53 protein-coding genes (1 of these 53 cut by a window edge) are annotated in these 57254 nt (G+C 57.4%); 14 read left to right on the top strand and 39 right to left on the bottom strand.

The features are described 5' to 3' along the window. Both ISF27_RS10155 and ISF27_RS10160 read right to left on the bottom strand, forming a co-directional pair. On the bottom strand, positions 1-806 hold the start of the coding sequence (locus ISF27_RS10155; RefSeq protein WP_194611378.1) for a homocysteine S-methyltransferase family protein. 1705 nt of this gene lie to the left of the window's left edge; 806 of the gene's 2511 nt are visible here — the first part of the coding sequence; the start codon lies at positions 804-806; the stop codon falls past the left edge of the window. Positions 807-820: 14 nt separating this feature from the next. Beyond that, entirely contained in the window at positions 821-1459 is a 639-nt protein-coding gene (locus ISF27_RS10160; RefSeq protein ID WP_194611379.1) for a vitamin B12 dependent-methionine synthase activation domain-containing protein, read from the bottom strand. A 231-nt stretch (positions 1460-1690) separates the two neighbouring features. Here ISF27_RS10160 and cysK point away from each other — a divergent pair, with 231 nt between their 5' ends. Then, positions 1691-2620 carry a cysteine synthase A gene (gene cysK, locus ISF27_RS10165; RefSeq protein ID WP_194611380.1) on the top strand — a complete coding sequence of 310 codons (930 nt, stop codon included), beginning with the start codon at positions 1691-1693 and terminating at the stop codon, positions 2618-2620. A 312-nt stretch (positions 2621-2932) separates the two neighbouring features. On the opposite strand, the gene ISF27_RS10170 is transcribed toward cysK, so the two are convergent. Both ISF27_RS10170 and ISF27_RS10175 read right to left on the bottom strand, forming a co-directional pair. Then, positions 2933-3367, bottom strand: a complete 435-nt coding sequence (locus ISF27_RS10170) for an RrF2 family transcriptional regulator (RefSeq protein WP_194611381.1) — start codon at positions 3365-3367, stop codon at positions 2933-2935. 84 nt (positions 3368-3451) lie between these two features. Further along, on the bottom strand, positions 3452-4009 hold the full coding sequence (locus tag ISF27_RS10175; RefSeq protein ID WP_194611382.1) for a Gx transporter family protein: 558 nt from the start codon (positions 4007-4009) through the stop codon (positions 3452-3454). Positions 4010-4227: 218 nt separating this feature from the next. On the opposite strand from ISF27_RS10175, the gene ISF27_RS10180 reads away from it, so the two are divergent. Then, positions 4228-5277, top strand: coding sequence for an FAD:protein FMN transferase (locus tag ISF27_RS10180; protein WP_407926083.1), 1050 nt, complete (start codon positions 4228-4230; stop codon positions 5275-5277). A gap of 1 nt (position 5278) precedes the next feature. Further along, complete coding sequence (locus tag ISF27_RS10185; RefSeq protein WP_194611383.1) at positions 5279-5656, top strand: NusG domain II-containing protein; 378 nt, start codon at positions 5279-5281, stop codon at positions 5654-5656. A gap of 35 nt (positions 5657-5691) precedes the next feature. Here the strand turns inward: ISF27_RS10185 and ISF27_RS10190 are convergent, their stop codons facing one another. Next, complete coding sequence (locus ISF27_RS10190) at positions 5692-6516, bottom strand: hypothetical protein (protein ID WP_194611384.1); 825 nt, start codon at positions 6514-6516, stop codon at positions 5692-5694. A gap of 6 nt (positions 6517-6522) precedes the next feature. Beyond that, a complete protein-coding gene (locus ISF27_RS10195) occupies positions 6523-7833 on the bottom strand; it encodes an alpha-amylase family glycosyl hydrolase (RefSeq protein WP_194611385.1) in 1311 nt (436 codons plus the stop codon). Positions 7834-8015: 182 nt separating this feature from the next. Between ISF27_RS10195 and murI the strand changes: the two genes are divergently transcribed. From murI to ISF27_RS10215, 4 genes are all read left to right on the top strand, one after another. Then, positions 8016-8783: a glutamate racemase gene (gene murI, locus ISF27_RS10200; protein WP_194611386.1), complete on the top strand. Its 768-nt coding sequence runs from the start codon at positions 8016-8018 to the stop codon at positions 8781-8783. Between the two features lie 106 nt (positions 8784-8889). Next, on the top strand, positions 8890-9405 hold the full coding sequence (locus ISF27_RS10205) for an HD domain-containing protein (protein WP_194611387.1): 516 nt from the start codon (positions 8890-8892) through the stop codon (positions 9403-9405). Between the two features lie 210 nt (positions 9406-9615). Further along, a complete protein-coding gene (locus ISF27_RS10210) occupies positions 9616-10308 on the top strand; it encodes an iron-sulfur cluster assembly scaffold protein (protein ID WP_194611388.1) in 693 nt (230 codons plus the stop codon). A gap of 18 nt (positions 10309-10326) precedes the next feature. After that, positions 10327-11346, top strand: a complete 1020-nt coding sequence (locus ISF27_RS10215) for a GGGtGRT protein (protein ID WP_194611389.1) — start codon at positions 10327-10329, stop codon at positions 11344-11346. Positions 11347-11613: 267 nt separating this feature from the next. On the opposite strand, the gene ISF27_RS10220 is transcribed toward ISF27_RS10215, so the two are convergent. The 11 genes from ISF27_RS10220 to ISF27_RS10270 form a co-directional block, all read right to left on the bottom strand. Next, a complete protein-coding gene (locus ISF27_RS10220) occupies positions 11614-12366 on the bottom strand; it encodes a type III pantothenate kinase (RefSeq protein WP_328701602.1) in 753 nt (250 codons plus the stop codon). Between the two features lie 39 nt (positions 12367-12405). Continuing rightward, a complete protein-coding gene (locus ISF27_RS10225; RefSeq protein ID WP_194611391.1) occupies positions 12406-13062 on the bottom strand; it encodes an ECF transporter S component in 657 nt (218 codons plus the stop codon). 200 nt (positions 13063-13262) lie between these two features. Then, positions 13263-14477, bottom strand: coding sequence for a bifunctional phosphopantothenoylcysteine decarboxylase/phosphopantothenate--cysteine ligase CoaBC (coaBC, locus tag ISF27_RS10230; protein ID WP_194611392.1), 1215 nt, complete (start codon positions 14475-14477; stop codon positions 13263-13265). 281 nt (positions 14478-14758) lie between these two features. Then, positions 14759-15205, bottom strand: a complete 447-nt coding sequence (locus ISF27_RS10235) for an Hsp20/alpha crystallin family protein (protein ID WP_194611550.1) — start codon at positions 15203-15205, stop codon at positions 14759-14761. Between the two features lie 165 nt (positions 15206-15370). Then, a complete protein-coding gene (locus ISF27_RS10240) occupies positions 15371-15808 on the bottom strand; it encodes an Hsp20/alpha crystallin family protein (RefSeq protein WP_194611551.1) in 438 nt (145 codons plus the stop codon). A 269-nt stretch (positions 15809-16077) separates the two neighbouring features. Then, positions 16078-17130 carry a 3-dehydroquinate synthase gene (gene aroB / locus ISF27_RS10245; protein WP_194611393.1) on the bottom strand — a complete coding sequence of 351 codons (1053 nt, stop codon included), beginning with the start codon at positions 17128-17130 and terminating at the stop codon, positions 16078-16080. A 250-nt stretch (positions 17131-17380) separates the two neighbouring features. Next, on the bottom strand, positions 17381-19750 hold the full coding sequence (gene feoB / locus ISF27_RS10250) for a ferrous iron transport protein B (RefSeq protein ID WP_194611394.1): 2370 nt from the start codon (positions 19748-19750) through the stop codon (positions 17381-17383). A gap of 440 nt (positions 19751-20190) precedes the next feature. After that, complete coding sequence (locus ISF27_RS10255; protein WP_194611395.1) at positions 20191-21939, bottom strand: carbon starvation CstA family protein; 1749 nt, start codon at positions 21937-21939, stop codon at positions 20191-20193. 21 nt (positions 21940-21960) lie between these two features. Beyond that, complete coding sequence (locus ISF27_RS10260; protein ID WP_194611396.1) at positions 21961-22536, bottom strand: hypothetical protein; 576 nt, start codon at positions 22534-22536, stop codon at positions 21961-21963. Positions 22537-22786: 250 nt separating this feature from the next. Further along, positions 22787-25321: a heavy metal translocating P-type ATPase gene (locus tag ISF27_RS10265; RefSeq protein ID WP_194611397.1), complete on the bottom strand. Its 2535-nt coding sequence runs from the start codon at positions 25319-25321 to the stop codon at positions 22787-22789. 64 nt (positions 25322-25385) lie between these two features. Then, positions 25386-25718: a metal-sensing transcriptional repressor gene (locus ISF27_RS10270; protein WP_194611398.1), complete on the bottom strand. Its 333-nt coding sequence runs from the start codon at positions 25716-25718 to the stop codon at positions 25386-25388. A gap of 242 nt (positions 25719-25960) precedes the next feature. On the opposite strand from ISF27_RS10270, the gene ISF27_RS10275 reads away from it, so the two are divergent. Together ISF27_RS10275 and ISF27_RS10280 are read left to right on the top strand one after the other, a co-directional pair. Continuing rightward, entirely contained in the window at positions 25961-26797 is an 837-nt protein-coding gene (locus ISF27_RS10275) for a pyridoxamine kinase (RefSeq protein ID WP_194611399.1), read from the top strand. A gap of 22 nt (positions 26798-26819) precedes the next feature. Continuing rightward, positions 26820-27530, top strand: a complete 711-nt coding sequence (locus tag ISF27_RS10280; RefSeq protein ID WP_194611400.1) for a YggS family pyridoxal phosphate-dependent enzyme — start codon at positions 26820-26822, stop codon at positions 27528-27530. Between the two features lie 168 nt (positions 27531-27698). On the opposite strand, the gene ISF27_RS10285 is transcribed toward ISF27_RS10280, so the two are convergent. From ISF27_RS10285 to carB, 5 genes are all read right to left on the bottom strand, one after another. Next, a complete protein-coding gene (locus tag ISF27_RS10285) occupies positions 27699-28304 on the bottom strand; it encodes a flavin reductase (protein ID WP_194611401.1) in 606 nt (201 codons plus the stop codon). 110 nt (positions 28305-28414) lie between these two features. Further along, a complete protein-coding gene (locus ISF27_RS10290; RefSeq protein ID WP_194611402.1) occupies positions 28415-29128 on the bottom strand; it encodes a Crp/Fnr family transcriptional regulator in 714 nt (237 codons plus the stop codon). Beyond that, positions 29128-29616 carry a threonine/serine exporter family protein gene (locus ISF27_RS10295; RefSeq protein WP_194611403.1) on the bottom strand — a complete coding sequence of 163 codons (489 nt, stop codon included), beginning with the start codon at positions 29614-29616 and terminating at the stop codon, positions 29128-29130. The genes ISF27_RS10290 and ISF27_RS10295 overlap by 1 nt, the downstream gene beginning before the upstream one ends. Beyond that, positions 29613-30410, bottom strand: a complete 798-nt coding sequence (locus ISF27_RS10300; protein WP_194611404.1) for a threonine/serine exporter family protein — start codon at positions 30408-30410, stop codon at positions 29613-29615. The genes ISF27_RS10295 and ISF27_RS10300 overlap by 4 nt, the downstream gene beginning before the upstream one ends. A 6-nt stretch (positions 30411-30416) precedes the next feature. Next, positions 30417-33485, bottom strand: a complete 3069-nt coding sequence (gene carB, locus ISF27_RS10305; protein ID WP_194611405.1) for a carbamoyl-phosphate synthase large subunit — start codon at positions 33483-33485, stop codon at positions 30417-30419. Positions 33486-33706: 221 nt separating this feature from the next. Here carB and ISF27_RS10310 point away from each other — a divergent pair, with 221 nt between their 5' ends. Beyond that, the gene (locus tag ISF27_RS10310; RefSeq protein WP_407926084.1) at positions 33707-34651 is read left to right on the top strand and encodes a serine aminopeptidase domain-containing protein; all 945 of its coding nucleotides are present in this window, start codon (positions 33707-33709) and stop codon (positions 34649-34651) included. Between the two features lie 75 nt (positions 34652-34726). On the opposite strand, the gene ISF27_RS10315 is transcribed toward ISF27_RS10310, so the two are convergent. The 10 genes from ISF27_RS10315 to ISF27_RS10360 all read right to left on the bottom strand — a co-directional run bounded on the left by ISF27_RS10315 (position 34727) and on the right by ISF27_RS10360 (position 46256). Then, on the bottom strand, positions 34727-35113 hold the full coding sequence (locus tag ISF27_RS10315) for a hypothetical protein (protein ID WP_194611406.1): 387 nt from the start codon (positions 35111-35113) through the stop codon (positions 34727-34729). A gap of 13 nt (positions 35114-35126) precedes the next feature. Beyond that, positions 35127-35792: a YoaK family protein gene (locus ISF27_RS10320; RefSeq protein ID WP_235986287.1), complete on the bottom strand. Its 666-nt coding sequence runs from the start codon at positions 35790-35792 to the stop codon at positions 35127-35129. Between the two features lie 145 nt (positions 35793-35937). After that, entirely contained in the window at positions 35938-36933 is a 996-nt protein-coding gene (locus ISF27_RS10325; RefSeq protein ID WP_194611407.1) for a DUF1304 family protein, read from the bottom strand. A 14-nt stretch (positions 36934-36947) separates the two neighbouring features. Beyond that, positions 36948-37952 carry a triphosphoribosyl-dephospho-CoA synthase gene (locus ISF27_RS10330; protein ID WP_194611408.1) on the bottom strand — a complete coding sequence of 335 codons (1005 nt, stop codon included), beginning with the start codon at positions 37950-37952 and terminating at the stop codon, positions 36948-36950. Then, positions 37952-38560 carry a lactate utilization protein gene (locus ISF27_RS10335; protein WP_194611409.1) on the bottom strand — a complete coding sequence of 203 codons (609 nt, stop codon included), beginning with the start codon at positions 38558-38560 and terminating at the stop codon, positions 37952-37954. The genes ISF27_RS10330 and ISF27_RS10335 overlap by 1 nt, the downstream gene beginning before the upstream one ends. 4 nt (positions 38561-38564) lie before the next feature. After that, the gene (locus ISF27_RS10340) at positions 38565-40313 is read right to left on the bottom strand and encodes a [FeFe] hydrogenase, group A (RefSeq protein ID WP_194611410.1); all 1749 of its coding nucleotides are present in this window, start codon (positions 40311-40313) and stop codon (positions 38565-38567) included. After that, positions 40307-42142, bottom strand: a complete 1836-nt coding sequence (locus tag ISF27_RS10345; protein WP_194611411.1) for an NAD(P)-binding protein — start codon at positions 42140-42142, stop codon at positions 40307-40309. The genes ISF27_RS10340 and ISF27_RS10345 overlap by 7 nt, the downstream gene beginning before the upstream one ends. Positions 42143-42428: 286 nt before the next feature. Then, positions 42429-44714, bottom strand: coding sequence for a formate C-acetyltransferase (pflB, locus tag ISF27_RS10350; protein ID WP_194611412.1), 2286 nt, complete (start codon positions 44712-44714; stop codon positions 42429-42431). Between the two features lie 127 nt (positions 44715-44841). After that, on the bottom strand, positions 44842-45585 hold the full coding sequence (gene pflA / locus ISF27_RS10355) for a pyruvate formate-lyase-activating protein (RefSeq protein ID WP_194611413.1): 744 nt from the start codon (positions 45583-45585) through the stop codon (positions 44842-44844). Between the two features lie 446 nt (positions 45586-46031). Beyond that, positions 46032-46256 carry a hypothetical protein gene (locus tag ISF27_RS10360; RefSeq protein ID WP_194611414.1) on the bottom strand — a complete coding sequence of 75 codons (225 nt, stop codon included), beginning with the start codon at positions 46254-46256 and terminating at the stop codon, positions 46032-46034. Between the two features lie 101 nt (positions 46257-46357). Here ISF27_RS10360 and ISF27_RS10365 point away from each other — a divergent pair, with 101 nt between their 5' ends. Further along, positions 46358-47662 carry an ATP-binding protein gene (locus ISF27_RS10365; RefSeq protein ID WP_194611415.1) on the top strand — a complete coding sequence of 435 codons (1305 nt, stop codon included), beginning with the start codon at positions 46358-46360 and terminating at the stop codon, positions 47660-47662. Between the two features lie 9 nt (positions 47663-47671). Here the strand turns inward: ISF27_RS10365 and ISF27_RS10370 are convergent, their stop codons facing one another. After that, positions 47672-49369, bottom strand: a complete 1698-nt coding sequence (locus ISF27_RS10370; protein ID WP_194611416.1) for an acyl-CoA dehydratase activase — start codon at positions 49367-49369, stop codon at positions 47672-47674. Further along, positions 49366-50652: a 2-hydroxyacyl-CoA dehydratase subunit D gene (locus tag ISF27_RS10375; RefSeq protein ID WP_194611417.1), complete on the bottom strand. Its 1287-nt coding sequence runs from the start codon at positions 50650-50652 to the stop codon at positions 49366-49368. Before ISF27_RS10375 ends, ISF27_RS10370 begins: the two co-directional genes overlap by 4 nt. A gap of 168 nt (positions 50653-50820) precedes the next feature. Here ISF27_RS10375 and ISF27_RS13545 point away from each other — a divergent pair, with 168 nt between their 5' ends. From ISF27_RS13545 to ISF27_RS10385, 3 genes are read left to right on the top strand one after another with little or no spacing between them, the layout of a single operon-like run. After that, entirely contained in the window at positions 50821-51255 is a 435-nt protein-coding gene (locus ISF27_RS13545) for an AzlC family ABC transporter permease (RefSeq protein WP_328701603.1), read from the top strand. A 51-nt stretch (positions 51256-51306) separates the two neighbouring features. Next, complete coding sequence (locus tag ISF27_RS13550) at positions 51307-51606, top strand: hypothetical protein (RefSeq protein WP_328701604.1); 300 nt, start codon at positions 51307-51309, stop codon at positions 51604-51606. Next, complete coding sequence (locus ISF27_RS10385; protein WP_235986289.1) at positions 51606-51947, top strand: branched-chain amino acid transporter permease; 342 nt, start codon at positions 51606-51608, stop codon at positions 51945-51947. The genes ISF27_RS13550 and ISF27_RS10385 overlap by 1 nt, the downstream gene beginning before the upstream one ends. Positions 51948-52223: 276 nt before the next feature. On the opposite strand, the gene ISF27_RS10390 is transcribed toward ISF27_RS10385, so the two are convergent. From ISF27_RS10390 to ISF27_RS10410, 5 genes are all read right to left on the bottom strand, one after another. Further along, positions 52224-52883: a YczE/YyaS/YitT family protein gene (locus ISF27_RS10390; protein WP_194611418.1), complete on the bottom strand. Its 660-nt coding sequence runs from the start codon at positions 52881-52883 to the stop codon at positions 52224-52226. Between the two features lie 215 nt (positions 52884-53098). Beyond that, positions 53099-54247, bottom strand: coding sequence for a TRAP transporter substrate-binding protein (locus tag ISF27_RS10395; RefSeq protein ID WP_194611419.1), 1149 nt, complete (start codon positions 54245-54247; stop codon positions 53099-53101). Between the two features lie 71 nt (positions 54248-54318). Continuing rightward, positions 54319-55611: a TRAP transporter large permease gene (locus tag ISF27_RS10400; RefSeq protein ID WP_194611420.1), complete on the bottom strand. Its 1293-nt coding sequence runs from the start codon at positions 55609-55611 to the stop codon at positions 54319-54321. Continuing rightward, positions 55608-56129 carry a TRAP transporter small permease gene (locus tag ISF27_RS10405; protein ID WP_194611421.1) on the bottom strand — a complete coding sequence of 174 codons (522 nt, stop codon included), beginning with the start codon at positions 56127-56129 and terminating at the stop codon, positions 55608-55610. Before ISF27_RS10405 ends, ISF27_RS10400 begins: the two co-directional genes overlap by 4 nt. Positions 56130-56159: 30 nt before the next feature. Beyond that, entirely contained in the window at positions 56160-57131 is a 972-nt protein-coding gene (locus ISF27_RS10410) for an alpha/beta hydrolase (protein ID WP_194611422.1), read from the bottom strand. Positions 57132-57254 lie beyond the last annotated feature (123 nt).

Raw genomic sequence — 57254 nt, forward strand, 5'->3', positions numbered from 1 at the left:
CCGGCCAGGGAAACGCCGTCCTCGAGGATCTTCGCCATCTCGCCGGCGAATTCCTCCGGCCCGATGTCGTAGACCGTGCGGCCATTTTCCGTGTGCGGGAGGCCGGCGTTCGGATTGATCACCACCGGTGTGGAGGAAGCCGCGATCATCCGCCGGATGAACGGCCGCATCTGCTTCGGTCCGAGACCGCAGTTCATCCCGAGGGCGTCCACCCGGAGCCCCTCCAGGACGGCGACGGCGGATTCCGGCGTACCCCCGGTGAGCAGCTTTCCCGTCGCGTCGAAGATCACTGTCGCCACCACCGGGAGATCCGAATTCTCCTTTGCGGCGAGAACCGCCGCCTTGAGTTCATAGAGGTCGCTCATCGTCTCAATCAGGATGAGGTCTGCCCCGTGGGCCTTCCCGATCCGGACAACCTCCGCGTAGAGCTTCACACAGTCCTCAAATTCCAGATCGCCCATCGGCGCAAGAAGCCGCCCGGTCGGCCCGAGATCCAGGGCAATCATCCCATGGCCGGCTGCCTTAACCGCGGCACGCGCATTTTCCATCGCCGCCGTCACAACCGCCTCCAGGGAAAATTCCCCGTCCGCGGCATATTTGAGGCCGTTCGCGCCGAAGGTGTTGGTCTTGATGATCTCCGCGCCGGCGCGCAGGTAATCCTCATGGATCCGCCGGATGACCTCCGGATGCCGGAGATTCCAGGTCTCCGGAAGCTCGCCGGCCTTTAAGCCTTCCGCCTGCAGGAGGCTTCCCATGCCCCCGTCAAAGATCAGGACATTTTTCTTCAGTTCCTCTCTAAAATTCATCTGAACCTCCCAATTTACCGGCGGAACGCGCAGTCCTTCTTCCCGCACGCCTCGCAGCCTTCCATAATACATGGCTCCTCATGCCGGCTCATGCCGATCACCGCCGTCACCGACTTTGAGGGCATCATGAGCAGGCTTCCGGTCAGCTTGATTCCCACCGTCTTCTCCGTCTTCAGCACATCGCAGAGGATCCGCTGCTTCTCCAGGGGGAAATCCCCATATCCCGGGCTGAACCGGGGCCGGAGGAAATATCCTCGCGCCCGCGCGTCTTCCTTATATCTCTGATTCTGCTCATTGCAGTAAGCCTCGATCATTGCCGCCGAGGACGCCTGCATGGCGAGCGCCCGGCTGACGTTCACGCGCGAATAACGGCGGATCAGGAGGTCTGCCCCCTCGCCGATGGTCGCCGCGAACAGGATCACCTTCTCACAGCCGCGGAGATTCCTCCCGAGGTTGTGACTCTGCACCCGGAAACAGGTCATGTCGATCGTATCGTCCGGCGCGACGGTCACCGGATATTCCATGGAAAATGACCGCGGGCTGATTTTCATCTCCAGCTCCCGCAGGCAGTCCTCCACCAGCTCCCTGGTCCGCTCGTCGGCCTCGCCGCGGACGCCCATATACCGGTAGATCTCATACCGATTTACCTTCATTCGATCACCTCCGCACCTGCGGGGATCTTCCTTCGTCCCCGCAGCCGGTTTTCAGTGTAGCATACATTTTTCAAATTTCCTATTGACATTCCCGACGGAATTCGCTACCATAAAAGCACAGTATTTCAGTATGTTTTATATGAATTTTCAGGAAAACGATAACAAAACTGTTCAGCACATGCGGCTTCTGAACAGTTGCGCAATCTTCACGAACCACAAAGGAGGCTCATTATGGCGATATACAGACATCTCACCGAACTCATCGGCAACACCCCGCTCCTGGAGCTGACCAACTATGAGGCGGAGCACAAGCTTGACGCCACCATCCTGGCGAAGCTCGAGTACTTTAACCCGGCGGGCAGCGTCAAGGACAGGATCGGCCTCGCCATGATCGAGGACGCGGAGAAGAGCGGCAAGTTAAAGCCCGGCTCGGTCATCATCGAGCCCACGAGCGGCAATACAGGCATCGGCCTCGCCTCGGTGGCGGCGGCAAAGGGCTACCGGATCATCATCACGATGCCGGAAACGATGAGTGTTGAGCGCAGGAAGATCCTGAAAGCTTACGGCGCGGAGCTCGTCCTGACCGACGGCAGCAAGGGCATGAAGGGCGCAATTGCCAAGGCGGAAGAGCTGGCAAAGGAGACCCCGGACAGCTTCATCCCGGGACAGTTCGTAAACCCGGCCAACCCCAAGGCGCACTATGAGACCACCGGCCCGGAGATCTGGAAGGATACCGAGGGCAAGGTCGACTTCTTCGTTGCCGGCGTCGGCACCGGCGGTACGCTCTCCGGCACGGGCAAATATCTGAAGGAGCAGAATCCGAACGTCAAGGTTGTCGCTGTTGAGCCCGAGGGCTCCCCGGTACTGTCCGAGGGTCACGCGGGACCGCACAAGATCCAGGGTATCGGTGCGGGCTTCGTCCCGGATACGCTGGACACCAAGATTTATGATGAGGTCATCCGGATCACCGACGAGGAGGCCTTCGAAACCGGCCGCGAGCTGGCGAAGAAGACCGGCCTTCTGACCGGCATTTCCTCCGGCGCTGCGGTAGCCGCGGCGAGAAAGCTCGCCGAGAGGCCGGAAAATAAGGGCAAGGTCATTGTTGCCCTGCTCCCGGATACCGGCGACCGCTATCTCTCCACCGCGATGTTCTCGGAATAATCCTTCAGCATAAGAAAGACAATGCCTCCAGTCTCCTGCCTCCGGGCGGGTGGCCGGGGGCATTTTTTCGTTCCGGGAAGGCGGCATCTCCGGTACGCGCAGCCCCCGTGGGCAGCAAGCAAATTTGCTAAGTTCGAACTGCGCTCACGCTTGTTCTCACTAAGCAAATTCGCATAGCTCGCACTAAACTCGCACTTCGCCCGCTGGGCTCGCGCTTGTTAAGTGCTCTGCTAAAAAGGGAGCGCGCTCCCGCCGCAACAAACCGGCGGGAAGACGCACTCCCCTGCTGTTCAGAACCCAAGTCCCACGGAATCAAATCACATAATTATCCACTTCGTTCGCCTCGGCCTGGTCGATGACATCCTGGAGTGTGATGCTGTCCAGATAATCATTGACCACCCGGTAAAGCCCCTTCCAGACCGGCAGGGTCTCACAGAAGGCAGAGCGGCTGCATTCCTGCCCCTTTTCCAGGCAGACCACCGGAGCCAGGCTTCCCTCGGTCAGGCGGAGCACCTGCCCGACCGTGATCTTGGACGGATCCTCCGCAAGCTGGTACCCGCCCTGGAAACCGCGGTTGGAAATCAGGAGACCGGACTGGTTGAGGGTCGGCACAATCTGCTCCAGATATTTTTTGGAAATCTCCTGGCGCTTTGCCGTGTCCTTGAGGGCGATAAACCCCTCATTTCTGTGTTCTCCCAGGTCTACCAGCATCCGGAGCGCGTATCTTCCCTTTGTTGAAATCTTCATCTATCCATCACCTCTAATATCCTTATGCACAATTTAATTCCTACCAATCAGATATGCATATCATACATATTCAGAGGATGTTTGTCAAGTCAGGGAGCCGGGAATCGCCCGGGAAAGGCGCTTCACCGCCATCCCGCCCAAAAGCCCGATGCACGCGCCGGAGACCGTGCCCGCGAAGAGAAGCACCGGAAGGTAGTAGAACAGGTTCGCGGATTCGAGCACAAGCGCCGCCACGATCAGCTGTCCGATATTGTGGAAGACGCCCCCCGCGATACTGATCCCGGTGATGCCAAAGAGATCCGCCTTCCGGCAGAAAATCATGGCAATGAGGCTCAGAACCGCCCCCGCCATGCTGTACATCATCACAGACAGGCTGCCGAAGGTAAATCCGGTGAGAATCACCCGGACCAGGGAGATCAGCACGGTGCGCCGTGTGCCGAGGAGATAGAGACTCACGATGGAGACCAGATTGGCCAGGCCGAGTTTCACGCCGGGAACGCCGAGGCTTACGGGAACCAGCATTTCCACATAACCAAAAAGGAAGGCCAGGGCGCACATCAGGCCGCAGAGCGCGGCGTCACCCGCCGGCGTCCTCCCCGAGCGGCGTTTTCCCGGCTTTCCCGGTTGATCTCTCCTCTCCATAGCACTCCCCTTTCTTGACCCGGACATTTCCCAATGTTATGATTAACCGTATTCGCCGGGCTTTCCGCGCGGCGTTGTTTCCCGGCATGCGGCCGGACGCCGCAGCCGCCCCAGACCCCGGTCAGGGTTCTGAACAGTGACCATGATTTCTATAGTATACCCCAGGCGGTTTTCCCTGTCCACGGAGCCGCCGAAGGCCTCAGGGAAGGCAGATTGCCATGACAAATTATTTTTCCGGGAAGCCCCGGCTCTCCTATCGCACAAAATCCGTCCTCGCCGTCATCCTCGGCCTTGTCCTCGTGTTCGGCATGATCGTCCGCGACCGGAACGCCGAACCTCTGACCCAGACCGGATTTGCCCTGGACACCTCGGTGACCGTCACCCTCTATGACCACCAGAAACAGGACATTCTCGACCACTGCTTTTCGATGATCCGGGACTATGAGAACGAATTCAGCAAGACCATTGAGGGAAGCGAGGTCTACAAGCTGAACCACCGGGAAAATGGCACCGGGACATTTTCCATCTCGGACGACCTCGCGGATGTCCTCTCCGAGGCGCTCCACTTCTCGGAGATCTCGGACGGCGCCTACGACGTGACCATCGAGCCGGCCAGCACGCTCTGGAACTTTTCCGGAAACCCGGGCAAAGTTCCGGACAAAGCGGACATCGCTGCCGCCGCCGCGAAAATCGATTACCGGAACCTGAAGCTTGAGGGCGATCAGCTGACCTTCCTCTCCCCGGACACGACCATCGACCTCGGCTCCATCGCCAAGGGCTACATCGCTGACCGGCTGAAGGCGTATCTGGAGAGCACGGGCGTCAGGAGCGCCATCATCAACCTCGGGGGAAATGTCCTCTGCGTCGGCGAAAACGGCCGCAAGCCCTTCGTCGTCGGCATCCAGAAGCCGTTCGCCGACCACAGCACCGTCTACGCGACACTGAACATCGACGGGCAGTCCGTGGTCTCCTCCGGCGTCTACGAACGGCACTTTGTCGTGGACGGGGTGAACTATCACCACATTCTTGACCCGAAGACCGGCTGGCCTGTCGAGAACGGGCTGGTCCAGGTAACCATCGTCTCCGACCGCTCCGTGGACGGCGATGCCTTGAGCACGACCTGCTTTGCGCTGGGCACGGAGAAGGGAAAAGCGCTGATCGAATCCATGGACGGGGTCTACGGATTCTTTATGGATGACCAGTACCAGGTGACCTATACCAAGGGGGCGGACGCCTTAATTAAGGAAATTCAGGAACAGGAAAAATAATATGTTCAAATCGGAAAATATAAAAGATACAAGGCATCAGAAGAACACGTTTGTCTTCCTCGCTGTCCTCCTCGCCCTCTGCCTCGCCTCCTGGCTTGGCTTCGGCCTCTATACCGGGCGGCTGCTCGGCCGGAAGGCCCTGACCGTCGAGGTGCAGGTGGACACGAAGGTTTACGGGGACTACCCGCTGGACCGGGACGCGGATCTCATCATCGAGGGCGCAAACGGCGGGACAAATCACCTCGTCATCAAAGACGGGCAGGCGGCCATCACAGAGGCCACCTGCCCGGACAAAATCTGTGTGCACACCGGCTGGATCTCCGAGACCGGCCAGACCATCGTCTGCATGCCGAACCGGGTGTCCGTCACCATCAAGTAGGCAAAAGGAGCGGCCGGAGCAAGTGTCCGTCACGATCAGACAAGCCGAAGGAACGGCCGGACCGCGCGGATCAGCGCAAGATCCGCCTGCTCCCGCATTTTCCCGATCTCGTCCTCCGAAATTCCCCGGAACAGGCCGCCAGGTGCCTGATCCCCCATCTCGGACGGCGCCACGCCGCCAAGGGATTCAGCCCCTATATCGGACGGCGCCATGCCGCCGCAGATATCCGCGCCGATGAGGGCTGTGCCGGGAAGAAACCCGCCGAGAAACGCGGTAAGCTCCCAAAACGCCAGATCCCCCTGGTCCCAGTTGGTGACCAGGTCTTCCTTCCGCAGAATATCCTCGTCCACCGAGAGATAGAGCGGAAGGTTATTTTTTTGTGCCCGAAAGGCCCGGCGGCGCTCCGGGCAGCGGAATTGCTCCATCGGGAGAAAATGCACCCGGGTGAGATCCAGGTCCCCCGCGCTCTCCGCGAGCATGCGCTCCGGCGGCCCGGCGAGATAAACCTCCCGCACCATCGGATCCCGGCAGAGCACCTGGCGCAGCCAGCTGCCGCAGGTCAGGAGGTCATCGCCGAATGCCGGACGCTGGAGGTCGGTGTGGTGATCCAGCATCAGCAGGTCATACGGCTCCGAGATCATGGAGGTGAACAGGCGGCTCAGGTAATGATAATTGCCGTCCCCGATCAGGTGAATCCCGGAAGGACCGCGCGGGGAGAGACTTTCCCGGAGAACCTCCTCCGCCTCCGGATCAAGGAAGCCGCGGACCCCCGTGAGATCCTCAAAATCCAGCACCTCGGCACCGGAAAACCGCTCCGGGCGGTACATATGTTGAAAATCCAGAACCAGCACATCGCCCATGGCCGGTCAAAACGGCTGGAGCAGCCAGGAGGCGTAGGGCGGCATGACCAGTCCGCCGCCGAAGTCCACGACGGTGCCGGTGATGAGATCCCTCGCCCGCCCTGCCTGGGCGTCAAAGTGGGCATGGTATTCCTCCCCGCACGCATTGACCGCGACAAGCACACGATCCCCGTCCTCGGTGCGGCGGTCAAAAATCAGCTGGCGGTTCGTGAGAAGCCGCTGCTCGATCGAGCCGTACTGCAGGGCTCTCGAGCCGGAAAATGCCTTCGCGCAGCCGGCGATGTGATCTGTGAGGTCATTCCACTCCGGCCTCTCGAAGTGCGGGCGGAGCGCCGGATCCCCCTGCGACTTGTCCGCCTTCACTCCCCACTCACTTCCGTAATATATGATCGGAATCCCCGGCATGCCGAACAGGAGCGTGTACGCCGGCTTTAATTGCTCCGGATTGGTGAGGATGCTCGCGAACCGGGATACATCGTGATTGTCCGCGAAATTCAGCAGATGCCTTCCCCGGTAAAGGCACCAGGGTTCACTGCCGTACTGCCGGAGGAGGGAGTGCATGATCTCAAACATATTCATGCTGTTGAAGGAGGAATAAAGCCCCTTGTAGCACTCATAATTGGTCGCTGAGTGGCAGAGATCATCCCCCATAATCTGGCGGTAATCCCCGCCGATCATCTCTCCGACGAGGAAGAAATCTTCCTTCCAGGCGGAAGTCTCCCGGCGGAGGCGGCGAATAAACTCCGGATCCAGAAGATAAGCCACATCCAGCCTCAGCCCGTCGATGTCAAATTCCTCGATCCACTGCTTCACACAGCCCAGCAGGTAATCCGTGACCGCCGGGTTCCGGAGATTGAGCCGGACGAGGTCATAATTTCCCTCCCAGCCCTCGTACCAGAGGCCGTCGCCGCAGGGCGAATCGCCGCCGAAATTGATGTTGAACCAATCCTTATAGGGGGAATTCTCGCGGTTCCGGAGAACATCCTGAAAACCGAAAAAGCCGCGGCCGACATGGTTAAAGACGCCGTCGATCACCACGCGGATGCCGGCGGCATGGAGCTGGTCCACCACCTGCCGGAAATCGGCGTTATTTCCCAGCCGGACATCGATCTTCCGATAATCCCTTGTATTATAGCCGTGGGTATCCGACTCAAAAACCGGGCCGAAATAGACCGCGCCGACACCGAGCTTGATGAGATGCGGGATCCAGTCAGTCACCTGCAGAATCCGATGCGCCTCCACTCCGTCATTTTCAAACGGCGCACCGCAGAAACCCAGCGGGTAAATCTGATAAAACACTCGCTCATAAGCCCACATAAAGCATCCCTTCCTTTCTGTCTGTCCGGATAGATACTCAATTATAACACATCGAGGCTATTTTTAGACATCATCTTACGATCTGTCAAGTTTTATTTTCCCCGGTTTCATTTTTTTTCCACCGTGCTATCATTATACCACAGAGACATCCTTGAAAGCTTTGCATGACAGGAAGGAATCCAATGAACGGGAAATACCTGAATGATATCTGCGTTTTTGACTCCGGCGCCGGCGGGATCAGCGTCCTCCGGGAGATCACCCGGCTGCTGCCCCATGAGGATATCGTCTATTTCGGCGACTCCGCAAATGCCCCCTACGGCAGCCGGACGAAGGAGGAGGTCCGGGAACTGACCCTCAACGCCATCCGGCATTTTGTGGATGAGGGCGTGAAGGCCTGTGTCATCGCCTGCAACACGGCGACCAGCGCTGCCGCGCCGCTGCTCCGGTCGACATTTTCCATCCCGATCATCGGGGTGGAGCCGGCGGTCAAGCCTGCCGTCCTCGCCGGACACCGGCGGATTCTGGTCATGGCGACCGAGATGACCCTCCGCCTGGAAAAATTCCACCGTCTCGCGGAAAAGTACGGAAAGGGCGCCGAGATCATCCCCGTGCCGGGGATCGGCGTCGTCGAGGAGATCGAGGCGGGGCGGACGGACACTCCGGAATTTCACGAGCTCCTGGAAAATCTCCTCGGCCGCTACCGCGGCAGGGTAGATGCCGTTGTCCTCGGCTGCACCCATTACCCCTTCATCCGGCGGCAGATTGCGGAGGTTCTCGGCAACATCCCTTTCTACGACGGCGGGGAGGGAACCGCACGCGAACTCAAACGCCGGCTTGATGAGAACGGCATCCTGTCGGCCAGGGACAGGGATGGCCGGGTCATCTTCCTCTCCAGCCGGAACACGCCGGAGGAAATCGCCCTCTACCGGAAATTTTACGGCATGCCGTGAGCCTTTCTGAAATTTCTATGAACTTGTAGCATTCGCCCGGCAGATGCTTTATAGTGAAGATGGAACAATTTGTCTGTATTTTCGTTCATGAATAAAGAGAGGGATGATGACGTTGCGCTTATCTGATGAGACAGTCCTTTTTGCCAGGGAGCACAGCGAGATTACGGAGAATCCGGCTTACCGGAGGCTCGCGCAGATTCCGCGCCACGGCTGCACCAATACCTACGACCACAGCATCCGCGTTGCCTATCTCGCGGAAAAGATGGCACCGAAGCTCGGCGTAGATCCTGAGAGTGCTGCCCGGGTCGGCTTTCTGCACGATTTCTGCTTCGTCAATTACCACGAGGCAGGACATGAGGATCACGAAGGCCTGTACTGCTTCTACCACCCGGTGGAAGCGGTGGAGAACTCCGAGCTCTACCATTATGAGCTGACCGAAGTGGAGAAGAAGGCTATCCGCTGCCACATGTTCCCGCTGGCGACTTCCGTCCCGACCAGCCGTCTGGCCTGTGTCCTGACGCTGTCCGACAAGATCGTCGCCACCTACGAATCCGCCTGCAACCTGGCATCCGCAGCAAACCGCGTGAAACTATTATTTCATCACCTCGTTGCCGAGGGATAAAGCAAACGGCATCCGGCATCTGTCCGGGTGCCGTTCCTTATGCCTGTCCGGTGTATGCTGGGGGCTGAACAGCAGGCATTCCTTTTCTGCTTACTTCTTAAGAATTATTCTTGACAATATTTTAGCAATGATAGATGATAGTCATGTGAATTTTCAATCCGAGTTATTATTCACAGGGGCAGTTATGCCCAGATTTCAGGAGGGAAACCTATGACTTATTCGAGTGAAGTAACCAATATGTGCCCTGTTACCCAGGGTGTACATCATGGTGCCGCTCCGATTCCGGAGGAGGCAAAATGGGTACAGTCCAGGGAAATCAAGGATATCTCCGGATATACCCACGGTGTCGGCTGGTGCGCTCCCCAGCAGGGTGCCTGCAAGCTCTCGCTGAACGTTAAGAACGGTATCATCCAGGAAGCCCTGATTGAGACCATCGGATGTTCCGGCATGACCCACTCCGCCGCCATGGCCGCGGAGATTCTCCCGGGTCTTACCGTTCTCGAAGCCCTGAACACGGACCTTGTCTGTGATGCGATCAACACCGCCATGCGCGAGCTGTTCCTGCAGATCGCCTACGGACGCTCCCAGAGCGCATTTTCCGAGGACGGCCTTCAGATCGGCGCAGGCCTTGAGGATCTCGGCAAGGGCAACCGTTCCATGATCGGCACCACCTACGGGACGCTCTCCAAGGGTCCCCGCTACCTGGAGCTTACTGACGGCTACATCACGGATCTCGCCCTCGATGAGAATGACGAAATCATCGGATACAAGTTCGTAAACTTCGGCAAGATGATGGACTTCATCAAGGCCGGCGACGACGCCAACGCGGCACTGAAGAAGGCCTCCGGCCAGTACGGACGCTGCGACGACGCTGTCCGCTTCATTGATCCGCGCAAACAGTGATAGAGGGAGGACGAAGAGATGGCATTATTTGAATCATACGAGAGAAGAGAAAAGCAGATTCTTGCCAAGCTCAATGAGTACGGCATCAGCTCTATCGAGGAGGCGAAGAAGATCACCGAGGACGCCGGCCTTGATGTCTATCACATGGTTGAGCACATTCAGCCGATCTGCTTTGAGAACGCAAAATGGGCATACACCGTAGGCGCGGCAATCGCCATCAAGAAGGGATGCCGCCGCGCGGCTGATGCCGCGGCAGCCATCGGTGAAGGCCTCCAGTCCTTCTGCATTCCGGGTTCCGTCGCTGACCGCAGAAATGTCGGCCTTGGCCACGGCAACCTCGGCAAGATGCTCCTCGAGGAGGACACCGAGTGCTTCTGCTTCCTGGCCGGACATGAATCCTTCGCCGCCGCTGAGGGCGCGATCGGCATCGCCGAGAAGGCCAACAAGGTCCGCAAAAAGCCGCTCCGCGTTATCCTGAACGGCCTCGGCAAGGACGCCGCACAGATCATTTCCCGTGTCAACGGCTTCACCTACGTGGAGACCAAGTATGACTACGCTACCGGCGAGCTCAAGGAAGTGTTCCGCAAGTGCTATTCCAAGAACCCGGACAGCCCGCGCGCGAAGGTAAACTGCTACGGCGCGAACGATGTCCAGGAAGGCGTTGCCATCATGTGGCATGAGAACGTGGATATCTCGATCACCGGCAACTCCACGAACCCGACCCGCTTCCAGCACCCGGTTGCCGGCACCTACAAGAAGGAACGCCTTGAGGCAGGCAAGAAGTACTTCTCTGTTGCCTCCGGCGGCGGCACAGGCCGTACCCTTCACCCGGACAACATGGCAGCAGGCCCTGCTTCCTACGGCATGACGGACACCATGGGCCGTATGCACTCCGACGCCCAGTTCGCAGGTTCCTCCTCCGTTCCGGCGCACGTGGAGATGATGGGTCTCATCGGCATGGGCAACAACCCGATGGTCGGCGCAACCGTGTCTGTTGCGGTTTCTGTTGAGGAAGCGGCAAGAGCCGGGAAGTTCTGATTTCCCGGGGCGGGATCCGCGAAACCGGCGGCTCCCGCCCCGCACAGCCGCATCATGGACGAGCAGATTTGCTAAGCTCGAACTGCGCTTTCGCTTGTCCTCGTTAAGCGGCTGGTTATATCGTTAAGTGCTCTGCGTAAAAAAACAGACAGCTCAGAACCTGTCCTCTCCTGAGGGCCGCTCCGGGCTGTCTGTTTTGTTCTCTATGCCTGTTTTCTTCTCTGCCGACGACGGGCGCAGTTCATGACCTTCCATCTGCTTACCCATTCAGCGGTTCATCTCATAGAGCTTCAACAGGCCTTTCAGCATCAGGTCGTCATCATAGATCACCTTGCGCCGGCAGTACGGGGTGACAAATTTCGCCAGCCCGCCGGTGACAATGACCGATGCCTTCTGGCCAAGTTCTTCCTCGATCCGGTCAGCGCACCCGTCGATCATCGCCGCGTTGCTGTAAATGATGCCGGCGTGCATACACTCGACCGTATTTTTCCCGATCAGGCGCTCGGGCTCGGTGATATCCAGGGCCGGAAGCTGTGCTGCCCTCGCCGAGAGGGCGTCCAGGGAAGTCCTCATGCCCGGGATAATCATGCCGCCGATATAGTTGCGGTCGCGGTCCACACAGGTCACCGTGGTCGCCGTGCCCAGGTCAACAATGATCACCGGAGGTTCGGCCTCCGTCAGCGCCCCAACGGCGCCGACAATCAGATCCGCCCCCACCGTCTCCGGCCGGTCCATTTTTACCCGGATTCCGGTCTTTAGGCTGATGCCGGCGACCATCACCGGCACATGAAGGAGCTCCTCCACCGCCTGCTTCAGGTAGCCAGTCACCTGCGGCACAACGGAGCACAGGATCGCGCCGTCGATCTGTTTTCCGGGAATCCGGTTCAGGTCGAGGATATTTTTCAGAAGAATCGCATACTCCATATCCGTCTTTGACCGGTCTGTGGTCACACGGCGGATCCAGTAGGTTCTCTCCATGTCGATACAGCCGATGACAATATTCGAATTGCCAATATCCATCGCAAGCAGCATGGCGATACCTCTCTTTGAAAAATCAGGTCAGACCGTGACAGCCTTATGCGCGCCGCGAATCTCCGCAGGATGCATGAGCCTTGCCTTGACGAGCGCAGTCGCGACCAGGGCGGTAATCACAGTCGCCGAGAACATCTCAACGACGGCATTGATGCCGACAAAGGCGCAGATGAAGGCAATGATATTCCTGCCGCCGATCAGGTTCTGCATGTACTCCGTGTTGCCGAAAAGCAGCACCAGCATCGACATAAAGAACAGCGTATTCAGGAATGCCGCAAAGAAGCCGGTCACCGCGCTGGCAAGATGCAGGGATCCCCGTCTTGCGCGGATCAGCTGGAAAATATACCCGAGAAGCAGGCCGTCAAGGGCTCTCGGGACAAAGCGCTGGATAAAGGCAAGGAAGGGATTGATCTGGAAAAGGATGGCGCCCATCGCGCTGACGCCGCCGACCCCGATACACTGCAGGAAGCTGGTGAGGCCGAAGACCGATCCGGTGATCAGGCCGCCGACAGGGCCGAGCGCGATCGCGGTGATCGCCACGGGGATCATATTGAAGCTGATCGCCAGCGGACCGATATTCAGGTAGCCCAGCGGTGTGTAGGCCATGAGCAGCAGAACGCCGGTCATCATGCCCAGAAGGACGAGATTTGTGGTTGTGATGGTTTTTTGCTTTTCTGTTTTCATTTTTTCTCCTTTGTTATCGCTCCTCCATCAGAAGGATGCCATACGGGATGAGAGCCTCATGCGGGCGGCACAAAACGCCTCTCCGCACATCTCTCCGGAAAGGGTCTCCCTTTCCCATGATCGGGATCTTGCCCCGATGCCGCCGGCTTTCTGCCGTGCGGCTCGGATACTCCCTTATCTTAACGCAAATTTGACAAAATTCAATTGTTAATTTCTGAATTTCTGTTGATTTTGCGGGCAACCCGGCTGAGAATCTCGAAAGCCACCTCGTCCTTGCTCATGAGCGGCAGCTCCGTCTCCCCGTCCGCGGTGATCAGGGTGACCACGTTGGTATCTGTGCCAAATCCCGCCCCGGCCGTCTTGAGGTTATTGGCCACAATCATGTCCAGATGTTTCCGGGCAAGCTTTCTCCGGGAATTCTCCAGGACATTCTCGGTCTCCATGGAAAATCCGCAGAGAAACTGGTCCGCCCTCCGGTGATCCCCGAGATACTGGAGGATGTCATCGGTTCTCTCCAGCGGGATGGCGAGGCCGCCGTCCTTCTTGTGGATCTTCTCCGAGGCAACCTCCGCCGGCCGGTAATCCGCAACGGCGGCAGCCTTGATGATGGCGTCCATCTCCCCAGCGCGCGAGGTAACCTCGCGGAACATCTCCTTCGCGGAGACGATCTCAACCGTATGGACGAACCTGGGCTTCGGAAGATCCGTCTTTCCGGTCACCAGCGTCACCTCCGCCCCCCGCCCCGCGGCTGCGCGGGCAATGGCATAGCCCATTTTCCCCGTGGAATGGTTGGTGATATAACGGACGGGGTCAATGGCCTCCCGCGTGGGGCCGGCGGTGACCAGGACCTTCATGCCGGCCATATCCTTCGGATAAGCGATCTCCTGCTCAAGATACTCCAGAAGCTCGGCGGGCTCGGGCATTTTCCCCTCACCGGTGTCGCCGCAGGCAAGATACCCCGAATTGGGGCGGATAACCTTCATCCCGTAGTGCTCCAGCCGGCGCAGGTTGTCCTGGACGATGGGATTGTGGAACATTCTGGTGTTCATCGCCGGGGAGACAAGGATCGGGCAGGTGCAGGCGAGGATCGTTGTGGTCAGCATATCATCGGCGATCCCGGCGGCCATCTTGCCGATCACATCCGCCGAGGCCGGGGCGACCAGGACAATGTCCGCCTTCTTGGCGAGTGAAACATGCTCCACGCTGAATTCAAAGTTCCGGTCGAAGGTATCAATCAGGCACTTATTGCCGGTCAGCGTCTCAAACGTGATCGGTGTAATAAAGTTCACGGCATTTTTTGTCATCAGCACGTGAATGTCGGCGCCCTGCTTTTTGAGCGCGCTCGCGAGATACGGGATTTTGTATGCGGCAATACTGCCGGTCACACCGAGAAGAACAGTCTTTCCACGAAGCATAAGGTATCCTTTCCTCTGTCCGGGATCAGAATGATCCGGGCATCATCATATGTCTTTTCGCATTCATTATACTTTCTTTTCGATCCTATGCCAAGGCAGGCATATTCGCCAGGTTCGAACCGGGTCCGCGCTTGTTCAGTGCCAGGCACAGCAAAAGGGCTGCCTCCCATCTCCCCGGAGGGAAATGTGAGACAGCCCCATATCAGGAGTTATCTATATATCAACCAGTATCTGCTCGGAGCAGATACGTGAATGGAGGTCGCTTAAGGCTTCCGTCGCCGTTATCCGGCGATGGCAATCAGCTTATGCTCGGGTGTCTTCTTCTCCTCGTCCTTCTTCGGGACGGTAATCCGAAGCACGCCGTCCTCAAATTTTGCCTTCACCTCATCCTCAGTGACGTCCTCACCGACGTAGAAGCTTCTCTCGACAGCCCCGCTGTAACGCTCATTGCGGATCATGCGCCCCTTCTTATCCTTGTCGTCCTTCTCGACGCCCTTGGCCGCGCTGATCACCAGGCAGCCATCCTTGAGCTCCAGCTTGATTTCGTCTTTCTTGAAGCCAGGCAGGTCAACTGCCAGCTCATAGGCATTGTCCAGCTCACGGACATCCGTCTTCATCAGATTCTTTGCACTTCTGCCGAACAACGGATTCTTTCTCGAGAATGCCCTGTCCATATCATCCATCCAGTCATCCATCAGATCTTCACCAAATAAAGCAGGCATGTACATCATAAAAATTCCTCCTTTGAACATTCGGTTCCGGATGCTGTTCAGAACTGAAAAACTTTTCTATATAAACCGGGGCTGTAACCGCCCGGGGGTTGTCATTGTCCTTTAAACATTCCTTCCGTGCCTCAGGTGCCGGGCGCCCGTCCGGCTGCCGAGGCGGAAAAATTATTCAATCGCGATCGTCTTCTTCTCCGGAATCTGCTTCGCATCCTTCTTCGGCAGTTCCAGTCTCAGGATACCGTTCTCGAACTTCGCCTTCACATCTTCCTCGGTCAGGTTATCCCCGACATAGAAGCTTCTCTGCATCGATCCGGCATATCTTTCCTGACGGATCAGCCTGCCGTTCTGATCCTTCTCCTCCTTGTTCTGGTGCTTCTCGGCGGTAATGTTCAGATAGCCGTCATTCAGCTCCAGCTTGATGTCCTCCTTCTTGTAGCCCGGCAGCTCGACATCCAGCTGATACCCGTTCTCGTTTTCCCGGATATCAGTTTTCATCAGGGCACTCGCCTGTCTCCCGCTCGCCGGCTGGCTGAAAAAGCTGTGATCAAAATCATCAAAGAAATCATCAACAAGATTCTCACCGAAAATACTGGGCATATACATCATCATCATTACCTCCACTGATTGATCTCATTTATTCTGATCGGGAACGCATCCTGCCGATCTCCTGATCCCTTCCGGATTTCTGTTCCCTCTTTCTTCTTACATTATGCATTATAGCACAGTTGTTAGCACTGTCAAGATGTGAGTGCTAATCTTTTTACAAAAATTTCTCATCGCCCGGAAGATGCCCTTCAAACCGCCGCGGGCGGACTTCCCCGTGGAAATCCGCCCGCAGCACGATTTGTTCACAATCAAGGCAGCCGCGAAGCTCAAAGCCCCAGCCGCAAAATCTCATCCAGCTCGCCAAAGCCGGTCTTGACCAGTACACACCTGCCGACATCCCTGGGCTCAATCAGCGTGATCTGATCCCCCCGGCGCTTCTTGTCGGCACGTGCCGCCTTAAGTAAATCTTCCCTCGGGATATCACAGGTCTTCGGCAGATGGTATTTCTCCAGCAATTTCTCCAGAATCCTCCCGCACGCCTTCGGGCAGCAGCCTTTCGCGATGCAGCCCCTGGTCATCACTGCCATGCCCATAGCGACGCCCTCCCCGTGGTAATAGCGGTAGCCGGCGCACCGCTCGATGGCATGCCCGATCGTGTGCCCGAAGTTCAGGATCTGCCGCCCGCCGGTATCACGTTCATCCGACGCGACGACGTCCCGCTTCATGGTCACACAGTCCGCAATCACCTTCTCGATGTCGGTTCCCACCGGATTGTCCAGAAGAAACTCCAGGAGGCCGCGGCTCAGGATCATCCCGTACTTGATGATCTCCGCCCACCCCTCGGCGTATACCGCCGGTTCCAGGGTTTTCAGCGTGTCGGGGTCGCAGACGACGAGAACTGGCTGGGTAAATGTCCCGACCAGGTTTTTCCCCTCCGGGAGATCCACCGCGGTCTTCCCGCCGACCGAGGAATCCACCATCGCAAGAAGGGAGGTCGGGATCTGGACATAGGGAATCCCGCGGAGAAACAGGGATGAGGCCAGGCCGCCCATATCGCCAGTGACCCCGCCGCCCAGCGCGAAGACCGCGTCCTGGCGGGTGAACTCTTTCCTGGCGAGGAATGTCAGGATCTCTCCGAGTGTTCCCAGATTTTTCGAGGTCTCCCCGGCGGGGAAGACGAAGGAATCAACCGTGAAGCCAGCATCCCTGAGGCTTTCCTCCACCGCCGGGCCGTAGAGCGGCCACACATTGCTGTCCGAGATGATGGCCGCGTGCCGGCCGCGGATGAGCGGCGCGGACAATTCCCCCACGCGGGCGAGAAGCCCCCGCTCAATGAGGACCTTGTACGTAATCGATGCGCTGACGATGATTTCTTCCATGATGCCTCTCCCCTCATTTCCAAGCCGCGCTCTTCGCGGCTGCCGCCTCGACAATGCAGCCCTTCTCATCCTGCGTGATCTTGGTGAGATACCTGTACCCGCTGTCTTTTCATTGGTCTCCTTCAGAAATTTCTCCCAATTCTGTCTTTCCTATTCTACCGCCGGGCGGCAGAGGCCGCAACTGCTTTTCCGCTTTTTAACTTTTACTCAAAAAAGGACTCCTGCCGCAGCCAGGCAGAAGCCCCACATCTCAGATCAGAAGACCGCCGACAAGGCGGACAAGCACCGCCGCAATCCAGGCAATCACACACTGGCTGACCACAACACCGACCGCAAAGCCATTTCCCTGCTCCCTGCGGATCGAGGAAATTGCCGCGACGCAGGGCGTATAGAGGAGGCAGAACACCAGCATGGAGGCCGCCTGAAGGCTCGTGAGAGCCGCCTGGACTTCGGCCATCCCGCCGTAGAGGACGTTCAGGGTCGCCACAACGCTCTCCTTCGCCATAAAGCCGGAGATCAGCGCTGTGGAGATCCTCCAGTCGTCAAGCCCGGCGGGCGCGAGGATCGGTGCGATCTTTCCGGCAATAACCGCGAGGATGCTGGACTGCGAATCCGCGGTCATCTGGAGCCTCAGGTTAAAGTTCTGGAGGAACCAGATCACGATGGTCGCCATGAAGATCACGGTAAATGCCCGCTCCAGGAAGTCCTTCGCCTTGTCCCAGAGCAGCTGGAGCACATTTTTCGCTCCCGGCAGCCGGTAGTTCGGAAGTTCCATGACAAAGGGAACCGCCTCGCCCTTGAACATCGTATTCTTGGTCACCAGGGCGGCCAGGATGCCGATGCATATTCCGGTAAAGTAGAGCAGGATCATGACAAGCACCGCGTGACGCGGGAAAAATGCCGCCGTGAAGAACGCATAGATCGGCAGCTTCGCGGAGCAGCTCATGAACGGCGTCAGCATGATCGTCATCTTCCGGTCGCGGTCGGACGGCAGCGTCCGGCTGGCCATAACACCGGGAACCGTGCACCCGAAGCCGATCAGCATCGGGACGATACTCCGCCCGGAGAGGCCGATTTTCCTGAGCTGCTTGTCCATGACAAAAGCCACGCGGGCCATATAACCCGTATCCTCCAGAAGGGACAGGAAGAAGAACAGGGTGACAATGATCGGGAGGAAACTCAGCACCGTGCCGACACCGTTGAACACGCCGTCGATCACGAGGGAGTGCACCGGGGCCGCGATATCTGCCGCGGTCATGGCCCTGTCCGTGACCTCCGTGAGCCAGCCGACCAGATCAGCCATGACCTTCTGGAGAAATGCGCCGATCAGGCCGAAGGTCATCCAGAAGACCAGCGCCATGATGCCGATGAAGGCCGGAATCGCGGTGTAGCGCCCCGTCAGAACCTTATCGATGGCGACACTGCGCTGGTTCTCCCGGCTCTCCTTCGGGCGGATGAGGGTCTGGCCAACCAGCTTCCGGATGAAGGCAAATCGCATGTCCGCGATCGCCGCCGCCCTGTCCAGGCCGCGCTCCGCCTCCATCTGCACAATGATGTGCTCAATCATCTCCTTCTCATTTTCCGTCAGGTTCAGCGCTTCCATCACCCGCGGGTCGCCCTCGGCGAGCTTCGTCGCCGCAAAGCGGACAGGAATCCCCGCCGCCTTCGCGTGATCCTCGATCAGGTGCATGATGCCGTGCAGACAGCGGTGTACAGCCCCGCCGTGGTCATTCGCGTCGCAGAAATCGGTGATTCCCGGCGTCTCCTGATAATGCGCCACATGAACCGCGTGACGGACAAGCTCATCGATGCCCTCATTCTTCGCCGCCGAGATCGGGACGACCGGGATGCCCAGCATTTCCTCCATCTTATTGACGCGGACAGACCCGCCGTTTCCGGTCAGCTCGTCCATCATGTTCAGGGCGAGCACCATCGGGATATCCAGCTCCATCAGCTGCATGGTCAGGTAGAGATTTCTCTCCAGGTTGGTGGCATCCACAATATTGATGATCCCCTTCGGGTGCTCACCGATAATATACTGCCGGGTGACGATCTCCTCGCTCGTGTAGGGAGACAGGGAGTAAATGCCGGGAAGGTCGGTGATCTCCGTGTCCGGATACCCCCGGATCACACCGGCCTTGCGGTCCACCGTGACGCCGGGGAAATTGCCCACATGCTGATTCGACCCGGTCAGCTGGTTGAACAGCGTAGTCTTGCCGCAGTTCTGATTGCCCGCCAGGGCAAAGGTCAGGACGGTGCCATCCGGCAGCGGGTGCTCGCCGGCGCGGACGTGATACTTCCCGCCCTCGCCGAGCCCCGGATGGACGGTCTGGTTAATCAGCCCCCTGCCATCCGTGTCCGCCGCATCCGCCGCGGCTGATGGTTCCGCCGCATCCGCCGCCGGATTGATCTCGATCTTTCCTGCGTCGTCAAGCCGCAGCGTCAGCTCATAACCATGAATCTGCAGCTCCATCGGATCGCCCATGGGCGCGTACTTAACCAAGGTCACGCGCACGCCGGGGATCAGTCCCATATCCAGAAAATGCTGGCGGAGCGCCCCTTCCCCGCCAACCGCGGTGACCACAGCACTTTTTCCCACACGAAGTTCCTTTAATGTCATTCTTCCTATCCTCTCTCATTTTAGTTAGAAGGACTTAACAATCTTCATTATACCGGCTCGTCCGGTTTTTACAAGAGCTGCCCGCGAAAATCCGGCACCGCGGAGCGCGGGGGGTAACCAGCAGCGATAACATCGCCGGGATCAGCCCGTGGTTTTCGTCAGAACAGCAAATTTGCTAAGTTCGAACTGCGCTTACGCTTGTTCTCACTAAGCAAATTCGCATAGCTCGCACTAAACTCGCACTTCGCCCGCTGGGCTCGCGCCCCGCTCCGCGGATAGCCACTCCACTAAACTCGGACTGCGCTTTCGCTTGTCCTCGTTAAGCGGCTGGTTATTGTTAAGTGCTCTGCATAAGCAAAAGCCTCCGGAATTCCGCCAAAGCGGAATCCCGGAGGCCAGGATTTTCCCTCGATTTTTGTAACTCATCTGCAGCGGGCAGATCAGGCGTCAAGCGCTGCCTTCTCCGCGTGCTGCTTATGCAGTGTGCGGAAGCTGTCCACGGCCAGGTCGATCGCGAGAACGACAAGGACGATGGCGATAGCTGCCTGAATGTAGCTCCACATCCCGCCGGCGGTGAGCTTCGCCTTGATGGTCTGGCAGAGGGAGGTGATCGTCACCAGCAGCATGAAGACCATCGGGAAGTAGAACATCTTGTTATTTCTGCCGACGGAGCCGAGCCACGCGCATACCGCGAGAAGGCCCAGAGCCGCAAGCAGCTGGTTGGCGGCGCCGAACAGCGGCCAGATCTTGGTATATCCGGTAAGGCCGAGGCCGATACCGAGAATCACCGTGATGATCGTGGACACATACGGGTCAGCGAAAAATCTCTTTGCCCCGGTCAGATCCCTGTAGGTCTGATCTTTTTCGGTGAAGAATTCCTGGAACATATAGCGGGCAAGACGGGTCGCCGTATCCAGGGAGGTCAGGCAGAATACCGATACCGCGAGGATCAGTGTGCTGTACGCAACGCTGACCAGCGGGCTGTCCTGGCCGACGAAGGTGCCGATCATCTCGGACACGCCCTTGGCAAATACCGCTGTCGGGGAGGTCAGTCCGGCTTCCGCGGGCGACGCGGAGGACGCGCCGGCCCAGACAAAACCGACCGCGCAGAGGGAAATCACGCCGACCACGCACTCAATCAGCATGGAACCATAGGCCACCGGGCGTGCGCTCTTCTCATTGTCGAGCTGCTTGGACGTTGTTCCGGAGGATACCAGGGAGTGGAATCCGGAAATCGCGCCGCAGGCGATGGTGACGAACAGGGCCGGGAACATCGTACCGGTCGTGAAGAGGCCATTGCTCTTCGGTGCCGTGAAGCTGGTAAATGCCGGCATCGCGAGATTGCCGTTTCCACCGAACGCGCATCCGAGGATGCCGACAATGGAGACAAGGATCATGAAGTACAGCAGGAAGGAGCTCAGGTAATCGCGCGGCTGGAGAAGAATCCATACCGGGGTTACGGAAGCCACGGCGATGTACAAGCCGATCAGCCACATCCAGGCGTTGTAAGACAGGGAAAGCGGATGCCAGTTGAGGCCCAGGGCAACGATGCCGCAGATGCCGATGATGCCGAGGACGCTGGCCGCGACAATGTTCATGTTCATCCGGTATACGAGGATGCCGAAGATAATGGCCAGGACGATGAACAGCAGGGAAATGCTCGCGGTAGAAAGGTTCGCGCTGAGCGCCTGCCCCTCAACCGCCTTGCCCGCTGCCGTCGTGTTGCCGAACGTGGAGGCAACGATGGAGCCGAACGCGGCGACAACGAGAAGAAGGGTCACATAGCAGAACACAAGGAAGATCCGCTTTGCCTTCGTTCCCATCGTGTCGGCGATAACCTCGCCGATCGACTTGCCGTCATTTCTCAGGGAAGCAAAAAGCGCACCGAAATCATGAACGCCGCCGAAGAAGATGCCTCCGATCAGGATCCAGAGCAGGACCGGAACCCAGCCGAATACCGCGGCCTGGATCGGGCCGTTGATCGGGCCGGCGCCGGCGATCGACGAAAAGTGGTGTCCCATAAGGACGGGGGTCTTTGCGGGCACATAATCCATACCATCCTGGAAGGTGTGTGCCGGTGTGGTGCGGTCGGGATCAACACCCCACTGCTTTGCAAGCCATCCGCCGTAGCATACATAGCCGACAGCGAGGATGATGATGCTTGCGATGAGAACTACTGCAGCGTTCATAACATTTCCTCCTCTGTAAAATTACTGCTGCTTCGCGAGAAGATCCAAGTACCCCGGAAGGCCCTGATGAACCTCCCGAAAAATATCCTCGTAGATTTTCCGATGTCTCGCCGCGTCCCGGTTGGTAAAAATCTGTTCCTTCCCGAGATCAGCGAGAATCAGGTGGGTCTCCGCCCGCCCCCGGAGGGTAAAAAGGTAACTCCGCGTGAAGCGGAACCGCCGGACCGCCTGAACCGTATCCGGATCCGGTGTCTCCCGAAGGAGCACGATCACCGTCAGATAGGAAATCATGTGATCCTTCTCGGGAAGCTTCTCTCCCCCGCGGACCATCTCCGGTTCCATGTGCTGTTCAACCAGTCTCTTCACTTCCTCTGTGATCTCCGCCCCGCAACGCTCCCTCTCCAGAAAGAGGACATGCTCATGCGAATCGGTCGTCCAGAGGTTTGCCTGCCGGACGAGAACGTACTTCTCGCTCTTGGAAGAAAAGCACGCATACGCCGGGTAAATGGTTCCGCCTACGCTGTATGGCACCTCGATGTCAAAAGTCGGCATGTATTTTGCCAGCAGGCGTTCCCTGTACTCCTTCGGTGTGATCATGTTTCTCTCCCGTTTCTGAAAACCTTGTTTAGAAAATTTTCATTTTTAGTTTATAGCACGTTAACAATCCGCTGGCAAGCAAAATTTACAAAGTTGAATATTATTCATCATCATGTTGCTTGTCTGTACACTAATTGTTCATTTTTTGACAATTTATGTCATTCCCTCTATGAGAAATATAGCTATATATATAAGAAGAAACCCGGCATGCCGCCGGGCTTCTCCCTATCCTTGCTCCTCCCGCCTGGTCTCAGGCGATGTCCACTACCTTATAGTCGTGATCCTCCACGGCCTTTTTGAGCACCGCGTCGTCGACATCCTTCGTCAGCTCCACAACAGCCTGCCCCTTCTCATGGCTGACTTCCGCGCCGGCTACGCCGTCCAGCCCCTCCAGGGCTTTCTTCACCGTGGCCTCGCAGTGGCCGCACATCATTCCCTCGATCTTCAACGTCTTCTTCATTGCTTCCTCCTTATTCTCTCCCTTTTCCTCAAGGATTTCCTCAGGGAGCTCAACCGGTTTCTGAGATCTATCTCCTGAAGCGTCGTGCAGCCGGAAAAGGTTCAGCCGCAGCGCGTTCATGCATACCGTAAAGCTGGAAATGCTCATGGCCGCCGCGCCGTACATGGGCTTCATCGCAAAGCCGTAGAGGCCCATCGCCAGCGGAATGCAGATGATATTGTAAAAGAATGCCCAGAACAGGTTCTCATGAATGTTCCGGATCGTCGCCCGGCTCATGCGGATCGCCGCGGACACATCGGTCAGCCGGCTCTTCATCAGGACGACATCCGCCGCGTCCACCGCGACATCCGCCCCGGCGCCGATCGCGATGCCGATATCCGCACGGGTGAGCGCGGGCGCGTCGTTGATGCCGTCGCCGACCATCGCGACCTTTCCGCTCTTCTGGAGAGCGCGGATGACGCTCTCCTTGCCGTCCGGCAGGACGCCGGCAATCACCCGGTCTACGCCGGCCTGCTTGCCGATCGCCTTCGCGGTGCGCGCATTGTCCCCGGTCAGCATCACCACCCGGATGCCCATTTTCCGGAGTTCCTCCACCGCCTGCGGGCTGTCTTCCTTGATAACATCCGCGACGGCGATCATCCCGAGAAGGCGGCCGTCCTCCGCGAAGAAGAGCGGCGTCTTGCCCTGCCCGGAGAGCTCATCTGCCTGCCGGTTCATCTCCGCACTGATCGCGGCTTTTTCGCCGATAAATGCCCGGCTGCCGCCGAGGACCGTCTTCCCGCCGATTACTCCCCGGAGGCCGTTGCCGGGAAGTGCCTGAAATCCTTCCGCCTCCTCCGCGGGAACCTGCATTTCCTTACCATACTCGACAACCGCCTTCGCGAGCGGGTGCTCACTCTTCTGCTCCAGGGCATAAGCCCGCTTGAGGAGCAATTCCTCATCAATCCCCTCCGCGGGAACGATATCGGTCACCTTCGGAACTCCCGCGGTGATGGTTCCGGTCTTGTCCAGGGCAACGATCTGCACCCGCCCGGTCTCCTCGAGGGACTGGGCAGTCTTATAGAGGATACCGTTCTTCGCGCCCATGCCGCTGCCGACCATGATCGCCACCGGGGTCGCGAGGCCGAGCGCGCAGGGGCAGCTGATGACGAGCACCGTGATCGCCCGCGCGATCGCGAAGCCGACATCCCGGCCGGCGAGGAGCCAGCCCGCAAAGGTCAGCAGGGCGATGCCCATAACCGCGGGCACGAAAATCGCGGATACCCGATCGGCGATCCTCGCGAGAGGCGCTTTAGTCGCCGCCGCGTCACTGACCATCTGGATGATCTGGGAGAGTGTCGTGTCCTCCCCGACCCTCGTCGCCCGGCAACGGATAAAGCCGGACTGGTTGATCGTCGCCGCGGAAACCCTGTCCCCGGCAGCCTTGTCCACCGGGATGCTCTCGCCGGTCAGGGCGGACTCATTGACCGCCGTGCTGCCGTCAAGGATCACGCCGTCCACCGGGATATTTTCCCCCGGGCGCACGACAAAGATGTCATCGCGGTGCACTTCCTCAATGGGGACCTCGGTTTCCGCGCCGTCCCGCTCGATCACCGCCGTCTTCGGGGCAAGCTTCATCAGGCTCTTCAGCGCGTCGGTCGTCCGCCCCTTGGACATCGCCTCGAGAAGCTTCCCGACCGTGATCAGCGTCGGGATCATCGCGGCGGACTCAAAGTAGAGGTTCATCGAATACCGCGCCACCGCAGCCGCGTCCCCGCGGCCCATCGCGTCGATCATGAGAAACAGCTCAGCCAGGCTGTAGCCGAAGGAAGCTGTGGAGCCGAGGGCAACCAGGGTGTCCATGTTCGGGGCGCCGTGGAAAAGCCCCCGAAACCCGCTCGTGAAGAACTTCCGGTTGATGACAAGAACCACGATCGCGATCAGCATCTCCAGAACCGCCTGGGAAGCGGCGTTCTCGAAAATGGGCGGCACCGGCCAGCCCAGCATCATGTGCCCCATGGAGAAATACATCAGGATGAGCAGGAAGACCACCGAGGAGAACAGCCGTTTTTTCAAAACCGGCGTCTCCTTGTCTTTCAGCGCCTCTTCCTCCTCGGCGAGCTTAGTGCCCGCAGATTCCCGCGCGGCGCCCTTTACCGATGCCCCATAGCCCGCATTTTCCACCGCCTTGATGATCTCGGACGGCTTCGCTGTCCCCTCGACCGCCATTGAGTTCGTCAGAAGGCTCACACTGCAGGAGGTCACGCCGGGCACCTTCTTCACCGCCTTCTCGACATGCGCGCTGCACGAGGCGCAGCTCATGCCGGTAACATTATACTGTTTCATGCCTTATTCTCCTTCCCGCCGCATTCTCCGAAATCTGCCGGATGATTCCCATCATTTCAGCAGTTCATTTCATCAGTTTCTGGAGGACATTCAGCAACTCATCGATCGTCTGGTCATCGCCCTCGCGGATCTGCTGCACAACACAGGTGCGGATGTGATTTGCGAGCAGCACCTTGTTGAAGCTGTTCAGCGCGCTGCTGACCGCCGAACATTGAATCAGGATATCCGGGCAGTAGGCGTTATGCTCAAGCATGCCCTCAATCCCGCGGATCTGCCCCTCGATCCGCTTGAGCCGGTTCATCAGTTCCTTATATTCCTTTTCCGGCCGCATCTTCTCGCGGTGCGAGCAGTTCTCGCACTTTTCGCACGTTTTCTCCGTCTTTTCCTTCGCCGCCATATCGCATTCCTCCTGGTAAGCTCGATCATCTCCGCCGGAAACAGGAGGAGGAAAAATCCCCAGGCACCTCTCCCCGGCATGTCGATATAGTATACCCCAGTAAGGTATATGTCAAGGCTTTTTTCCGCCATCTGTCGGGACAGATAGACTGTCCTGATATATTTTCTTATTTTTGTCTATTAAAATCAGGACAGATTGCCTCTAGAATGGGAGAATGAACAGAAAAAGCGAGGTATCTGCTGATGAAAAAAATTGTGACAATCCAGGATATTTCCTGCTATGGCAAATGCTCAATCACGATCGCCCTCCCGGTGCTCTCCGCGATGGGCATCGAGACCGCCATCCTGCCCACCGCGGTTCTCTCCACCCACACAATGTTCCCGGCACCCACATGCCGTGACCTGCAGGATCAGATTGCGCCCATTTCCGCCCACTGGCAGAAGCTCGGCCTATCCTTCGATGCCATCTACACCGGATACCTGGCATCCGCCGGGCAGATTGCCCTTGTCCGGAAGTTCTTCGACACGTTCGGCGGGGAAGGCACGCTCCGCTTCGTGGACCCGGCCATGGCGGACGGTGGAAAGCTTTACCCGGCGTTTGATCGGGATTTTCCCAAAGCCATGGCTTCCCTCTGCGCATGCGCGGACATCATCGTCCCGAACCTGACGGAGGCCTGCCTGATGACCGGAACGCCCTATCTCCCTGACGGGGATGAGAAGTATCTCCGGAGCCTTCTCGAGAAGCTCGCCGCCCTCGGCACGCGGAAGGCCGTCGTCATCACCGGCGTAACTCCCGAGAAGGGGAAAACCGGCGTCATGGGTATGGAGGCTGCGTCCGGGAAGTTTTTCGGTTTCTCCCACGAGAAGCTCTCCCGCAGCTACCACGGAACCGGCGACCTCTTCTCCAGCACCGCCGTGGGCGCGATGATGAACGGATTTTCCATGGAAGACTCCCTGCGGATCGCCGCGGACTACACGGTGGCGTCCATCCGGGAGACGATGGAGCACGATCCGGAAAAGGAATACAGTGTTGATTTTGAGGCCGTCATTCCCTATCTTTTAAAGAGAATCGGCAAATAATTCAGAAGGGGGTATGTTCACCATGGAACTTTCTGCGGAAACCATTGAGCAAAATCTCCGGGAGGTCCGCGAAAAAGTCGCAGAGGCCTGCCGGAAATCCGGGCGAAACCCGGAGGACGTGAAGGTGCTTGCGGTCAGCAAGACAAAGCCCGTCGAGGACATCCGGGCAGCCATGTCCATCGGACAGCACGCCTTCGGCGAAAACTATGTCCAGGAAATCCAGAAAAAGTACGAGGTTCTCGGTGACCAGGTGGAATGGCACATGATCGGCCACCTGCAGAGAAATAAGGTAAAATACATCATCGACAAGGTGAAGCTGATCCACTCCGTAGACACCGTCGAGCTGGCGGAGCAGATTGAGAAGGAAGCCGCGAAGCACGGGGTAAACATGGATGTCCTCCTGGAGGTCAATATCGCGCGGGAGGAGACCAAGTGGGGCTTCACCGCCGAGGCTGCCCCGGAGGCAGCGAAGGTGATCGGGGCGATGCCGCACATCCAGGTCCGCGGCCTCATGACCTCCGCACCGATCACGGAGGATGCCGAAACCAACCGGGTGCACTTCCGGAACCTGCGGCTGCTCAGCGAGCAGATCGGCGCAATGGGGTATCCCGGCGTCAGGATGGATACCCTGTCCATGGGCATGACCGCCGACTATCCGGTCGCCGTGGAGGAAGGCGCGACCATCGTCCGGGTCGGCACCGCCATCTTCGGTGAGAGAAACTATCAGAAGTGACCGGATTTTCCGGCTGGAAACCGGATTTCGCCTCGGTATCCGGTTCTCCCGCAATGCTCAGAAAGGCCCGCCCCGGCATCCCGGAGCGGGCCTTTCTGACCATATCATCCGATTATCCAAGAGAACACGGGAATCTCCCCGGCCATCCGCCGGAGGATCCGTTCAAGATTACAGCTTCCGGAAATCGGATGCCGGATGTTTGCAGATCGGGCAAATGAAATCCGGCGGGAGAACCTCGCCCTCATAGATATAGCCGCAGATCGTGCAGATCCAGCCGGTCTTCTTCGGCGCCGGCTCCGGCTTCGGCTTAATGTTGGAGAAGTAGTAGGCGTAGGTCGCGGACGGGGTATCCGCAAGCACCTCACCATCCGTCACATCCGCGATAAACAGGGTATGGCTGCCGACGTCGATGGACTGGATCACCTTTGCGGAGATATAGGCGTTCGTCTCGCCGGTGTTCAGGTACACAATCCCGTTCGCCGAGCGGCTGATCTCGATGCCTGCCATCTTATCCACATCGCGCCCGCTCTGGAAGCCGAAATGGCGGAAAGTGTCAAATTTGGCCTTCTCGCTGAGAATAGAGACATTGAACTCCCCTGTCTTCAGGATCATATCGTGCGTGTAATTCTTCTTGTTGACCGAGATGGAAATCCGGTTCGGCTCACTGGCCACCTGCGTCACCGTGTTGATGATGCAGCCGTTATCCTTCTCGCCGTCCTTCGCGGTGAGGACAAACAGCCCATAGGACAGCTTGTGCATAACCTGGTCGTTCATTGTGTACCCTCCTTTGCTGATTCCTGAATTGGTGCCGGGCAGCTGCCCGTCCGGCAATGCTTGTCCTGCCTCTGTCCGGCATCATGGATATGCCGGACAGAGGCAGTTTTCTATGCTCTTCCGCCCTCGGAAATCTCGCGGAGCATGTCCCGGTCCCGCAGGCGGATTTTGCCCTTTCCCATTCTCTCGATAATCCCGCTCTTCTCAAATCCGCGGAGAACCCGGCTGACCGTCTCCTCCCTGAGGCCGATGCTCGCGGCGATCTCCTCCAGCTTCAGATTGATCTCCGGCCCCGGCCAGCGGCGGTCCCGGTCAAGCAGGAATCCCGCCATGCGGACCCTGGGATCGCGGATCGTCAAGAGCAGCGCCTTCTCCTGGGCTTCCGCCAGGCGGATGCTGAGCAGGCCGATCAGGTAGGACGCCACCTCCGGCTTTCCGGCAATCTCCGCCAGGAACACCGGCCGCCTGACCTCGCAGAGCTCGACATCCGTCAGGCAGACCCCGTCATAGACAAATTCCGCGCCGGGGCGGAAGATTCCCTCCCAGATCGAATTGCCCGCGGACAGCACATCCAGGATATATTCCCTGCCGTCGGTGTCAAACCGGCAGAGCTTCACCTGGCCGCGGCGGATAATCCGGATCTCATCGATCGGATCTCCCTGCTGGAATAGCCGGCTTCCCCGGACATGATGGGTGGAGACCGCCTGGGCGGTCAGCCGTTCCTGGACGGCCATCGGGAGTTCCCGAAACAGCGAGAGATTCTCTGTACAGAGCTTTGCGCAGCCGCACACCTCGCACCTTTGCGGCAATTGTGTCTCCGGCATCATCGCCCTCCTTCCTCCCTTCCGGCATCCCTCCGGCATCGCGGATTCCTGCCGTTCTCCAGCATTTTCCGGACCACATACCAGAATGCCCAAACGATGGACATCCCGATGGCGATCGCGAGCGCGTAGATCACGGTAATCTCAAAATCCACCTGCGCCGCGGAGATATCGCCGCTGACCGCGTTGCTCAGCGCGTAGTAGAGCGCGCGCCCGGGGATCAGCGGGATCACCGACGGGATAAAAAGTACGGTCGCCGGCACCCTGCAGAGCCTCGCCAGCGTCTCCGCGCAGACAGCGCAGAAAGCGGAGGCGGCAAGCGTCGCCGGAAAAATATTCTGCCACCAATGCATGCCGGCCAGGTACACGCCCCAGCCCGCCATGCCGATCAGGCAGGCGGCAGGACGCCATTTTTTCCGCAAGCGGAAAATCAGGCAGAAGCCGTAAGTCCCGAAAAAGCTGGCCGCAAGCTGCAGGAGAATCCGGTTCATGCCACCACCTCCTGCAGAAACCAGAAAGCCACCATGAAGCCCGCGGCAATGGCGCCGGCCCATAGCAGGCTCTCAATCAACCGCATCAGGCCGGCAATCGTGTCTCCGACCAGGACGTCCCGGAACGCGTTGGTCATCGCGAGGCCGGGAATCAGGAGCATGATATCGCCGATAGCCACCCAGTCCTGGTGGAGGAAGGAAAACAGGCGGGTGATGCTCCAGATGAACGCCCCCATGAATACGGAGATCACCAGGTTGGAGGTCACCGTGTTCGGCATGTATTTTACAATCCGCTTCTGCAGAAGGCAGATCAGGAGCGCGATTCCCGCCGACGTCAGCCCGTCCGCGATGGTTCCGCCGAAAAATACGGCGAAGCTGAACGAGCCGATCAGGCTTCCGGCGATCAGGTCGCGGTCGGACAGCTGCTCCTCCCGGATCCTGCACACCTTTTCCCGGAGCTTCCCGGGGGAAAATGGCGCCTTGCAGCATTCCCGGCTGAGGGCGTTCAGCTCCTCGATTTTGGTAAAATCCGTCGGCCCCGGGGAGGTGATCCTCCTCGTCAGCGTGACCTCCCGATAGCCGGGAAATACCGCCGTCACGATGATGCTGGACATGATCGCGAAAATATCCATGTGCTCGGCGCCGTAGGAATATCCGATTCTTGCGAGGGTGTCCTCGACGCGGTTAATCTCCGCGCCCGAGCACACCAGCATTTCCCCGATATCGAGGAGCGAGTGAAGCACCGCGATCTGCCCGTCCCTGTCGAGTGTCCTATCCGGTTTCCGTTGTTCCATTCCGTGTCAGCTGCCCTCTGTCTCGATTTTTTCATGCCATTCCTGCAGCGGCAGAATCCCGCTGTCCCCGGAGCGGAGCATCTGGTGGATTCCCTCCGCAGCGGCACGCGCCGCCGTCACCGTGGTGATGTACGGGACACCCGCGCGGATGGCGCCCTTTCTCAGGTAACTGTCGTCGTGGTGGCCGGTCTCCCCCTCCGGGGTATTGACAATCAGGTCAATCCTGCCGTTGATGATCAGGTCCAGGATGTTCGGCCGTCCGCCCTCGTAGATCTTCAGCACTTTCTCTGCCGAGACGCCTGCGCTTGTGATTACCTGGTATGTGCGCCCCGTGGCCAGGATGCGGAAACCGTCCTCGGCGAACATTCTCGCCAGAACCGCGGCCTCCGGCTTGTCCTGCTCATTTAACGAGATCAGCACCGTCCCTGAGAGCGGCAGGGTGGATCCCGCGGCCTCCTCGGCCTTGTAGAATGCCTCACCGGAGGCAGCGGCAATGCCCATCACCTCGCCGGTGGAACGCATCTCCGACCCGAGCAGCGGATCTACCTCCGGGAACATGGCGAAGGGGAAGACCGCCTCCTTCACGCCATAGTACGGAATAAACCGCGGAAGAAGCTTCGATACCGGCGACGGACGGAAGGTCATCGCTGAGGTGATGACATCCACAGCCACCGCCGCCAGGTCGATCCCGCAGACCTTTGAGGTCAGCGGAACCGTGCGGGATGCGCCCGGGTTCACCTCAAGGACATACACCCTGCCGTCCTCGATGGCGAACCGCACATTGAGGAGGCCGATGATCCCCATCGCCCCGGCAATCTTCTTCGTATATTCCCGGATTGTCCGGAGATTCCCCTCCGGAATATGCTTGGACGGAATCAGGCAGGCAGAATCGCCGGCATGGATCCCGGCAAGCTCGATGTGTTCATTTACCGCAGGAATATACACATTTTCGCCGTCGCTGACCGCGTCCGCCTCGCATTCCATCGCGCTGTCCATCAGCTTATCCGGAACCGGGATGCCGAGCTTCTCCATCAGGCCCCGGAAACCCGCCGGATCCGCTGCCTGGTCATTTTCCTCAGGCCTTGTGCCGAGGACGGGAACGCCCTCCTTCTCCAGCTCCTCTGCGAGCCGGACGGCGGTGGTGCCGCCGAACTGCGCAATCACCCCGGCCGGCTTCTCTTTCCGGCAGATGCCCAGCACATCCTCAAGGGTCAGCGGTTCAAAATACAGCCGGTCCGCCGTGTCAAAGTCCGTGGACACGGTTTCCGGATTGCAGTTCACCAGGATGGTCAAAAATCCCAGCTTCTTCAGCGCCTTTGCCGCATGGACCGAGGCGTAATCATATTCGCTTCCCTCACCGATCCGGTTCGGCCCGCCGCCGAGGATCAGGATCTTCTGCCTGCTGTCCGCAGCGACAGCCACCTCATCCGTGCCAATATAGCTGGAATAATAATAAGTGCCGTCCTCTGTCCCGCTCACCCGTACCTGCGCGTACTTTTCCACGAGATCCAGCTCCTCGCGGCGCTTCCGGATCTCGCCCTCGGGAACGTTCAGGATCTCCGCCAGATATTGATCCGAGAATCCGTCCTTCTTCGCCTGGATCAGGTCGGCGTCGGCGTAGACCGAGTTTGCCGGAACTGTCCCGTAATAGCGGGAAACCAGCGTCTCCTCCTCCAGGGCAAGCTCCCGGATCTCCGCAAGGAAATATTCGTTCACGCGGGTGACCGCCTGAACCTCCTCCACGGAAGCACCCTTCCGGAATGCCTCATAGATCTGGAAATACCGCTCGGAAGAAGGCTGTACCAGGAGACGCAGGAGTTCCTCCTTCGTCTTCGCGGCAAAATTCTTCGCGTGGCCAAGGCCGCTGCGGCCATTATCCAGCGAGCGGACCGCCTTCTGGAAAGCTTCCCGGAAATTTCTCCCGAGCGCCATCACCTCGCCGACCGCGCGCATCTGCGTCCCGAGCTTGTCCTCGACATCCTGATACGTCTCAAATGCCCAGCGGGCAAATTTGACGGCAACGTGATCATGTTCCGGCACATACTTGTCCAGCGTGCCGCACTTCCCGCAGGGAATCTCGGAAAGCAGCACCCCGCAGGCAAGCTGGGCGGAAATATACGTGATCGGGAAGCCGGTCGCCTTGGACGCCAGCGCGGACGAGCGGGAAGCCCTCGGATTGATCTCGATGACGATCACCCGGCCGGTCTCCGGATCCCGCGCGAACTGGACATTTGTCCCGCCCACAACGCCGATCTTCCGGACAATCCGGAACGCCTGCCTCTCCAGCTCCGCCTGGACTTCAGCAGGCACGGTGAGCATCGGCGCGGTACAGAACGAATCCCCGGTATGGATCCCGCAGGGGTCGACATTTTCAATAAAGCAGGCCGTGACCATATTGTCGGCGGAATCGCGCAGCACCTCGAGCTCCAGCTCCTCCCAGCCGAGCACCGATTCCTCCACGAGAATCTGGTGGATCAGGGACGCCCCGATCCCCCGGTCGGCGACCGTCCGGAGCTCGTCGCGGTTATAGACAAGCCCGCCGCCGGTGCCGCCCATCGTGTACGCGGGCCGGACAACCACCGGGTATCCCAGGGAATCGGCAATTTTCAGCGCCTCATCGACGGAATAGGCGACCTCGCTCTTCGCCATTCCGATGCCCAGCTCCTCCATCGTCTTTTTGAACGCGATCCGGTTTTCCCCGCGCTCGATTGCCTCGGCATCCGCGCCGATAACCTGGATGCCGTATTTTTCCAGGATGCCGTTCTTCGCGAGCTCCGCGCAGAGGTTAAGCCCCGTCTGGCCGCCCAGGTTCGGCAGGAGCGCGTCCGGGCGCTCCTTCTCGATCACCTGCTCCAGACGCTTCGCGTCGAGCGGTTCAAGATAAGTGCGGTCAGCCATCTCCGGATCCGTCATCACCGTCGCCGGATTAGAATTGATCAGAATAATTTCATAGCCGAGACTTTTCAGCGCGCGGCACGCCTGCGTCCCGGAATAATCGAACTCACACGCCTGGCCGATGACAATCGGGCCGGAACCGATGATAAGAATCTTGTGGATGTCTGTTCTCTTGGGCATAATAACCTCCTGATTCTCTGGCAGTACAACAGCTGCCGGTCTTTCGTAATTTTACCATAAATCAGGCGGTTACTCCATAATATCTGAAACTCTTCTGCCCAAGCCGGGAAAATTCGTTACGGTTCTTGGCCGAAATTTTTAATTCGTTGCAACATTTGTCAATTTTTCAAGCAGGGACTATAATCAGGGAAGGAGAAGTCTTTTTGTATAGACAAATACAAATGATGGAGGTGTTTTCCATGCTCTATGAAGACGAATTTTTAAGCTACAATGGCAGAGACCGGGTGCAGTACTGGATCTTCGTCCCCGCGGCCAAGCCGAAGGGGGTAATCCAGCTCATCCACGGCTTCGGCGAACACGCGCGGCGCTACCTGCACATGATTGCCCGCTACGTCGAGGCGGATTACATCGTCGCCTGTGACGACCACGTCGGCCACGGCAAGACAGCGATCGTGAACAATGCCACCTGGGGCGACTGGGGGGACAAGGGGTTTGAGACGATGGTTGAGGACGAACACCGCCTGAAAAAATGTGTCCAGGAGAAGTTCCCGCATCTGCCGTATTTCCTGTTCGGTCACAGCATGGGCTCGGTGATCGCGCGGGAGTTCATGGCCCGCTGGGGAAATGAGCTCGCAGCGGCAACCATCTGCGGCACCTGCGGCAGTTTCCCGACCAAAAAAGTGGAAGCCATGCTGAGAGACCTGGTAGAGAGCGGCCAGGCCACCGGCTCCGACCCGAAAGCCGCCGGCGAGGCCATGGGCTGGATGGGCGAGCGCTGCGGCGAAATCAAGCTCGGCAACGAGTGGATCTGCCACGACCCCTATGTCCAGGCCGACCACGCGAACGATCCCTTCGACGCCTTCACAAAGCCGACCCAGAACCGGTCGCTCCTCTACTTTATGGAAATGATCGATGATGTCACCGGCCCGGCGTGGGCGGAAAAAGTCCCCAAAGCACTCCCGATCTACAGCATCGCCGGCGACCAGGATCCCTTCGGCGGCTACGCGTCCGGTGTCTATGAGGTCAGCAACTGGCTGTACGATACCGGCCACCAGATTGAGACAAAGGTCTATCCGGGCTACCGCCATGAGATCCACAACTACAAGGCCATCAAGAATGAGGTCGTGGACGGCATACTGAGCTTCTTCGACCGGTACGCGAAGTAAAGGTTCCTGTTCATCGCGAAGCAAAGCCTCGGACAGGAAGGAGCCGCCCCTGCGGGCGGCTCCTTCTCCTGATCCTTATTCTTCCACTTCCTCCGGAACAGGTGCCGGCTCCTCAGCCGGAACTGCCATCTGCTCCTGCTGGGACTTCTTCACCTCTTTGCGGATTTTATGCATTTCCAGGCTGTCGTAGGCCCGGTTCCTGAGCGTGAGCACCAGGTCAATGATCACCATCACCATGTCCAGGAGATAAAACCAGGTTGGATAGGGAATCGCCCCGGTTTTCTTAAAGGTAACATATTTCCCGTAAATCCCGACCAGATAGCCGAAAATCACCACACACTCAAACATCAGGCTCTTGCCCTTCGCGGTCTTGGACTTCCAGGACTTCACGATATTGAACGGCCAGGAGAACCCGAACGCCAGCATCATCCCGATCTCACAGATCTGCGCAACATCAATCATCTGTCTTCCTCCCTCACTCTCTGTCGATAAACATTAAAAGAAAACTTACCGCGAGGAGTGCGCTGGAAATCCAGATCATGCGGATCCCCCGCACAGCCAGGCATGAACCGGCCCCCGCGCCGAGCGCGAAGAGCAGAATCACCAGAAAATAATGGCCGGCCTTCCGGAGAAGGTCACGGTCACCGGTCCTGAGATATGCGCTGAACGACTCCACGCCGCTGCGCATATTGCCGATACACATCGTACTCGCGTACGCATAGCCGTTGACCCGGCGGAAGGTCTGCACCTGCATGGCGCAGGAGAACGACACGAGGGCATTGGCCAGGGAATCCAGGGAATGCGGGAGAAAACCCACCAAAAAAAGCATGCCCATCTCCATGAGGACAATGAGCTGGCGCCAGTGCAGCCGGCGCGCGCCCCGGAGCTTCGCGCGGATCTGCTCCGCGGCGAGGACGCCCAGGGCAAATGCCGTGAGCGGGATCAGATAGCGGACCGCCCCGGACCGGTCTCCGGAAAACAGGCGGGCGCTCATGAGGACGATATTGCCCGTCTGGGCATTGGCGAATACCTGGCCGCGGACAAAGTAGGAATAGGCATCCTGAAAACCGCCGGATACCGTGAGAAATGCCATCACGGACAAGGCATCCGACATCTGTACATTCTTTTTCTTCTCAGACATAAGGACTTCTTTTGCTGCCGCGGCGGAAATGCCGCGGAATGATCAACTTGGCAACTGTCCGGATCCTCACATGCCGGAATGCACGCAGAATCGCCCGTGATCGGCCTTTTGCGGACATGCCCGGCTTATGCAGGACAGGGGAAAATCAGTGCTGCACGGCCTGATGAAGCAGCATGGACAGAAGCGCCGCCGCGGGGAGAAAACCCTGCCCCAGCGCAATCGCTGCCCTGCCACTGGAAAGCGCGCCGTAGATCGCGCAGGCCGTCATATAGGCGAGGAAAATCGCGCAGACCTTGGTCCCGTTTCGGGAAATCCAGGCTCCGTACAGCAGAAATACTCCGATAAGCCCATTATAAACTCCCTGATTTCGAAAGAGAAGCCCGAGATTTTTGCGCCGAAGCTCAGCTGTGCTGATTTTAAAAACCCGGGAAGTCAGCGCCGAGCTGGTCGCAAAGGTTTCCAGAAACATGATCAGCAGGCACTCGATCGCCGCCGCGGTCGACAGGATCCGGGTAATTTCATTCATCTTACTTCCCTCCAGATGAAGATGATACGCCTCCTTAACGAGGATCGCATAATACATATTGCCATAGGCATAGCGCCAGCCGCCGGAGCTCACGGCCACAGGATTGAGGTAGGCGGCCTTTTTTCCTCCGGATTTTTCCCTGGCGAAAGCCTTGGCCAGGTCAAAGGTATGTTTTCCGCCATTTTCCGCCACATAATCGATGTAGCCCGGGCCGTAATTGTACGCCTGGAGCACAGTGTCAAAATCCACATGTTTCTCACCGGCACGCTTCAGGAGGCCGGCAAAATACGCGCACCCCTGGCGGACAGATTCCGCCGAATCCAGGGAATTGGACTTAAGGCCTGCGGATTCACTGCTCTGCATGACGTCCTCCGCCTCGCCGCCGCTCTCCACCTGGATGATCGCAAGCAGCCAGCCCTCATAGCTGTCGATCTGCTCCTCCACGGCTGCCTGATGAATAGCGCTCCGGTACCGGAGCACCGATTCCGGAAGCCCGGACCGCTGCCGCACGGCGGCAGAAAAGGCGAAAGCCGCCGCGATCGCGGCGGCAAAAATCAGAAGGACGGCCGCGGCATGCCGCCGCGCGTCATCCATAATTCCCGTTGTTCTCTGCATGGAAACATCTGCCCTCAACTTTCCATGTTCCCGGAGAGCAGGCTCTCCAGGCGTTCCAGATAGAGCGCCGCCGCCATCATGTCCGCGGCGCCTCCCGGGCTCAGGTTCCGGCGGATGCACTCCTGATTGAACTCCCGGAGGCGGGGAAGCCCGTCCGGCGCCTCCGCCCCGCCGAGATCCAGGATCTCCGCCGCCCTGCCCTGAAGCCATCGGAGCGCCTCCGGAGACCCCCGGTGGACTACATTCGTGTCGTGAAGGCAGGTCATCACCGCGAGAAGAATATCAAGATTGGCACAGTTTTCAGACACTTCATCCTTCCTGCAGCGGCGCAGCATCGGCAGCGCCTTCTCCCGGAGAACCGGAAAGCCCTCCTTGGCCTCCCCGCGGATCCCCTGTTCGCCGTAGCGGCTGTAGAGAAGTTCCCCGTGCGTCGCCGGCGCGATCATCCCGCCATCCGGCGCAGCTGCCCGCCTGTCCGGTACCGCCATCCGGGCAAAATCCCGGTTCATCGCCTTCCGGGCGATCTCCCCGGAGAGCCGGAGCAGCTCCTCCGCGGAACAGGAGCGCCGCAAGGCCGGCGCGGCAGAACTTCCGCAACCTGCCGGATCTCCGCGCGCCGCGCCCTTCCCCATCCGGAAGCAGAGCCCGGCGGCGGCCGAGATCAGGCCGATCGAGAAAATCATGCCCTTGTGCGTGTTGACGCCGCCGGTCGCCGCATACATCGCCTTCTCCGCCATCTTTCCGATCTCGCGGACCGCCGGGAAGATGGCCTCCGGGTCATCGCCCAAAGTGTACGCGGCCTCCGCCATCTCCCGGAAATACGGGCTGACTGCCCCGGTGCTGCGGATAAACGTGGTGAGATTCATATCCCGGTGCGCGCCGTTATCCTCCTGATCCACCAGCCCCGGCTTCGGCGTCGTCAGGATCTCCGCGAGGAGCGACGCGGCGGCGGCATTTTCCAGGCGGAGGAAAAAGCGTTCTTCCGCCTCCTCCGGCATCCGGTTCACCCGTCCCGCCATCAGTAGCCGAGGTCCTCATCGATGAGGATCACCTCATAGCTGCAGCCCTTCGGCGCCATCCAGAGCACCGAGAGCGCCCGGCAGATGCGCTCCGGGCTTGAGCAGTCGTAGCAGCGGTCGCCGCCGTTCGCCGCACAGGGGGTCTTCACATGGAAGCGGACCGCGATCTTCGGCGCGGCGATATTGCGCGCCCTCCAGTACGCTTTCTCGTAATCCGGGGCGATCTTGTTCCTTCCGGCCACGAAGATCACCCGGCTGTGCCCGTAGATCGTCGCGGCAACCCGGTTGCCCGTGCCGTCGATATTGATGATCTCCCCGGTCTCCGCCAGACCGTTCACACCGGAGATATAGACATCCGCGCCGATTGCCTCGCGGCGGAGGTCGTCCGCCGTCTTTCCTTCCGGCAGCCGCCAGTGCCAGAGCACGCGGTTATGCGCCCCGAGCCGGTCATAGAGGCCCATGGCCTCCACCGTCTTGCTGCCGCCGAAAGCGACGGAGGTGCCGTCGATCTGCCCGTCCACAAATTCCGCCGCCTCCGCCGCCGTGGCGAAGGTATGGACTTCATAGCCTTTTTTTCGCAGAGCTTCCGAAACTTTATCAAAATTCATGTTTTCACCTTCTATTGTTCGTCTCCCCCGGCATATTCCAGGCATGGTGATCCGTATGAAGCAGGTGCTCCGCCTTCTCGGAGAGAGGCTCGCCAAGGTAATCGCGGTAGACCGCCTTGATGGACGGATTCTCATGCGAGAAGCGCAGGTTGCTTCCCTGGTCCTGCATGTAGAGGATCGGGGCGCGCAGCGGGGCAAGCTCGAAGCCCTCGCGGATCGGCTGGCCGCCGCCGCCGACGCAGCCGCCGGGGCAGGCCATGACCTCGACGAAATCGTAGCTCGCCCTCCCCTTCCGGAGATCCTCGAGAAGCGCGCTCGCGTTGCCGAGGCCGTTGACCACGCAGACCCTGAGCTTCTGGCCGTTCCCGAGGTCAAATTCCGATTCCTTCCGCCCTTTCATGCCGCGGACTGCCTTGAACGCATCCGGGTTGGGGTTCTTTCCGTTGACAAAATAGTAGGCGCTCCGGAGAGCTGCCTCCATGACGCCGCCGGTCGCGCCGAAGATATTGCCGGCGCCGGAGCCGACCCCGAGCGGAAGATCCGGATCGGACTCGTTGAGCGCGGTGATATCGATGGAATCCGAGCGGATCAGGCGGGCAATCTCCCGCGTGGTCAGAACAACATCCACCTCAGGATCCCCTTCATCGTCCACCATATTCGGATAAGCTGCCTCCGCCTTCTTCGCGACGCAGGGCATGATGGAGACGCAGAAAATCTTCTTCGGCGACACGCCGAGGGTATCCGCGTAATAGCTCTTCGCGATCGCGCCGAACATCTGCTGCGGGGACTTTGATGTGGAGAGATTGTCCACAAAGTCCGGGTAATGCGCCTTGGCGAAGCGCACCCACCCCGGGCAGCAGGAGGTGAACATCGGGAATTTCGCCTTCTCCGGGTTCTTCAGCTTCTCCAGGAGCTCATTGGCCTCCTCCATGATCGTGAGGTCAGCCGAGAAATCGGTGTCAAAGACATAGTCGAAGCCCATTTTCCGGAGGGCGGCCACCAGGCGGCGCAGCGTGGCGAATTCCGGGTTCACCTTGAACGCCTCTCCCCAGGAGGTGCGGATCGACGGCGCGACCTGCGCAACCGTGATCACCTCCGGATCTTCCAGCGCGTCCAGCACGCGGTCTGTGTCATCCCGCTCGCGGAGTGCACCGACCGGACAGTGCGTGATACACTGACCGCAGAGGACGCAGTCCGCGTCCTCCAGGCGGTAAAGTCCGGAGACATCCACCGTGGTCCGGGAGCCGGTATTCACCAGGTCCCAGATATGGGTATTCTGTACATGGTCGCAGACCTGGATGCAGCGCATGCACTTGATGCACTTTTCATATTCGCGGATCAGCGGAAACTTCACACTCCCCCGCTTCTCCGGGATCGTCCGCTCATAGGGGACGCCGATGATATTCAGGTTGTTGGCCACCTTCTGCAGGCCGCAGGTGCCGCCGCGGTTGCAGATGGCACAGTTGGTATCGTGCTCGGAAAGAATCAGCTCCACATTGATTTTCCGGGTGTTGCGGACCTTCTTCGTGTTGGTGCGGATCACCATGCCCTCGGCCACCGGATTATTGCAGGCAGTAAAGAGGCGGGCATAGCCCTCCACCTCGACAACGCAGACCCTGCAGGCACCGATCTCGTTCAGATCCTTCATGAAGCAGAGCGTGGGGATGTGAATGCCGGCAAGCTTCGCGGCATCCAGGATCGTCGTGCCCTCCGGCACTTGAAGCTCCCTGCCGTCAATCGTTACATTTACCATTTTTCCTCTCTGCCTCCCTTAAATACACCGTAGCCGAAGTGATCGCAGTGGAGGCACCGGCCGGATTCCTGGCAGGCTTCCTCCCTCGTCATCGACAGTTCCATCAGGTCATAATCGTGGCGGCGCTCATCAGCCGGACGCTCCCGGAGGTTGATCCTGCCGCACGGCTTGTTGTCCGAGAATCTCACCGGCGGAACCTGGACGTCGGTCCGGATCTCATGGTTGAACCCGAGATAGTCGTCGATATTGGCAGCCGCTACCTTGCCCGCCGCGATGGCGCGGATGCAGGTTGCCGGGCCGGTCACGCAGTCGCCGCCCGCGAAGATGCCCTCCGCATCCCGGATACTGCTGGTGTCAAAGGCATCAATGCGCCCGCGCTGGAGCGGAAGGCCGAACTCGCCGAATTTCTGGGAATCGATGCCCTGGCCGACCGCGACGAGGACGCGGTCCACCGGCATGCGGATATCCTCCCTCTCGCTGGAAGGGATCGCCGACGGACGCCCGTCCTTCACATAGCTGGTCATCTGCTGGCGGTACCAGATCGCCGAGACATTTCCCTCCTCATCCTTCTCGATGCGGAGCGGGGAATCCAGCTCCATGACCTCGCAGCCGTCCGCGATGGCGCCCTCAACCTCCTCCGGAAGGGCTGTCATATCCAGGATTCTCCGCCGGTACAGGATGCGGACTGTCCGCGCGCCGCAGCGCACCGCCGTCCGCGCGACATCCATGGCGACGTTGCCGCCGCCGACCACCGCGATATTGAGGCCGGTGAAATCCGGGTAAATGTTATCGCCGATATCTCTCAGCATCTCCACCGCCGAGATAACGCCCGCCGCGTCCTCGCCGTCGATGCCGATCTTCCGGTCTGTGTGTGCGCCGATGGCAACATAGAGCGCGTCGTACTGCTCCCGGATCTCCTCGATCGAGATATCCTTGCCGATGCTGACATTGGTCACTGCCTTGAATCCGGAGAGCTTCAAGCCCTCGATCTCATGATCCAGAACCTCGCGCGGAAGGCGATATGCCGGGATGCCGTAGCGGAGCATGCCGCCGAGCTGTTTTCTCTGCTCATAGACCGTCACGTCGTGGCCCATGATCGACAGGTAGTACGCGGCGGAAAGGCCGGACGGGCCGCCGCCGATGACCGCGACCTTCTTGCCCGTCGCCTCGTAGCGGCGCGGGGTCTTGATCTCGCCCTCGTTCTCCACGGCAAAGCGCTTGAGGCCGCGGATATTGATCGGCGCGTCGATCATGGTCCTGCGGCAGCGGACCTCGCACGGATGCTCGCAGATCAGCGCGCAGGACGCCGGGAACGGATTGTCCTTGCGGATCAGGTTGACCGCATCCGCGTATCTCCCCTCGTGGACAAGGGCGACATAGCCGGGCACATCCACGTGCGCCGGACACTGGGACACGCAGGGAACCGGCTGGTTCTGGAGACCCTTGCAGCGGTGCTTGGTGATGTGCTCGATATAATCGTCGCGGAACCCCTGGACGCCGCGCAGCACCATGTGGGCTGCCTCCGCGCCGATTGCACAGTCTGATGAGTAATAGACACTCTCTGCCGTACGCTCGATCAGGGTCAGGGTATCCATCGTCGCCGTCCCCTCGAGAACCGAATTGATCAGCCGCTCAAGCTGGCCGAGGCCGATCCGGCAGGGAACGCATTTCCCACAGGACTGCGCATGACAGAGGTGGAGAAATGCCCACGCGAGATCCACAGGGCAGAGTCCCGGCTGGCTTGCCGTGATCCTGCGCTCCAGATCCTTATAGAGCTCCTCGACTGTCTTCTGCGCATTGTTCTGTGTCACAATGCTCAATCTGCTCATAACACTCTCCTTGTCTGCAGTCTATTTTTTCACGATATTGCTGAATTGAATAGAACGTTGCTACAATTATAGGCGAAAATGCCCAATTTTTCCACCGACAATTCTATAGATTTTTCTTTGCCGTGATAAAAATATCCTATTCAGGGTTCCGCCTCCCGCGAAGCTTTGCCGCAGACAAGGAGAGGTTTGATGCCTGCAGCCTGCCTGAAATGACGGGAAGCCCCCGCAAAACCGCCTTAAGGCAGCGGCTTCGCGGGGGCTTCCCCGGGATATACTTTTACTAAAATCACATTCTCTCGTGCGCGTTTCTCGCGATGACGTCGAGCTGCTGCTCACGGGTGAGGTCAATGAACTTCACCGCGTAACCGGAAACCCGGATCGTGAAGTTCGCGTACTCCGGCTTCTCCGGATGCGCCATGGCATCCTTCAACCGGTCAACGCCGAAGACATTGACATTCAGATGATGCGCGCCCTGGTCGAAATAGCCGTCCATGACGTGAACCAGGTTCTCCGTGCGCTCCTCCTCGGTGTGGCCGAGCGCCGACGGGCTGATGGTCTGCGTGTTGGAAATGCCGTCCAGCGCGTACTCGTAGGGAAGCTTCGCCACCGAGTTCAGGGAGGCGAGAAGGCCGTTCTTCTCCGCACCGTAAGCCGGGTTTGCTCCGGGCGAAAATGGCGTGTATGCTGCCCTGCCGTCCGGAAGGGCGCCGGTAGCCTTACCGTAAACGACATTGGAGGTGATCGTCAGGATCGATGTCGTCGCCTCGGAATTGCGGTAGGTGTGGTTCTTCTTCACCTTCGTGAGGAAGGTCTTGAGCAGCCAGACCGCGATCTCATCCGCACGCGCATCGTCATTGCCGTAGCGCGGGAAGTCGCCCTCGATCCGGAAGTCCACGGCAACGCCTTCCTCATCGCGGATAGGGGTTACCTTGGCATACTTGATCGCGGAGAGGGAATCCACCACATGGGAGAAGCCGGCAATTCCCGTCGCGAAGGTCCGGCGGACATCCGTGTCGATGAGCGCCATTTCCGCCGCCTCATAGTAATACTTATCGTGCATGTACTGGATCAGGTTCAGGATATTCACATAGAGGGAAGCCAGCCAGTCCAGCATCAGGTCGTACTTGTGCATCACCTCATCGTAGGAGAGCACATCAGCGGTGATCGGCGCAAGCTCCGGGCCGACCTGCATGTGGCGGCCGCTCTTGTCGCGGAACTTCTCATCCTTCCCGCCGTTGATCGCGTAGAGCAGGCACTTCGCCAGGTTCGCGCGCGCACCGAAGAACTGCATCTCCTTCCCCGTCTGCGTCGCGGAGACGCAGCAGCAGATGCTGTAATCGTCTCCCCAGACCGGCTTCATCACGTCATCATTTTCATACTGGATCGCGGACGTATCCACGGAAATCTTCGCCGCGTACTTCTTGAAGCTCTCCGGGAGCTGCGAGGAATAGAGCACCGTCAGGTTCGGCTCCGGAGACGGTCCCATATTTTCCAGCGTGTGCAGGAAGCGGAAGTCGTTCTTCGTCACCATCGACCTGCCGTCCATGCCGATGCCGGCAACCTCCAGCGTCGCCCACACCGGGTCGCCGGAGAACAGCTCATTGTAGGACGGGATCCGGGCAAATTTAACCATGCGGAACTTCATGACCATGTGGTCGATCAGCTCCTGGGCCTCGCTCTCCGTGATGGCGCCCTCCTTGAGGTCGCGGTCGATATAGATGTCCAGGAAGGTGGAAATCCTGCCGACGCTCATCGCCGCGCCGTTCTGCGTCTTCACCGCGGCAAGATAGCCGAAGTAAACCCACTGCACGGCCTCCCTGGCATTCTTCGCCGGGGCGGAAATGTCATAGCCGTAGATCTCCGCCATCTTCTTCATGCCGCGCAGCGCCCGGATCTGCTCCGCGATCTCCTCGCGCTGGCGGATGATATCGTCGGTCATCACGCCGCAGCCGCAATTCTCCAGGTCTTCCTGCTTCTTCTCAATCAGAAAATCAATGCCGTAGAGGGCAACCCGGCGGTAATCGCCGACGATGCGGCCGCGGCCGTAGGTATCCGGAAGGCCGGTCACGATGTGGCTGTGGCGGGCGCGGCGCATCTCCGGGGTGTAGGCGTCAAACACCGCCTGGTTGTGGGTCTTGTGATAATCGGTGAAAATCTTGTGGAACTTGGGATTGACCGCATAGCCGTAGTTGGCGGCAGCTTCCTCCGCCATCTTGATGCCGCCGTAGGGCATGAAGGCACGCTTTAACGGCTTGTCGGTCTGGAGGCCGACGATCTTCTCGAGATCTTTCATCGATTCATCGATATATCCCGGCCCATACGACGTGAGCCCGGAGACGATCTCCGTCTCGCACTCGAGGACGCCGCCCTTCGCGCGCTCCTCCTTCTGCAGCTCCTGGAGCTTTCCCCAGAGCTTATCCGTCGCCTCGGTCGGCCCGGCCAGGAAGGAAGCATCGCCGTCGTACGGCGTGTAATTCTTCTGGATAAATTCGCGGACGTTGACGTCATCTCTCCACTTTGTGCCCTGGAAGCCTCTCCAGGCATTTTCCCTGTTCCCGGTAAGCGTCTGCATATATTCTCTCCTCCGTCTCCAGGCCGTGCGGCCTGCTCTCCCATAAAACCTGTTATCCTGTCTCAGCCTTCCCTGTGCGGGCGTGCTTCACCTTCTCGGTTCCCCGCACGGAAATCGCGGTATCTTCTCAGCCTTCCCCGCGCAGGATCCGCTGTGCTTTCTCCGCTTCCTCCGCGGTGGGCACCCTGACATCCCGAAGGGTGTACGGGATTCCGGCTTTTTCCCATTTGGGGACTGCCATGTTGTGGTACGGCAGAACCTCAATCTTCCTGACATTCTTCAGGGAGCGGAGAAACTCCGCCGTCTTCCTGAGGTCTTCTTCCCCGTCGGTGATCCCCGGGACGAGAACCTGGCGGATCCAAACCGGCTTTCCTCTGCCAGAAAGGTATCTCAGCATCGCGAGGATATTCCCGTTCGGCTTTCCGGTCAGCCACCGGTGCCTACCGGGATCGATGTGCTTGATATCCACAAGCAGGAGATCCGTGACGGCAAGCAGCCGGTCAAATTTCTCAAGGAAAACCGGATCTTCGGAAAATGGTTCCCCCGCCGTATCGATGCAGGTGCCAATCCCCCGGGCTTTCGCCTTCTCAAAAAGCTCTGTGAGAAAATCGATCTGCAGGAGAGGTTCCCCACCGCTGACCGTGATGCCGCCATCCTTTCCCCAGTAGCTCCGGTAGCGCTCCGCCTTGTCCAGGAGTTCATCCGCCGTCATCGCTGTGCCGCCGTCCGCTGACCAGGTGTCCACATTGTGGCAGTACCGGCACCGCAGATGACAGCCCATGAGGAAAATCACAAACCTCACGCCGGGACCGTCGACGGAACCGAACGTCTCGATTGAGTGAACTCTGCCCATTCCCGCTGTATCGGCCATTCCGTCCTCCTTTCCCAAAAGGCTTTCCCGTTACACCTGCATCATAAGGGACGGGAGGGGGGTATTTCCTTGATTGGAATCAAGTTTTCAGGGGATTTGTTCCGGGGAGGCGGACCCCCTCGCGCAGCAATATTGTCTGAATTATATGTATTTATTGCTCAATAATGTATTATTTTTTATTTACCTTTTTTCTTTATCGCTATTGACAGACTGCACTTTTTCCTGTACAATAAAGACAGTTAAGGAAGACGAAGAAAGTTGAAGGGAGTAAAGAAGGCGGCGAGTGCTTCACCGGAATGAAAGCCTTCAAAGTTCAGAAAAGTTCCAAGACGAAAAACTGAATAGGAGGTAAGTTGTTATGGAGGAACCGTACAACTAAATGGCCCATCAATCAGAAGAGAAATGATTGATGGGCCTTATTTTTTTCTCCTATTCTTTAGCCCTTGTCAGCGCATGCCGGGGAGAGCCCGCAAAACCGTTTGCAAACAACAGTTTTGCGGGCTCTCCCCGGCTTTTTCCCAGGAAATCACCATCTCCTCCCCGACGCCGCCTTCTTCCCTGCCGGCTCGCGGTCCGCCCGGATACAGAAGCAACAGAATATGCATATATGCATATTTTTGACCGGCAAAAAGATGCATACTTGCATATTTTTGACCGGCAAAAAGATGCATACTTGCATATTTTTGACCGGTAAAAAGATGCGTGCTTGCGTATTTTCTGCTATACTTCCCTTAAGGATCAAATACATTATCTCTCAGAAGGAGGAAGATCGATGCTGCAACGAACTGTCGATGCCGAACTTCTCCGCTTTGCCGACTCCAAAGAAAAGAAATGCCTTGTCGTGCGCGGCGCGCGGCAGGTCGGTAAGACGTGGTCTGTCCGCAACCTGGGCAACTGTGGGAAATTTCCATCGTTCATCGAAATCAATTTTCTGAAATCCCCGGATTTGAAGAAAATCTTTTCCGGCAATCTGGATGTCGATACCCTTTTGCTGAACTTTTCCCTCTATCTGCCAAATAGAGCATTTATCCCGGGGAAAACTCTCCTCTTTCTGGATGAGATCCAGGAATGCCCGGAAGCCATCACCTCACTAAAATTCTGGGCGGAAGACGGCCGCTTCCGCGTAATTGCCAGCGGATCCATGCTCGGCATTGATTATAAGCGTCCCTCCTCCTATCCGGTTGGGTCTGTCCGCTATCTCGACATGAGTTCCCTGAGCTTTTCGGAATTTCTCCAGGCAATCGGTGTGAATTCCCAACTGATTGATATACTGCGGGATTGTTTCCATCAGGGAAACCCAGTGCCGGATGCCATTCATCAGCAGATGATGAAATATCTGAAGCTCTACATCGCCATCGGCGGCATGCCGGAAGTGGTACAGCTTTACACGGATACAAACAGCTTTTCGGAAACCGACGTCCGCCAGCGGGAGATCCTGCAGGACTACCGCTATGACATCGCCCACTATGCGCCGCCGTCTGAAAAAATCAAAGCAGAAAAATGCTACTTTTCTCTACCGGAACAGTTGGACAAGGAAAATCATAAGTTTCAGTATTCCATTGTCGAACCGCGAGGCACGAAACGAAAATTCGGATCAAGCATTGACTGGCTGGAAAATGCGGACCTGGTCACCATCTGTCCGGCCGTAACCAAAATAGAAGCCCCTCTGAAGGATTTTTCCGATTCCGATAATTTCCGCCTCTATCCGCGAGACATCGGCCTGTTTCTGTCCATGTATGATTTTTCTATCAAGCAGAAACTCTTAACCGGAGGATCCGAGATCGGGCAGGCAAAAGGCGGCATCTATGAGGCACTGATTGCTTGTATGCTTGCCCAAAACCGTCACAAACTCTATTTTTACAAGAATGATACCACAAAGCTGGAATTGGAATTCCTGATGGATTCCCCGGACGGGGTAATCCCAATCGAAGTCAAGGCAGGAAACAACCGGTCACGCTCGCTGGATCGGATCCTCCAGTCGGAAACGATTCCATACGGTTATAAACTGATCTCCGGTAATGCCGGTATGACCGGCAAAAAGAGAAGTATCCCGCTGTATATGGCTATGTTCCTGTGACGAAAAATCTCAGGCGGGAGCCTCGGCCTCAACCTTCTCCAGGGCGAAGAGTGCCGCCCCGAGGGCGCCGCAGATCTGCGCCTCCTCGCAGATGTAGATCGGATGCCCGATCTTCTCCTCGAGTGCCTTCACAATCCCCTGGTTCCTGGCGACGCCGCCGGTCATCATGTACTCCTCCATCTCCCCGAGGCGCGAGGCAAGGCCGCCCACCTTGGAGGCCACCGACACGTTGAGGCCGTGGATAATGTCCGGAAGCGCCTTATTCTGCGCGACCAGGGACACCACCTCGCTCTCCGCGAACACGGTGCACATGCTGGAGATCGTCACATTCTCCTTCCAGTCAAGGCCGAGCGTGGACATTTCCGTCAGGGAGATGCCGAGCGTCTTCGCCATCGTCTCGAGGAAGCGGCCGGTACCCGCCGCGCACTTGTCATTCATGAGGAAGTTCTGGACAGCGCCGGCCTCATCCACCCGGATCGCCTTGCTGTCCTGCCCGCCGATATCGATGATCGTGCGGACGAGCGGGTTCAGGAAGTGCGCCCCCTTCGCGTGGCAGGTGATCTCCGTGATGCTCGCGTCGCCCTCGTCGATGTAGGCGCGCCCGTAGCCTGTCGTGACGATGCGGACGATCTGCTCCCTGGACAGCCCCGCCTTCTCCAGGGCCTTCGCGAGGCTCGTCTCCGCGCTCATGGACGCGCCGCCGCCCGTCGGGATGATGATGGAGCTCACCATCTTCCTGTCCTGGTCGAGGATCACCACGTCTGTGCTGGTGGAACCGCTGTCAATGCCCGCCGTATAATATTTTCCTTCCCGGATCATTTCTCTCTGCCTTTCTGTCAGCTGATTCTCCGCCGCGCCGCTGCGGGCGCCGATCGTCTCGGCGAACGCCTCGATCCTGGTTTTCAGCTGTCCCATGCTCTGCGCCGTGTAGTCCGTCTCAATCTTGAGGAGCGGCACCTTCGCCTCCCGGGCCATCCGGGCATACTCGAAGCCGTAAAAATCGCAGAATTTGATGGTATGGTAAATAATCCCCTGGAGCCTCTCATCCAGGAACATTTTCTCCCGCTTGTGGGACGTCGTCATGCGGCAGCAGGGCATCTGCCGGAGAATCGCCTCCGCGTACAGGCGGAACAGCTCCTCATCCGTCCCGGCCGCCCGCATCGCCGGGAGGTCAAAGTCGAGGCTCCGGTTCCCGAGGCAGGTCTCGTTCTCCACCCGCACCGACAGCGCGTCGGCGATGACCTTCTCGAGCGCGGGGCTCACCTTGACGCCGAGAATCCCGACGTAGGGCGTATTTTCCTCTTTCTTCCGGGAAAATGCGCGAAGGAAGCGCTCGCGGTCGAAGGTTTTCCCGGAAAATTTCTCATACGCCCGTTTCAGGCGGAGAATGGACGCCGCGAAAGCGTCAATCTCGCACTCGGTGTCCTCATGAGGCAGATCGAGGATGTAAAGAAAGTCCAGATCCGCCCTGGCCGCCAGGATATCGTAGGTCCGGCGCATCGTGTCGCAGCAGTTGACAAGGATCAGGCTGCGCACATGGCCGCGGAGGACAGCCTCCGTCAGCGCGCGCCCGAAGCCGCAGAGATTGACCGGCGCCACCTTGTCCGCCAGGTCAAAATCCTCCGCCATCTCATGAAAGGGCGCGGTCTCCTCGCCGAAACCGGCAAAAAGCTCGACCGGCGTCCATTTGCAGATATAGTGAATCATCGCATTTTCCCTCCCTGGCGCCGCTTCTCCTCAAGCATCTCCATAAATGCCTCAACCCGCGTCATCAGCTGGCCGTCCGGGCTGTTCGCCGGGTTGCAGCCGTCCGCCTCGAGAATCAGGGTCGGTATCCCCCGCGCCTCCAGCGCGTCACGGATCAGGCCGCTCGCCCCGATCGTCGTCCGGCAGCCCCAGTGGGCGAACAGGATCACGCCCTCGGCGTTGGTGTCCCGGACCATCTGCTCGGCGCAGTCAATGCGGGCCTCCGTCTTCCCGTTGAACGCCGAGTAGACCATCCTTGCCGCCATCGCCTCATAGGGATCCTTCGAGCGGAACGGGCGGAACGCATCGTAGACAATATCGTTCGCGGTCAGATAGATGCGGTCAGAGAAGCTGAACAGCTTCCGGAGCGACGGCTGCATGAACGGCATCAGGTGGATCCAGGCCACCCGGAGGGCGTCCGTCGCCGGCTCCCTGCTGATATCCTGGAGAAGCCCTGCCGTGTAGGAAGCCGTGTCGCGGGTTCCCGCGAGGATCCGGGACAGGAAAACTCCGTACATATCGCTGGTCATTGTCCCGGGGAGGCAGCGCTCCCGCTGGTAGCGCAGGTGCTCCCGGTAATCCGCCGCCGCCTGCGCCTCGCGCGACACCGCCGCCTGGAGCGCCTCCTCCGTGATTTTCCGGTGGGCACTGTCACTGACAAATTCCACCATGCGGTGAAGCTGGTCCGCGACATAGGCGACCGCGTCCTCATTCCGGTCCCAGGGCACATCAATATAGAAGGCGGGAACCTTGTACAATTCCTTTAAATAGGGAAACGTCATCATGTTGCCGTCGCAGGCGAGATTCGTGTACACCATGAACGGCGGTTTCGGCATGAGTCCGCTGGCTGCCGCCCCGTCGAAAATCCGGTGGAAGGAGCACATCGTCTCCGGCACCCCATCCTCGCTGGTCCGGTCAAGAAACAATTTCTCAATATGCGTCCCCGCAAGGTAGCTGGAAAATGCCTCCACCGAGTACGGCAGGATCCCCGCCGCGGCGAGCGGCTCGCCGGGGACAAAGAGGCTCGCCATGCAGGTCTCCTCCGGCTTCGTGAGAACCTTGATCATGAGCCGCATGACCACATCCGCCGCGAACCGCTTCGATTCCGGGAGCCGGCGGTCCGGAAATATCCTCCCGAGCCTCCGGTACGCGCGGTACCCGAACGCGAGAAAACGCCGGGCTTCCGCCGGATCCCTCTCCAGCTTTTTCTGCAGAATCCTGTCAAATACTGAAATATAGTCCATATTTACCTCTCAATCCCAAAACAAGCGGTATTATACCATCGATTCCACAGAAAGGTAAAGACTGTCCTTTGCGCGCGCCGGATTCTGCGGTATAATGATGCGGTATTTCCGTATGCTATAGAAAGGTATTGCGATATGACCCCGCGTGATATAGAAAGGTTTTCCGATATGGCTCCGCATGATAAAAATGAAGTCGCTTCCGGCGGCAGGAAGCAGCTCTCCCGCCCCGGAACCGCGCTCCGCGCCTGCTTTCCCTCCACGATCCCGGTCGCTGCCGGCTACATCTTCCTCGGCGCCACCTACGGCATCCTGATGCGCACCAGCGGATTTCCCTGGTGGCTCCCGATGCTGACCGCGCTGGTCATCTATACCGGCTCGATGGAATTCCTGATGGTGGAAATTCTCCTCTCCTCCTTCCACCCGCTCTCCGCGGCAGCCACGGCCCTGATGATCGGCGCGCGCCACCTCTTCTACGGGCTCTCGATGCTGGAAAAATACCGCGGTACCGGATGGAAGAAATTCTACTTAATTTATACGACGAGCGATGAGACCTTCGCCCTGAACTATGCGGCGGACATCCCGGAGAATATCGACCGGTCCTAGTACTATTTCTGGGTTTCCCTGCTCGACCAGGGCTACTGGGTCACCGGGGCAATGATCGGCGGCATCGGCGGCGGCCTCATCCGTTTTAACACGGACGGCCTGAGCTTCGTCATGACCGCGATGTTCATCGTCATTTTCATCGGCCAGTGGACGAAGGACGCCACCACGCTCCGGAATTTCTTCCCGGATCATGCCGCCCAGCTGATCGGCATCTGTGGTTCCGTCCTCGCCCTCATCCTCTTCGGGCCGGATAACTTCATCATCCCGGCCATGATCATCATCCTGGCCTCCCTGGCGGCAGTCCGCCGCCCGCTGGAGCGCCATCTTGACAGGAAAAAGGAGGCGGAGTAATGCAGACTTCCATGACCATCCCTCAGATGGCCGTCACCGTGGGCGTTGTCGTCCTCGCGACGGTATCCACCCGTTTCCTGCCCTACCTGCTGTTCCCGGAGGGCCGGAAAGTGCCGAAATTCATCCTCTACCTCGGCAAAGTCCTCGGCCCCGCGGTGTTCGGCCTCCTGGTCGTCTACTGCCTCCGGAACGTCTCCTTCGTCTCCGGAAACCACGGCGTGCCGGAAATTCTCGCGTCCGCCACGGTCATCGCCCTGTACCTCTGGAAGAGGAACATGATCCTGCCGATGGCCGGCGGGACTGCGGTCTACATGCTTCTCGTCCAGGCGGTCTTCCGGTAAACTCCGGATTTGCGGGCGGGACAGTTTTGCGCAATTATGACGGTATTGTCGAGCTTGCGAGCATTCTTCACTTCTATCTTCCAAAGCATATCCCACTTCTCTTAACGAAATAGACGGAGCACCCTGCGGTGCTCCGTTACTTGTCTTTATCCAAATTCACATCTATTCAGCGCTTTTCAAAAATATTCGCCCAAAACGCTTGCGGTCGCTTTTTCGAACAGTTCTATCCTATACCTCAGAGTTAAAGGTTGGACATTCTATGATTTCTTCAATCATTTAGGCTGATTCACTTTTACTCAGAAACCGGATCAAGGGTTGTACAAGATGCCCAACGAATGGCATCAGCCCACCAACAGCACATGCCGTTGCCACCGTCCCTTCCCTGACACCGGCGATATGATGTAAAAACAAAAACGAAAATAGCATACTCAATGATACGATTGTGACATCATTAATCAGTTTTACCCGGTGAAATGCACATCCTGTTTTCTGTGAAATCGCGCCTATCATTCCTTCTGTTGGAAGCGGAACCAGATCCGCTTTTAGATAGAAATTCATTCCACCCGCAATCATAAAAATACCGATCACCAGCATTAAAATTCTTCCTAAATAACCACCGGGAATCATAAAATCTCCCAAAAGCCATTTCGTAAAATCCACAAAATAACCGAATATTGTTGAAAACAGAATCTGCGTCAGACTGATCAATTGAAAATCCTTCCGCAAAATCAGAAACTGAATCAGAATAAACAAGCAAAACATCGTGGTAACGCAAATACCCAGCCGAATTGATGTAATAAGAGAAATGACATAAGGAAGACTATTGACAGGAGATATGCCCAGATTAGAGTTGATGGAAAATGGAACCGCGAATGCCATAAAAAACAGTCCAATAATATACTGAATAATTCTTCCCGCCAGATGGTCTGTCCTCATTGAAACCTCCTGTTTCATAACCGATATACGCTACTGCCCTGCCCTCAATACTCATATTTCTTTGTTGAATATGGCAGAGCCTCTTCAGCTGCACATGCATAATTTGTTGGGTAGCATTGTAAAAGCCGCCGCACAGCCCCGCGACGGCTTTTTGATATGGTTAGGTTAACTTCTATGCTTCAAGCAATCTAACATGTATTTTCCATCTATGCCCCTTACATCTGCCCTGCTGCTTTCAGATAGGCATCAGCAAGATCATCTCCAATGGCGCTACGAACCTGATCCCATACCGGCTTTGCTGCCTCTTGCATAGCATCATAGATCTCCGGTGTCTGTTCAAGGAATGTGACTTTGCCTTGCATTTCAGTGGTCACTTTTTCATCATCACTGAACTGAATCCGATACTCATCATAGTTGTCCTGATGGGCAAAATCAATCAGTGCCTGCTGGGCTTCCGGCTCCAAAGCATTGAACTGATCCAGATTCATCAGGCGCATATTAACAAGAGGAAATACAGTAACCGGCATGAAGTATTTCTGAACCTCTGCAAACTTGGAAGATTCCAGCGTTGCTAACGGATTATCTTGCGCTTCTACCAATCCCTGCTGAAGAGACAGATACAACTCACTGAAAGCCAACGGGGTTGGTGCTGCGCCCATATTCTGCCAAAATGCCATGTGATAGGAATTCTCCATCGTCCGAATCTTTAATCCCTTGAAGTCATCCGGAGTTTTCAACTCTCTGTTCGACGACAAACCACGAAACTGCGAGAATCCGAGTCCAAGCAGCTTTAACCCTGACTGCTCCATAATTGATCCCATAGCATCCTCAAACTGGGAAATACCTTCAAATGCCTCCTGACGGCTGGTGTACACAGCTGGCATATCGAAAACTGCGACCTGCGGAACATAATTCAACAGCGGAGAAGAAGCAAGAGAAATCATCGGGATTGATCCCGCAATGCAGTTTTCAATCAGCTCTGAATCCGATCCGAGAGTTCCATCCCAGACGGTCTGAATATTGATCTTGCCCCCACTCGCCTCATTTACCGCCTTCGCGGCATCAACCTGCATCTGATATCCGGCATTTGTAGAAGATGCACTTGATGCGATCGTCAGATTTAGATCTGAAGCAACCTTGTAGGAATCCTGCACGAACTGTCTTTCCTCTGGTTCACCCTCAGCGGATTTGTTGTCGGTATCGGTCGTTTTCGTTGCAGTATCCGCTGCCGTAGTTGCAGATGCCGCCGTTGTCTCTGTGGTCGCTGCTCCAGAAGTTGTTGTAGAGGATGAAGATGAACCGCCGCAAGCAGCAAGCGATGCTGTCATAACTGCCGCCATCATCAATGATACTGTTTTTTTCATAAATCCTCCTTATACTGTTCAAAAATTTGTATTATCTGTTCGTTCGCAAATTATACTAGTAAGCTTGTTTTTTATCCGCTTACAAATACAAGTGAGATCTGAGGAATGTATGTAATTAACATCAGCGCTACCACGTAAAAAGCAATAAATGGAAATGCTTTCCGACCAACATCCATCGGTTTGGCATGAATCATTGGAGCAGCTACAAATAGGTTCATCCCAAACGGCGGGGTAACCATTCCAACTGCGAGGTTGCAGGTCATAACAATTCCCAGATGCACCGGGCTGATACCAAGAGACTGTGCAAAAGGAAGCAGCATCGGTGCAAGGATCATGATTGCCGGGCCTACATCCAGTACCATACCAAGCAGGAACAGAACGACATTCAGAACCAAAAGGAAAATAATCTTGTTTCCAAACGCAGCGGACATCGCAACCGCAAGTGTTTGAGGTGCCTGGAGAAGAACCAGCACTTTTGTAAGAGCCTGCGCCAAAGCAAGCATCATACCAAGCGGTGCATAAGACTGTACAGCTTCCTGAAGAAAAACGATCAGATCTTTAGGTTTGACTGTCTTATAGATAAACAGACAAACAATAATAGCGTAAAATACGGATACACATGCTGCCTCGGTTGGAGTAACAATTCCGGAGTAAATTCCACCGAGAATGATAATCGGAGTGAGAAGAGCCCAGAAGCCGTCCTTAATAACCCCTAAAACACCGCGATTACGGAGCTTCTGATAATTTGCCTCAATTTTTTCTCGATCTTCTCCCTTGCGGAGACAGGTGAACACCGCACAAATCATTAATGCAATGGCAATCAAAATGCCCGGAAAAATACCAGCGGTAAACATCGCGCCGACAGAAGTATCAGTTACCAACCCATACGAAATATATGGGATCGATGGAGGAATTATTACTCCAAGGCCTCCAGCTGTAGCCACCATAGCAGCGGACCATATCGGGTCATAACCAAGTCCTGTCAAAATTGGGATGCACATCGCACCAACCGCCGCACAGGTTGCCGGACCTGATCCCGAAATAGCACCATAAAACAAACAGGTGACAATAACCGCGCACGGCATACCGCCGCGGATCTTCCCGATAAACACAGCAAAGACATCGAATAGTCTTTTTGAAAGACCTCCCGTAGCCATAATCGAACCAGACAGCATAAAAAGCGGAATGGCAAGAATCGAGGTTGTATCAACTCCCTTCAGCATTGCTCTGACAACAAATTCCAAATTTCCGGAAAACGTTGGATTTATTAATGCCGGAACAATTGTGGCGTAGCCGATGCACATGGAGAGAGGGATAGCTGCAACAATACAAACAAAAAATACAATAAATACAGTCGCTGTCATGCTTGCTTTCCCTCCCTTCTCTGTGAATTACCTGCTTCTTTGTTATGATGCTGAATTGTCAGTATAATGCTTTGAATCCCACGGAACGTGCCGAGAATAAATCCAGCAGGCGCACAACTATAGAGAATAACCATTGGAAGATGCATGGCAGGGCTTGTCTGCCATAGTGCGCCTATCTTTGTTCCCATCATGACATGCCAGGAAGGCAAAATTAAAATGGCGCAAAAAATAGTTGCCATTACTTTTGATATAATATCCATTACGTACTGCACCTTCTTAGAGAACAGCACAATCACCGCGTCTACCTTTAGCATTCGATTTGTTCGAATACAATATCCGGTTGCCAACATTACTGAGTAAACAAAGCAGTATCTGCAGAATTCTTCCGCCCATGTGAGCGGAGAATTCAGGAAATAACGCATCAAAACCTGGATCATCATAACGCAAGCAAGAAGCGCCAACAAAATACACAAGATCGCTTCTTCCAAATGCAAATCCAGCCACTTGAGTATCTTCACATTCTCTTCTCCTTAAATATCCCGTACTTTTTAGAATTCTTTAATTCTCATGCCGAATTCACGTCGAAATGAAGCTGCTACTCCCCGATGTACCCATCTCGTCAATGGCTGATCAACCACGCAGAATCCATGTGTTACTCGTGGTGCACAGAGAATTTCCGTTGGTACCCCAGCGGAAAGAAGCCGACTAGCATACTGCAAACCTTCATCACGAAGCGGATCATATTCTGCGACCACTATCATATGCGGATTCAAGTCCTTTAAATCCCTGCAATAAGCAGGCATTGCATAATAGCTGACCGGATTTCCATCTGGTGCAGTATAAATACTCTCTATTTCATCATAATAGCTTTCTGCCGGCATCCCAAGCTTCCCAAACATCAATTTTGATTCTGTCTGATCCAAAGTTAATCCCGGGCACATCAAAACCGTCAGCGCCGGAAGTGGCTCCCCTTGATCCCGTAAATAAAGAGAGAGTCCCGCACTAAGGCTTCCGCCAGCACTTGTCCCATGTATTCCGATTTTCTCCGGATCCCCTCCAATTTCAGACGCATGATCGTGGAGCCACAAATAAGCTGTCCTGCAATCCATCAATTGAGCCGGAAACGGTGTTTCTCTTGTGGCCAGCCGATATTCTACAGAAACTACAATGGCAGGCGTCATCTCCGCCAAACTGATATTGCGATAATTATCAATGTCCAAATTACCGCTTACATATCCACCGCCGTGAATATCCATAATCATGGGAGCTTTCTCAGGAAGACCTGCAGGCCTGATGATTCTAATTTTTAACTGAGAGCCCGGTTCCGTACCAGGAATCATCTCATCATGCATCGTCGTTCCAGCACCCAGCCGGTAAGATTTAATTGTCTCTTGCAATTCACGCATAGAAACATTTCCTCCGGCATCAGTCTCCAAGTTCATTGCCACATGAGCCTCATATCCGGGATATGGATGTAGATTGGTATTTTTCACTCGCATTTGTTCTGATTCTCCCTCCATTTTTGAATTATTATGGTTTTAATGCATATTTTTATGGCATTTTATTTTTATATTTTGTTCACTTTTCACATATCATCATAAGAAAAACAATGGATAATTTCCAATACATTTAGCCTTTGTTGA

It is taken from the genome of Clostridium vitabionis (assembly GCF_015351765.1).
Lineage (GTDB): Bacteria > Bacillota > Clostridia > Lachnospirales > Lachnospiraceae > Clostridium_R > Clostridium_R vitabionis.

Excerpts from the sequence above, each read along its gene's own strand:
- ISF27_RS10160 (WP_194611379.1), bottom strand. The coding sequence starts at position 1,459 with ATGAAGGTAAATCGGTATGAGATCTACCGGTATATGGGCGTCCGCGGC.
- cysK (WP_194611380.1), top strand. The coding sequence starts at position 1,691 with ATGGCGATATACAGACATCTCACCGAACTCATCGGCAACACCCCGCTC.
- ISF27_RS10170 (WP_194611381.1), bottom strand. The coding sequence starts at position 3,367 with ATGAAGATTTCAACAAAGGGAAGATACGCGCTCCGGATGCTGGTAGAC.
- ISF27_RS10175 (WP_194611382.1), bottom strand. The coding sequence starts at position 4,009 with ATGGAGAGGAGAGATCAACCGGGAAAGCCGGGAAAACGCCGCTCGGGG.
- ISF27_RS10180 (WP_407926083.1), top strand. The coding sequence starts at position 4,228 with ATGACAAATTATTTTTCCGGGAAGCCCCGGCTCTCCTATCGCACAAAA.
- ISF27_RS10185 (WP_194611383.1), top strand. The coding sequence starts at position 5,279 with ATGTTCAAATCGGAAAATATAAAAGATACAAGGCATCAGAAGAACACG.
- ISF27_RS10190 (WP_194611384.1), bottom strand. The coding sequence starts at position 6,516 with ATGGGCGATGTGCTGGTTCTGGATTTTCAACATATGTACCGCCCGGAG.
- ISF27_RS10195 (WP_194611385.1), bottom strand. The coding sequence starts at position 7,833 with ATGTGGGCTTATGAGCGAGTGTTTTATCAGATTTACCCGCTGGGTTTC.
- murI (WP_194611386.1), top strand. The coding sequence starts at position 8,016 with ATGAACGGGAAATACCTGAATGATATCTGCGTTTTTGACTCCGGCGCC.
- ISF27_RS10205 (WP_194611387.1), top strand. The coding sequence starts at position 8,890 with ATGACGTTGCGCTTATCTGATGAGACAGTCCTTTTTGCCAGGGAGCAC.
- ISF27_RS10210 (WP_194611388.1), top strand. The coding sequence starts at position 9,616 with ATGACTTATTCGAGTGAAGTAACCAATATGTGCCCTGTTACCCAGGGT.
- ISF27_RS10215 (WP_194611389.1), top strand. The coding sequence starts at position 10,327 with ATGGCATTATTTGAATCATACGAGAGAAGAGAAAAGCAGATTCTTGCC.
- ISF27_RS10220 (WP_328701602.1), bottom strand. The coding sequence starts at position 12,366 with ATGGATATTGGCAATTCGAATATTGTCATCGGCTGTATCGACATGGAG.
- ISF27_RS10225 (WP_194611391.1), bottom strand. The coding sequence starts at position 13,062 with ATGAAAACAGAAAAGCAAAAAACCATCACAACCACAAATCTCGTCCTT.
- coaBC (WP_194611392.1), bottom strand. The coding sequence starts at position 14,477 with ATGCTTCGTGGAAAGACTGTTCTTCTCGGTGTGACCGGCAGTATTGCC.
- ISF27_RS10235 (WP_194611550.1), bottom strand. The coding sequence starts at position 15,205 with ATGTACATGCCTGCTTTATTTGGTGAAGATCTGATGGATGACTGGATG.
- ISF27_RS10240 (WP_194611551.1), bottom strand. The coding sequence starts at position 15,808 with ATGTATATGCCCAGTATTTTCGGTGAGAATCTTGTTGATGATTTCTTT.
- aroB (WP_194611393.1), bottom strand. The coding sequence starts at position 17,130 with ATGGAAGAAATCATCGTCAGCGCATCGATTACGTACAAGGTCCTCATT.
- feoB (WP_194611394.1), bottom strand. The coding sequence starts at position 19,750 with ATGACATTAAAGGAACTTCGTGTGGGAAAAAGTGCTGTGGTCACCGCG.
- ISF27_RS10255 (WP_194611395.1), bottom strand. The coding sequence starts at position 21,939 with ATGAACGCTGCAGTAGTTCTCATCGCAAGCATCATCATCCTCGCTGTC.
- ISF27_RS10260 (WP_194611396.1), bottom strand. The coding sequence starts at position 22,536 with ATGATCACACCGAAGGAGTACAGGGAACGCCTGCTGGCAAAATACATG.
- ISF27_RS10265 (WP_194611397.1), bottom strand. The coding sequence starts at position 25,321 with ATGAAACAGTATAATGTTACCGGCATGAGCTGCGCCTCGTGCAGCGCG.
- ISF27_RS10270 (WP_194611398.1), bottom strand. The coding sequence starts at position 25,718 with ATGGCGGCGAAGGAAAAGACGGAGAAAACGTGCGAAAAGTGCGAGAAC.
- ISF27_RS10275 (WP_194611399.1), top strand. The coding sequence starts at position 25,961 with ATGAAAAAAATTGTGACAATCCAGGATATTTCCTGCTATGGCAAATGC.
- ISF27_RS10280 (WP_194611400.1), top strand. The coding sequence starts at position 26,820 with ATGGAACTTTCTGCGGAAACCATTGAGCAAAATCTCCGGGAGGTCCGC.
- ISF27_RS10285 (WP_194611401.1), bottom strand. The coding sequence starts at position 28,304 with ATGAACGACCAGGTTATGCACAAGCTGTCCTATGGGCTGTTTGTCCTC.
- ISF27_RS10290 (WP_194611402.1), bottom strand. The coding sequence starts at position 29,128 with ATGCCGGAGACACAATTGCCGCAAAGGTGCGAGGTGTGCGGCTGCGCA.
- ISF27_RS10295 (WP_194611403.1), bottom strand. The coding sequence starts at position 29,616 with ATGAACCGGATTCTCCTGCAGCTTGCGGCCAGCTTTTTCGGGACTTAC.
- ISF27_RS10300 (WP_194611404.1), bottom strand. The coding sequence starts at position 30,410 with ATGGAACAACGGAAACCGGATAGGACACTCGACAGGGACGGGCAGATC.
- carB (WP_194611405.1), bottom strand. The coding sequence starts at position 33,485 with ATGCCCAAGAGAACAGACATCCACAAGATTCTTATCATCGGTTCCGGC.
- ISF27_RS10310 (WP_407926084.1), top strand. The coding sequence starts at position 33,707 with ATGATGGAGGTGTTTTCCATGCTCTATGAAGACGAATTTTTAAGCTAC.
- ISF27_RS10315 (WP_194611406.1), bottom strand. The coding sequence starts at position 35,113 with ATGATTGATGTTGCGCAGATCTGTGAGATCGGGATGATGCTGGCGTTC.
- ISF27_RS10320 (WP_235986287.1), bottom strand. The coding sequence starts at position 35,792 with ATGTCTGAGAAGAAAAAGAATGTACAGATGTCGGATGCCTTGTCCGTG.
- ISF27_RS10325 (WP_194611407.1), bottom strand. The coding sequence starts at position 36,933 with ATGCAGAGAACAACGGGAATTATGGATGACGCGCGGCGGCATGCCGCG.
- ISF27_RS10330 (WP_194611408.1), bottom strand. The coding sequence starts at position 37,952 with ATGGCGGGACGGGTGAACCGGATGCCGGAGGAGGCGGAAGAACGCTTT.
- ISF27_RS10335 (WP_194611409.1), bottom strand. The coding sequence starts at position 38,560 with ATGAATTTTGATAAAGTTTCGGAAGCTCTGCGAAAAAAAGGCTATGAA.
- ISF27_RS10340 (WP_194611410.1), bottom strand. The coding sequence starts at position 40,313 with ATGGTAAATGTAACGATTGACGGCAGGGAGCTTCAAGTGCCGGAGGGC.
- ISF27_RS10345 (WP_194611411.1), bottom strand. The coding sequence starts at position 42,142 with ATGAGCAGATTGAGCATTGTGACACAGAACAATGCGCAGAAGACAGTC.
- pflB (WP_194611412.1), bottom strand. The coding sequence starts at position 44,714 with ATGCAGACGCTTACCGGGAACAGGGAAAATGCCTGGAGAGGCTTCCAG.
- pflA (WP_194611413.1), bottom strand. The coding sequence starts at position 45,585 with ATGGCCGATACAGCGGGAATGGGCAGAGTTCACTCAATCGAGACGTTC.
- ISF27_RS10360 (WP_194611414.1), bottom strand. The coding sequence starts at position 46,256 with ATGCATCTTTTTGCCGGTCAAAAATATGCAAGTATGCATCTTTTTGCC.
- ISF27_RS10365 (WP_194611415.1), top strand. The coding sequence starts at position 46,358 with ATGCTGCAACGAACTGTCGATGCCGAACTTCTCCGCTTTGCCGACTCC.
- ISF27_RS10370 (WP_194611416.1), bottom strand. The coding sequence starts at position 49,369 with ATGATTCACTATATCTGCAAATGGACGCCGGTCGAGCTTTTTGCCGGT.
- ISF27_RS10375 (WP_194611417.1), bottom strand. The coding sequence starts at position 50,652 with ATGGACTATATTTCAGTATTTGACAGGATTCTGCAGAAAAAGCTGGAG.
- ISF27_RS13545 (WP_328701603.1), top strand. The coding sequence starts at position 50,821 with ATGGCTCCGCATGATAAAAATGAAGTCGCTTCCGGCGGCAGGAAGCAG.
- ISF27_RS13550 (WP_328701604.1), top strand. The coding sequence starts at position 51,307 with ATGATCGGCGGCATCGGCGGCGGCCTCATCCGTTTTAACACGGACGGC.
- ISF27_RS10385 (WP_235986289.1), top strand. The coding sequence starts at position 51,606 with ATGCAGACTTCCATGACCATCCCTCAGATGGCCGTCACCGTGGGCGTT.
- ISF27_RS10390 (WP_194611418.1), bottom strand. The coding sequence starts at position 52,883 with ATGAGGACAGACCATCTGGCGGGAAGAATTATTCAGTATATTATTGGA.
- ISF27_RS10395 (WP_194611419.1), bottom strand. The coding sequence starts at position 54,247 with ATGAAAAAAACAGTATCATTGATGATGGCGGCAGTTATGACAGCATCG.
- ISF27_RS10400 (WP_194611420.1), bottom strand. The coding sequence starts at position 55,611 with ATGACAGCGACTGTATTTATTGTATTTTTTGTTTGTATTGTTGCAGCT.
- ISF27_RS10410 (WP_194611422.1), bottom strand. The coding sequence starts at position 57,131 with ATGGAGGGAGAATCAGAACAAATGCGAGTGAAAAATACCAATCTACAT.